Annotated in this window: 39 protein-coding genes and 2 pseudogenes; 13 read left to right on the plus strand and 28 right to left on the minus strand. The window is 69.0% G+C overall.

Features of this window, described 5'->3' with window-relative positions; all coding sequences use genetic code 11:
- Position 1: 1 nt before the first annotated feature.
- Positions 2-82 (plus strand): annotated as a pseudogene (locus ABZZ22_RS20725) (sodium/substrate symporter small subunit); the annotation flags it as partial.
- Positions 83-122: 40 nt separating this feature from the next.
- Here the strand turns inward: ABZZ22_RS20725 and ABZZ22_RS20730 are convergent.
- The 11 genes and pseudogenes from ABZZ22_RS20730 to ABZZ22_RS20780 form a co-directional block, all read right to left on the minus strand.
- Positions 123-626 (minus strand): hypothetical protein, encoded by a 504-nt coding sequence (locus ABZZ22_RS20730; RefSeq protein WP_354935163.1) that lies wholly within the window; start codon positions 624-626, stop codon positions 123-125.
- On the minus strand, positions 623-1,177 hold the full coding sequence (locus ABZZ22_RS20735; RefSeq protein ID WP_354935166.1) for a hypothetical protein: 555 nt from the start codon (positions 1,175-1,177) through the stop codon (positions 623-625). Before ABZZ22_RS20735 ends, ABZZ22_RS20730 begins: the two co-directional genes overlap by 4 nt.
- A 29-nt stretch (positions 1,178-1,206) precedes the next feature.
- A complete protein-coding gene (locus ABZZ22_RS20740) occupies positions 1,207-2,346 on the minus strand; it encodes an MlaD family protein (protein ID WP_354935169.1) in 1,140 nt (379 codons plus the stop codon).
- Positions 2,346-3,746, minus strand: coding sequence for an MCE family protein (locus tag ABZZ22_RS20745; protein WP_354935172.1), 1,401 nt, complete (start codon positions 3,744-3,746; stop codon positions 2,346-2,348). Before ABZZ22_RS20745 ends, ABZZ22_RS20740 begins: the two co-directional genes overlap by 1 nt.
- Positions 3,746-4,792, minus strand: a complete 1,047-nt coding sequence (locus ABZZ22_RS20750; RefSeq protein WP_354935175.1) for an MCE family protein — start codon at positions 4,790-4,792, stop codon at positions 3,746-3,748. Before ABZZ22_RS20750 ends, ABZZ22_RS20745 begins: the two co-directional genes overlap by 1 nt.
- Positions 4,789-5,802 carry an MCE family protein gene (locus ABZZ22_RS20755; protein WP_354935178.1) on the minus strand — a complete coding sequence of 338 codons (1,014 nt, stop codon included), beginning with the start codon at positions 5,800-5,802 and terminating at the stop codon, positions 4,789-4,791. Before ABZZ22_RS20755 ends, ABZZ22_RS20750 begins: the two co-directional genes overlap by 4 nt.
- Complete coding sequence (locus tag ABZZ22_RS20760; protein WP_354935181.1) at positions 5,802-6,833, minus strand: MlaD family protein; 1,032 nt, start codon at positions 6,831-6,833, stop codon at positions 5,802-5,804. The genes ABZZ22_RS20755 and ABZZ22_RS20760 overlap by 1 nt, the downstream gene beginning before the upstream one ends.
- Positions 6,830-8,119, minus strand: coding sequence for an MCE family protein (locus tag ABZZ22_RS20765; protein WP_354935184.1), 1,290 nt, complete (start codon positions 8,117-8,119; stop codon positions 6,830-6,832). The genes ABZZ22_RS20760 and ABZZ22_RS20765 overlap by 4 nt, the downstream gene beginning before the upstream one ends.
- Positions 8,116-8,958, minus strand: a complete 843-nt coding sequence (locus ABZZ22_RS20770) for an ABC transporter permease (protein ID WP_354935187.1) — start codon at positions 8,956-8,958, stop codon at positions 8,116-8,118. Before ABZZ22_RS20770 ends, ABZZ22_RS20765 begins: the two co-directional genes overlap by 4 nt.
- Entirely contained in the window at positions 8,958-9,680 is a 723-nt protein-coding gene (locus ABZZ22_RS20775; protein ID WP_218861671.1) for an ABC transporter permease, read from the minus strand. The genes ABZZ22_RS20770 and ABZZ22_RS20775 overlap by 1 nt, the downstream gene beginning before the upstream one ends.
- A gap of 558 nt (positions 9,681-10,238) precedes the next feature.
- Positions 10,239-10,727: pseudogene (locus ABZZ22_RS20780) on the minus strand (ATP-binding cassette domain-containing protein); the annotation flags it as partial.
- A gap of 288 nt (positions 10,728-11,015) precedes the next feature.
- Between ABZZ22_RS20780 and ABZZ22_RS20785 the strand changes: the two are divergent.
- The 4 genes from ABZZ22_RS20785 to ABZZ22_RS20800 all read left to right on the plus strand — a co-directional run bounded on the left by ABZZ22_RS20785 (position 11,016) and on the right by ABZZ22_RS20800 (position 15,648).
- Entirely contained in the window at positions 11,016-12,236 is a 1,221-nt protein-coding gene (locus tag ABZZ22_RS20785; protein WP_354935190.1) for a helix-turn-helix domain-containing protein, read from the plus strand.
- Positions 12,233-13,258 (plus strand): HAD family hydrolase, encoded by a 1,026-nt coding sequence (locus tag ABZZ22_RS20790; RefSeq protein WP_354935193.1) that lies wholly within the window; start codon positions 12,233-12,235, stop codon positions 13,256-13,258. Before ABZZ22_RS20785 ends, ABZZ22_RS20790 begins: the two co-directional genes overlap by 4 nt.
- A 112-nt stretch (positions 13,259-13,370) precedes the next feature.
- Positions 13,371-14,594: a lytic murein transglycosylase gene (locus tag ABZZ22_RS20795; RefSeq protein WP_354935196.1), complete on the plus strand. Its 1,224-nt coding sequence runs from the start codon at positions 13,371-13,373 to the stop codon at positions 14,592-14,594.
- Between the two features lie 202 nt (positions 14,595-14,796).
- Positions 14,797-15,648, plus strand: coding sequence for a GTP-binding protein LepA (locus tag ABZZ22_RS20800; RefSeq protein WP_354935199.1), 852 nt, complete (start codon positions 14,797-14,799; stop codon positions 15,646-15,648).
- Between the two features lie 97 nt (positions 15,649-15,745).
- Here ABZZ22_RS20800 and ABZZ22_RS20805 read toward each other — a convergent pair whose 3' ends face one another.
- Positions 15,746-18,019, minus strand: a complete 2,274-nt coding sequence (locus tag ABZZ22_RS20805) for a transglycosylase domain-containing protein (RefSeq protein ID WP_354935202.1) — start codon at positions 18,017-18,019, stop codon at positions 15,746-15,748.
- 125 nt (positions 18,020-18,144) lie between these two features.
- On the opposite strand from ABZZ22_RS20805, the gene ABZZ22_RS20810 reads away from it, so the two are divergent.
- Entirely contained in the window at positions 18,145-19,014 is an 870-nt protein-coding gene (locus ABZZ22_RS20810; protein WP_354935205.1) for a DUF692 domain-containing protein, read from the plus strand.
- On the opposite strand, the gene ABZZ22_RS20815 is transcribed toward ABZZ22_RS20810, so the two are convergent.
- The 6 genes from ABZZ22_RS20815 to lepB (ABZZ22_RS20840) all read right to left on the minus strand — a co-directional run bounded on the left by ABZZ22_RS20815 (position 18,972) and on the right by lepB (ABZZ22_RS20840) (position 25,038).
- Positions 18,972-19,865, minus strand: coding sequence for an Abi-alpha family protein (locus ABZZ22_RS20815; protein WP_354935208.1), 894 nt, complete (start codon positions 19,863-19,865; stop codon positions 18,972-18,974). The two genes, ABZZ22_RS20810 and ABZZ22_RS20815, sit on opposite strands and share 43 nt — an antisense overlap.
- A gap of 79 nt (positions 19,866-19,944) precedes the next feature.
- Positions 19,945-21,267, minus strand: coding sequence for a hypothetical protein (locus ABZZ22_RS20820; protein ID WP_354935211.1), 1,323 nt, complete (start codon positions 21,265-21,267; stop codon positions 19,945-19,947).
- An 82-nt stretch (positions 21,268-21,349) separates the two neighbouring features.
- Complete coding sequence (locus tag ABZZ22_RS20825) at positions 21,350-22,369, minus strand: Abi-alpha family protein (protein ID WP_354935214.1); 1,020 nt, start codon at positions 22,367-22,369, stop codon at positions 21,350-21,352.
- On the minus strand, positions 22,366-23,685 hold the full coding sequence (locus tag ABZZ22_RS20830) for a hypothetical protein (protein ID WP_354935217.1): 1,320 nt from the start codon (positions 23,683-23,685) through the stop codon (positions 22,366-22,368). Before ABZZ22_RS20830 ends, ABZZ22_RS20825 begins: the two co-directional genes overlap by 4 nt.
- A gap of 166 nt (positions 23,686-23,851) precedes the next feature.
- Positions 23,852-24,427 carry a signal peptidase I gene (gene lepB, locus ABZZ22_RS20835; RefSeq protein ID WP_354935220.1) on the minus strand — a complete coding sequence of 192 codons (576 nt, stop codon included), beginning with the start codon at positions 24,425-24,427 and terminating at the stop codon, positions 23,852-23,854.
- On the minus strand, positions 24,424-25,038 hold the full coding sequence (lepB, locus tag ABZZ22_RS20840) for a signal peptidase I (protein ID WP_354935223.1): 615 nt from the start codon (positions 25,036-25,038) through the stop codon (positions 24,424-24,426). Before lepB (ABZZ22_RS20840) ends, lepB (ABZZ22_RS20835) begins: the two co-directional genes overlap by 4 nt.
- A 304-nt stretch (positions 25,039-25,342) precedes the next feature.
- Between lepB (ABZZ22_RS20840) and ABZZ22_RS20845 the strand changes: the two genes are divergently transcribed.
- The 6 genes from ABZZ22_RS20845 to ABZZ22_RS20870 all read left to right on the plus strand — a co-directional run bounded on the left by ABZZ22_RS20845 (position 25,343) and on the right by ABZZ22_RS20870 (position 29,662).
- Positions 25,343-25,948, plus strand: a complete 606-nt coding sequence (locus tag ABZZ22_RS20845) for a hypothetical protein (protein ID WP_354935226.1) — start codon at positions 25,343-25,345, stop codon at positions 25,946-25,948.
- A gap of 84 nt (positions 25,949-26,032) precedes the next feature.
- Complete coding sequence (locus tag ABZZ22_RS20850) at positions 26,033-26,533, plus strand: DUF6114 domain-containing protein (protein WP_354935229.1); 501 nt, start codon at positions 26,033-26,035, stop codon at positions 26,531-26,533.
- Positions 26,530-27,441, plus strand: coding sequence for a DUF6230 family protein (locus tag ABZZ22_RS20855; protein ID WP_354935232.1), 912 nt, complete (start codon positions 26,530-26,532; stop codon positions 27,439-27,441). Before ABZZ22_RS20850 ends, ABZZ22_RS20855 begins: the two co-directional genes overlap by 4 nt.
- Complete coding sequence (locus ABZZ22_RS20860) at positions 27,438-27,911, plus strand: DUF6114 domain-containing protein (RefSeq protein WP_354935235.1); 474 nt, start codon at positions 27,438-27,440, stop codon at positions 27,909-27,911. The genes ABZZ22_RS20855 and ABZZ22_RS20860 overlap by 4 nt, the downstream gene beginning before the upstream one ends.
- A gap of 6 nt (positions 27,912-27,917) precedes the next feature.
- Positions 27,918-28,907: a hypothetical protein gene (locus ABZZ22_RS20865; RefSeq protein ID WP_354935238.1), complete on the plus strand. Its 990-nt coding sequence runs from the start codon at positions 27,918-27,920 to the stop codon at positions 28,905-28,907.
- The gene (locus ABZZ22_RS20870; protein WP_354935241.1) at positions 28,904-29,662 is read left to right on the plus strand and encodes a DUF6230 family protein; all 759 of its coding nucleotides are present in this window, start codon (positions 28,904-28,906) and stop codon (positions 29,660-29,662) included. The genes ABZZ22_RS20865 and ABZZ22_RS20870 overlap by 4 nt, the downstream gene beginning before the upstream one ends.
- A gap of 298 nt (positions 29,663-29,960) precedes the next feature.
- Here ABZZ22_RS20870 and ABZZ22_RS20875 read toward each other — a convergent pair whose 3' ends face one another.
- The 10 genes from ABZZ22_RS20875 to ABZZ22_RS20920 form a co-directional block, all read right to left on the minus strand.
- Positions 29,961-30,395: a MerR family transcriptional regulator gene (locus ABZZ22_RS20875; protein WP_354935244.1), complete on the minus strand. Its 435-nt coding sequence runs from the start codon at positions 30,393-30,395 to the stop codon at positions 29,961-29,963.
- A complete protein-coding gene (locus tag ABZZ22_RS20880; protein WP_354935247.1) occupies positions 30,395-31,588 on the minus strand; it encodes a DnaJ C-terminal domain-containing protein in 1,194 nt (397 codons plus the stop codon). Before ABZZ22_RS20880 ends, ABZZ22_RS20875 begins: the two co-directional genes overlap by 1 nt.
- Positions 31,589-31,659: 71 nt before the next feature.
- Entirely contained in the window at positions 31,660-32,349 is a 690-nt protein-coding gene (gene grpE, locus ABZZ22_RS20885; RefSeq protein ID WP_354935250.1) for a nucleotide exchange factor GrpE, read from the minus strand.
- Entirely contained in the window at positions 32,346-34,205 is a 1,860-nt protein-coding gene (gene dnaK / locus ABZZ22_RS20890; RefSeq protein WP_354935253.1) for a molecular chaperone DnaK, read from the minus strand. The genes grpE and dnaK overlap by 4 nt, the downstream gene beginning before the upstream one ends.
- Before the next feature lie 175 nt (positions 34,206-34,380).
- Positions 34,381-35,232 carry an aldo/keto reductase gene (locus ABZZ22_RS20895; RefSeq protein ID WP_354935256.1) on the minus strand — a complete coding sequence of 284 codons (852 nt, stop codon included), beginning with the start codon at positions 35,230-35,232 and terminating at the stop codon, positions 34,381-34,383.
- A gap of 51 nt (positions 35,233-35,283) precedes the next feature.
- Positions 35,284-35,883 carry a hypothetical protein gene (locus ABZZ22_RS20900; protein WP_354935259.1) on the minus strand — a complete coding sequence of 200 codons (600 nt, stop codon included), beginning with the start codon at positions 35,881-35,883 and terminating at the stop codon, positions 35,284-35,286.
- A 69-nt stretch (positions 35,884-35,952) separates the two neighbouring features.
- On the minus strand, positions 35,953-38,916 hold the full coding sequence (locus tag ABZZ22_RS20905) for an AAA family ATPase (RefSeq protein ID WP_354935262.1): 2,964 nt from the start codon (positions 38,914-38,916) through the stop codon (positions 35,953-35,955).
- Between the two features lie 17 nt (positions 38,917-38,933).
- Entirely contained in the window at positions 38,934-39,074 is a 141-nt protein-coding gene (locus ABZZ22_RS20910; protein ID WP_354935265.1) for a hypothetical protein, read from the minus strand.
- Between the two features lie 90 nt (positions 39,075-39,164).
- Positions 39,165-42,092 carry an AAA family ATPase gene (locus ABZZ22_RS20915; protein WP_354935268.1) on the minus strand — a complete coding sequence of 976 codons (2,928 nt, stop codon included), beginning with the start codon at positions 42,090-42,092 and terminating at the stop codon, positions 39,165-39,167.
- A 118-nt stretch (positions 42,093-42,210) separates the two neighbouring features.
- Positions 42,211-42,333: a hypothetical protein gene (locus ABZZ22_RS20920; protein WP_281365490.1), complete on the minus strand. Its 123-nt coding sequence runs from the start codon at positions 42,331-42,333 to the stop codon at positions 42,211-42,213.
- Between the two features lie 167 nt (positions 42,334-42,500).
- Here ABZZ22_RS20920 and ABZZ22_RS20925 point away from each other — a divergent pair, with 167 nt between their 5' ends.
- Positions 42,501-43,109 (plus strand): nitroreductase family protein, encoded by a 609-nt coding sequence (locus ABZZ22_RS20925; protein WP_354935271.1) that lies wholly within the window; start codon positions 42,501-42,503, stop codon positions 43,107-43,109.
- Positions 43,110-43,683: the final 574 nt, after the last annotated feature.

Here is a 43,683-nt window from a genome sequence, read left to right on the forward strand (position 1 = left end):
CATCGCCGGCTTCCCGCTCGGATTCTGGTTCGCCAACCAGGGCTCGATCATCGTCTTCGTGATTCTCATCGCCGTCTACGTGTGGCGCATGGACATTCGCGTCAGAACGAGCCGACTCGGCGTCAGAAGAGGTCTAGGGCGGTCACCTTCCACTGGCCGTCTACCTTGGCTGCTTCGACGGCGATCTGAGCGGCGGAGATGGACGACTCCTTGTCGGTGGAGCGCTGAGAGGCCTGGTCGAGGAAGACCAGGAGCTCGGCGGAGTCGGCGTCGAGGGACTTGACCGCGGCGACCTGGACCTCGGCACTGAGCGTGAGCTTCTGACCAGGTGCCTTCTCCTGGAGCTTCTTGAAGAGGAGGTCGTACTCCTTGCGGGCATCGCCCGCCAGGAACTCGTCGGCGGCAGCGGCGGTCGGGCCGGGGTCGGAGAAGTCGTAGGAGAAGACCTGCAGCAGGCCGGTCGAGACGGCCGACTGCACCTCGGTGGTGGCCTCGGCGTCGACGACGGCACGGTTGCCGACGTGGTCGGTCTTCCGCTCCCGGTCGGCCTGCCAGAACGCACCCAGTCCCAGGATCAGGACGAGCGCGGCGAGGAAGGGGGCCCAGCGGCGTACGAAGGTGGTCATGACATGTTCACCGCTACCTGCTCGAGGCTCTCCAGGAGCCAGTCGTCGCCGACCTTGACCAGGTCGGCCGCGAACCTGTTGCGCTTGACGGTCGGCTCGGCGTCCTCGGCGGAGCCCGAACCGTCGCGGACCGTGATCTCGACCGCGGCGATCACGGTCGCGCTGTCGTCGTCGAGCTCGGTGACCGCGGCGTCCATCACCGAGCCGGTCGAGATCTTCTTCTGCTCGGCGAGGACCTTGCGGTCTTCATCGGTGACACTGGTCAGCTGGTCGTGCAGGGTGCCGGTGGTGACCGCGGCCCAGCCCTTGAGCCCCTCGTCGACCTTGCGGTGGTCGAGCGAGTTGAGGGTCTCGATGTGGCTGGTCGCGACGATCAGCACCCGGTCACGAAGGGCGGCCTCGTCGACCATCTCCTGGTCGTGGCCGCTCGCCCGCCACCACGCCACCGCACCAGCGACCAGCACGCACAGGGCCACCAGCGGGAGGGCCCAGGCGAGCACCCGGTCGCGGGTAGACCTGGGCTCTTCCGTGGTCTCGACAAGCTCGACCACCGGCGTCTCCGTTCGTCTCTCTACCGTCGTCATCGCTCCCCCATCAGCCCGGCGAGCGTGGTGGGGACGCTAACCGTCTCCGGCTCGACTGTCTCGGTCTTCGTGGTTTTCGGTACGCCCTTGCAGCCCGCCGCGGTGTTGAACGGCTTGCCCTTGCTGACGTCGGTGCCGGCCCGCAGATCGGTGCCCTCGTAGCCGGAGACGCAGGGCGGCGGGTTGAAGAACGACGGCATCAGGCTCAGCCGCGGTCCGTTGGAGGTGTTGATCGCCCAGCCGATGCTGACCGCCTCCGGCACGGTCACGAAGGTCGACTCGAGCGCGGCGGCGTTGGTGCCGAAGAGGGTCGCGGGAGTGACCAGGTTGCTCATCAGGATGCCGAGCGGCTGCCCGACGTCCTTGACCAGCAGCGAGATCTCGGTCGCCGCGCCAGGGGCCGCCCCGACCAGGTCGCGCAGATCCCGGTCGGAGGAGGCGAGCGTCTCGGAGAAGAGCGCGAGGTCGTTGCTCCAGGCCTTGATGCTGGTCGCCGACTCCTCCTGGGTCGCGAGCACCTGGTCGGAGTTGCGGATCAGGCTCGCCGTGACCAGGAAGTTGCGGTCGGCCTCCTTCTGGAAGGACAGCGACGTGTCGACCAGCTTCCGCAGGTCGTAGCCGGCCCCCTGCGACAGCAGGTAGGACTCGTCGATCGTCGTCACCAGGGCCTCCTCGGGCACCGAGGCGACGAAGTCGCGGCCGGTCTCGATGACCTGGGAGGCGTCGTACGGCAGGGCCTCCTTCCCGGCGGACAGCCGGTCACCGTCGGAGAGCCGGTCAGAGCCCACCACGCCGCCACGGAGGTCGAGATACTGCTCGCCGATGGCCGACCGGTTGGCGACCTTGACCGTCGCGTCCTTCGGGATCGCGGGGGCGTCGCCCTCGATCTCCAGGACCGCACGTACGCCGTCGGCCCCTACCTCCAGGTCGGTCACCTCGCCCACGGGCACCCCGCGGTAGGTCACCTCCGAGTTCACGAAGAGCCCGCCGCCCTCGGGCAGCGAAACGTCGACGCGATAAGGGTCGTCGAGCAGGTCCAGGCCGACGTAGCGGGCCCCGACATAGCTGGTGCCGACGAGGGCGAGGGCGACGAAGAGGCCGAGCTTGACGCGTACGCCTCCGGTGAGCCGTTGCATCATTCGCTCCCTTCCACGGAGCCGGCGTCAGGGTCCGAGCCGGTTCCGTCGGGCGAGGTCTCGGAGGTCGCCGACTCCGACCCGTCCGGTGACTCGGACGGCGAGGAGGGCGAGGTCGAGGGTGAGGACGACCCGGATTCCGACGGCGACGGATCACCCGAGGCCGGGTCAGAGGACGACGAGCCGCCGTCGGAGGGCAGGATCGACTCCCCGGGGATCGAGGGCGAGGACGAGCCCGGCACCGGCGAGCTGGTCGACGGCAGCAGTCCCGGCGGTGCGTCCGACGACTTGGACTGGGAGGAGACCGAGCCGCCGGACGCGCCGCCCGACGCGCCGCCGAACGCGCCGTCGGCCACCGGCTGCAGCCATTCGCAGCCCTTGGACTGGCAGCCGGCAGGAGTACGGAAGTTCGTGACCATGAACAGGTTCATGTAGTCGCCGCGGATCGCATTGAGCACCTCGTCGGGGAACGGGTAGGTGAAGAGGATCTCCAGCGCGTAGGGCAGGTCGGAGCCGGCCTTGGTGAGCTGGTCGAGGATCGGGTCGAGCAGCTTCAGGTCGGCGACGATGTCGTCCTGGGCCTGGTCGAGGGTGCGGATGGTGACCTTGGAGAGCTTGTCGAGCGCCTTCAGCATCGCGATCAGCTGCGGACGCTGGTCGACGAGCACCTGCATCCCGGGCGAGAGCCCCTCCAGCGCACCGGAGATCTTGTCCTTGTCCTTCTCCAGGGTGACCGCGAGGTCGTTGAGCGACTCGATCGCCGACGTGATCGAGCCCGACCGCGAGTCGAGCACCGAGACGAACCGGTTGATCTCCGTCAGGAACGCCTTGATCTCCTCCGGCCGACCGTCGGAGATCTTCTGCATCTCACGAGAGATCTCCTGGAACTGCGCGATCCCGCCGCTGTTGAGGACCATCGACAGCGCCCCGAGCACCTCCTCGACCTGCGCGGCAGCCTCGGTGTCGCCCCGGCCGAGGACCGCTCCATCCCCCAGCGGCGAGCCCGCGACGGGCTTGGCGGGGCGGATCAGCGCGATGTACTTCTCGCCGAGCAACGAGGTCTGCTGCAGCCGTGCCGTGGTGCCGGCGGGCAGCGAGACGTCGTCCCTCACCACCAGAGACACCCGCGCGCTGCGGCCGTTCTCGGTCAGCCGGATCTTGGAGACCCGGCCCACGGCGACGTTGTCGACCTTGACGCTGGACTGAGGGACCAGGTCGAGTACGTCGCCGAACTCGGCGCTCAGCGTGATCGGGTTCTTCCCCACGTCGGCGCCGCCGGGCAGCGGCGCCTCGTAGACGCCCCCGCTGACGGCGCCCAGGCCGCAGCCGGTGAGGGTCAGGGCAGCGGCCGCGAGGACCGCCGCGGGTCTCGCCAGGTTCGACCACCGGATCATGGTCATCACTGCTCCTCTCCAGCTGCGGAGCCGACACCGGGCAGCAGGACCGGTGGCGCGTCCTCGGAGGTCTGGCCGGTGAGGCCGTCACCGGACCAGACGCTCAGCTCGTTCAGGTTGGTGCGACCGACCAGGGTGTTGGATCCCGGGTCGTAGGCGTTGACGAACTTCTGCAGCACCTGCGGGATCGTGGCGACCGCCTCCTCGAGCGACTCGTTCTGGTCGACGAGGACCTGGGTCGGCCCGTGCAGGTTCTCGACGCTCGTCTGCATCACGCCACGGTTGTCCTCGATGAACGACTCCAGCAGCGCGAGCGCCTCGCCGAGGTTGCTGACCGCGGAGGCGAGGTCGTCGCGGTCCTCGGCGAGATACTCGGTGACCTGCGCGAACCGGCGGTTGGCGTCCCTGACCCCGTCGTCGTGCTCGAGCAGCGTCTTGTTGAAGGTGTCGAGGTTCTCGACGGTGGCGAAGAAGTCCTGGTCGACGTCGGCCAGGGTCGCGGAGGCGTCGGCGCCCTCCCGGATCACCTGGTTGATGTCGGCGCCCTGCCCGTCGAGGTTGGCCGCGATCACCTCCAGGAACCGCGACAGCGCGCCGTTCTGATTGGCCCCGTCGGGGCCGAGCTGCTTGCCGGTCTCGGTCAGCGAGGCGTAGAGGTCGTCGATCTCGACCGGCACGGCGGTCTCCTCGATGACGGTGCCCTCGCGGAGCTCGGGGCCGTCGACGTACGGCTCGGTGAGCTGCACGAAGCGGTCGGAGACGAGCGTCGGCGCGACGATCACGGCCTCGGTGTCGGCCGCGGCGGTCTGGCCGGGGTCGAGCATCATCGAGACCTTCACGTGCTCGCCGACGGGGGTCACCGAGGTCACCTTCCCCACCGGCACGCCGAGGATCTGCACGTCGGAGCCGGGGTAGAGCCCCACGGAGGCTTCGAAGAGCGCGGCGAACGTGGTGCCCTTGCCGCCTTCCCTGACCCCGTACGCAGCAGCCCACCCGAGCACGCCGACGACGGCGACCACGAGGAACCCTGAGATGAATCGACGCAGTCTCATCGCTTCCCTCCCGGCACGCAGTCGCGGGTGACGTCGTTGTCGAGCACCGGCGCGTTGTTCTCGTCGAAGAGGCCGCAGCCGTAGACGTCGATCCAGGGACCGTTGCTCATGGAGGCGCCGACGACGCGGTAGTAGGCGCCGATCTGGGAGAGCGCCTTGTCGAGGTGGTCCTGGTTGCGCTGCAGGATCACCGCCACCTGGTCGAGCTTCTCGAGCGCCGGCCGGAGCCGTTTCTGGTTGTCCTCGACCAGTCCGGAGACCTGCTTGGCGAGGTCGTCGGTGTAGGTGAGCATCTGGTGGATCGCCTGCCGGCGTGCGGCCAGCTCCTCGAGCAGCTTGTCACCGTCCTCGATCAGGAGCCCGATCTCCTGGTTGCGCTCGGCGAGGGTGTCGGTGACGGTCGTCGTGGTCCTCAACAGCTCGGCCAGCTCCTGGTCTCGCGAGGAGATCGTGCGAGAGAGCCGGGTGAGACCGGAGACCATGCCGCGTACGTCCTCGGGGGTGTCCTCGAAGACCTCCGAGAGGGCAGTCATCGACTCCTCGACCTGGGCCATGTCGATCTCCCCGACGGTCGTGGACAGGTCGGAGAAGGCGGCGTTGACGTCGTAGGGGGTGGTGGTCCGGGAGACCGGGATCGGCTCGCGGAGATCTCCCGAGCCGCCCGGGTCGAGGGCGAGGAACTTGCGTCCGAGCAGCGTCTTCACCTTGATCGACGCGGTGGTCTGCGAGCCGAGCGCGACGTCCTTGGCGCGGAACCTGATCAGCACCTTGTCACCGTCGAGCTCGAGCGAGGACACCTCGCCGACCTTCACCCCGGCGACCCGCGCCTCGTCGCCGGGACGCAGCCCGGCGGCCTCGGCGAAGTAGGCCTCGTAGGTCTCGCCACCTCCGACGACGGGAAGGTCCTCGGCGTTGAACGTGGCCAGGAAGACGCCGGTCATGGCGACGATCCCGATCACCGCGATGACGATCTTGTTGCGTTCGGCGAACGACTTCGGATAGCGGGCCATCATTGGCACCTTCCTGCCGGCGAGTCCACACCGAGGTCGCCGTAGTAGCCCTCGGGTTTCGGGATCCGCCCGTCGATGGAGCAGATGTAGAAGTTGAGCCAACCGCCGTAGGTCGCCATCCGGCCGATCTCGTCGGTCTTCTGGGGCATCGTGGTCATGAACTTCGTCAGGACCTCCTCGTTCTCGGCGAGATTCCCCGAGAGGTCGCCGAGGGAGTCGATCGAGTCGCGCAGCGGCTTGCGGCCCTCCTCCAGCAGCCCGGTCACGCTCTGGGAGAGCTCCCCCATCCCCTCGATGGTCGAGCCGAGGGTCTTGCGGTCCGCGGCCAGCCCGGAGACCAGTCGCTGCAGCGTCACCAGGGTGGTGTCGAGCATCCCGGTGCGCTCGCTGACCACCTCGAGGACCGAGTTGAGGTTGGTGATCAGGTCACCGATCACCTGGTCCCGGTCGGCGAGGGTCGAGGTCAGCGAGGCTGTCGAGGAGAGCAGCGACTCGACCGTCGCCCCCTCGCCCTGGAAGACCGCGATGATCTGGGCGCTGAGGTTGTTGACGTCCTCGGGGTCGAGGAACTTGAACAGCGGCTGGAAGCCGTTGAAGAGCATCGTCAGGTCCAGCGCCGGCCGGGTCTCGTCGAGCGAGAACGTGTAGCCGGCCCGCAACGGATCGCCGCCCGAGGAGCCCGGCTCGAGGGCGATGTAGCGCTGTCCGATCAGGTTGCGGAACCGCAGCTCCGCCCGAGTCCCTTCGACCATCGGCGCCGACTCGGCCGCGGTGAAGACGACCTCGGCGGTGTCGTTGTGCCGCAGCCCGATGGACTGCACGGTGCCGATCTTCACCCCTGCCATCCGTACGTCGTCGCCCTTGTTGAGGCTGGTCGCGTCGGTGAACAGCGCCGTGAACGTACGCCCCGACGAGGTGGTCCCGTTGGAGATCGTGGTCGCCAGCGCCGCCATCGCCAGGACCGTCACCAGCGCGAAGACCACCGACTTGGTGAGGGTCACTGCGACCGAGCCGCCATTTCCGCTTCTCATCGCACGATCACCTCCGTGCCTCGCAGGGTCGGGCCGAGCAGCAGGCTCGACCAGGTCGGATACTCATCAGGTGCCATGCCTTCCGCTGGTGCCATCACCTCGGCGATCAGCTGGTTCTCGCCCTTGGAGTTCTGCTCGCCCAGCCCCGTGGTCGCACCGAAGGTGCGCACCCGGTCCGTCGGCGGCGCCTCGATCTGCTCGACCGTGTCCGCCGTGGCCGCCGTTCCGCTGACCGCCGGCTGACTGCCGGTCCGGCCGGTGACGTACGGGCAGCGCGGGCCGCCGGTGCGCAGCTTCGGGACGTAGCCGGGGCGATAGGGCTGACGGATGTCGGAGACGCTGACCAGCGCGTGGATGCCCTGTTCGTCGGTCCCCTTGCCGAGGTTCTTGGCCATCGCCGGCGCGTAGTCGCGCAGCGCGCTGAACAGGCAGGGGAAGGACGAGGCGTACGGGCTGACCGCGCGCAGCGCGTCGCGCGAGGTGTCGGAGAGCACCACGATCGTCTCCCGGTTGCGCTCGAGCCACCGGTCGCTGTCCGCCGCGGTCGTGGTCACCGACCGGAACGTCTCGGCGAGCTGTTTCTGCTGGTCGACCAGGGTGCTCGCGGTGACCGTCATGGTGTCCAGCGCGTCCAGCAGGTCGGGCGCCGCCTCCTCGAAGTGGCCCGCGACCCGTCCCAGCGAGGCCAGGTCGTCGGTCAGCTGAGGAACCAGCGGGTTGAGCCTGCCCAGGTAGTCGGCCCACGCCGAGAAGACCTCGCCGATGTCGTCGCCGTTGTCGCGCAGCATCGTGGCCAGCTCGCTCAGCGTCGCGTTGAGCTTGTGCGGCTGGATCGCCTTCAGGACCGGGAGCAGCTCGTCGAGCACCTGCTCCAGCTCGACCGCCTCGTCGGAGCGGTCCTGCTCGATGACGCCTCCGGCCTCCAGCACCGGTCCGCTCGCCGCAGGCTGCAGGGCGACGTAGCGCTCGCCGAAGAGGGTCTTGGGCAGCAGCCGGGCGGTGGTGTCGGCCGTCAGGTCGGAGAGGGCCTCCGGCTCCAGCGCCAGCGTCAGCTCGGCGCCACCCTCGCGGGCCGAGACGGTGCGGACGGTGCCGACCGGCACCCCACGCAGCTTGACGTCGGAGCCCTCTTGGAGGGCGTTGCCGAGGGTGCCGGTGGTCAGCGTGACCTCGGAGCGGTCCACGAAGGTCTGGTCGTAGGCGAGCCAGGCGCCGAGCCCCACCGCGGCCACCACGGCCAGGTAGCACAGGCCGAGAAACGCATCACGAACTCTCGAGAGGCTCATCCCGCGATCCTCACTGTCGTCGTCGCGCCCCACATCGCCATCGACAGCGCCAGGTCGAGCAGCGCGACGACCACGATGGTCCGTCGCACCGAGCGTCCGACCGCGATCCCGACCCCGGAGGGCCCGCCGCTGGCGTAGAAGCCCAGCCGGCAGTGGATCAGGATGATGAGGATCGAGAAGATCAGCACCTTCCCGAACGAGAGCAGGATGTCGATGGGAGGCAGGAAGAGCTGGAAGTAGTGGTCGTACGTCCCCGCCGACTGCCCGTGGAAGTAGACCGTCACCAGTCGCGAGCCGGCGTAGGAGGTCAGCAGCCCGACGACGTAGAGCGGGATGATCGCGACGAAGCCGGCGACCACCCGGGTGGAGACCAGGTAGGGGATCGTGCCGAGCCCCATCACCTTGACCGCGTCGATCTCCTCGTTGATCCGCATCGCGCCGAGCTGGGCGGTGAACCCGGCACCGACGGTCGCCGACATCGCCAGCGCCGCCACCAGCGGGGCGATCTCGCGGGTGTTGAAGTAGGCGGAGATGAACCCGTTGAGGGTCGAGGTGCCGATCTGGTCGAGCGCGGCGTACCCCTGCATGCCGACGACCGTGCCGACGAAGATGCTCATCCCCGTCATCACCCCGATCGTGCCGCCGATGACCGCGAGCGCGCCTGTGCCGAAGGAGACCTCGGAGAGGATCCGGAGGATCTCGCGCGGGTAGTTCTTGATCGCCGAGGGGATGCCGACCAGCACCTTGCCGTAGAACCGGATGTCCCGGCCGCTCTGAACGAGCCCGTCGAGCGATCGGTCCAACCGCGACCGCTTCTTCACCACAACGACGGTCGCCATCAGGCACCCTTCCCAGGAACGAGCTCGAGATAGAGCATGGTGATCACGGTGTTGACGAAGAAGAGCAGCATGAAGGTGACGACGACCGACTGGTTGACCGCTTCGCCCACTCCCTTCGGCCCGGGCTTGGTGTTGAGCCCGCAGAACGCGGCGACGAGTCCGGCGATGAGCCCGAAGAGGACCGCCTTGATCTCACCCACCCACAGGTCTGAGAGCTGGGCGAGGGCGGTGAAGGAGGAGAGGTACGCCCCGGGCGTACCGCCCTGGATGATGACGTTGAAGAAGTAGCCGCCCAGGACGCCGACGACGCTGACCAGGCCGTTGAGCAGCACCGCCGCGAGCACGCAGGCGAGCACGCGTGGCACGACGAGCGCTTGGATCGGGTCGACCGCGATCACTCGCATCGCATCGATCTCGTCTCGGATCGTCCGTGATCCCAGGTCAGCACAGATCGCTGCCCCACCGGCCCCCGCGATGACCAGCGACGTCACGATCGGCGCGGCCTGCTGCACGACGGCGAGGACGGAGGCGGCTCCGGTGAAGGACTGCGCCCCGATCTGCACCGTCAACGTGCCGAGCTGCAGCGCGATCACCGCTCCGAAGGGGATCGCGACCAGCATCGCCGGGATCCAGGAGACGGAGGTGACGAACCAGAACTGGTCGAGCAGCTCGCGGGCCGCGAACGGTCGCCGGAAGGCAGCTCGGAAGGTGTCCAGACCCAGCGCGAAGAGCGCCCCTACCTGGTCGAGGGCCCGGCTGACCGGGTCCTTCGTCTTGACCGCCGCCGGGGCTCGGTCAACGTCGTCGTCATCGGCGGTGTAGAGCGCCGCAGCCCCACTCGCGACCCGGTCCGCGTGCCGCGCCGCCCCCTCGCGGGGCATGCCGCTGGCCGGGGCGAGCTGGCGAGGCAGCACCTCGATGGCGCGGGCGCCGGCGCGCACGGTCGCCACTCCCCCGGACGGGTAGTAGGCCTCGCCCTCGACGTAGTCGTCGTTGACGCCGTGGTCGGTCTCCTCGCTCATCCCGATCGGCCCGATCGGGTCACCGCTCATGAACTGCGAGACGACCGGGTGGTCGGTGAGCAGGAACTCCTCCCGCGGGCCGTACATCACCAGCCGGCGTCGGTAGAGCATGCCGAGGTTGTCCGGGAGCGTACGCGCCAGCTCGATGTTGTGGGTGACCACCAGCATCGTGGCGTCGGTGGCGGCGTTGACGTCGACCAGGAGCTGGGCGAGGTTGGCCGTACGCACCGGGTCGAGCCCCGAGTCGGGCTCGTCACACAGGATGATCGAGGGCTCGGTGACCAGCGATCGGGCCAGGCCGGCGCGCTTGCGCATCCCGCCGGAGATCTCGCCGGGCAGCTTGTGCTCCTGCCCGAGCAGCCCGACCAGGTCGAGCTTGTCGTTGGCGATCTGGCGGATCTCCGACTCGCGCTTCTTGGTGTGCGCGCGCAGCGGGAAGGCGACGTTGTCGAAGACGCTCATCGAACCGAACAGCGCACCGTCCTGGAAGAGCACGCCGAACCGCTTGCGCAGCTCCTGGCGCTGCGACTCGCGCGCCTTGACCATGTCGACGCCGTCGACCAGGCAGACCCCGGCTTCGGGCCGCAACAGCCCCATCAGTGATTTCAGGAACACCGACTTGCCGGTGCCCGAGGGGCCCAGCAGTGCGGTGATCTCGCCCTGGGGCAGCGTGAGGGTCACGTCGCTCCAGATGTTCTGGGACCCGAAGCTCTTCGTGAGCCCGGTGACCTCCACGGTGCCGCCCATCGCGGACCTCCCTGTTTCTGCCGATGTGGGGTGCGTCAACGATCGGACAGTACGTGTGGCCCCAGTCACACGGGAGAGATAAATCGATCAAGGGTCAAATCAGTGCCGTGATTTGTCATGCGCATGACAAATCAGCCCGTCAGAAACCCGACACACCTACCCCGTTCGGCCGCACGGCGGCACAGTCGTACCGAATTTCAGGGGCAGGCAAGGCAAAGGCGTGCCATGGTGGTCGATACCTTCTCGGGTTTGTTGGACGAAGGAGCATGACGTGCAGCGGAGCACGATATGACGCAGACCCAGCGGTCTCCCGGTCTCCCTGGGTCGGCCGTGTGGATGCTGAAGAGCCTGGAGAGCGAGGTGCGGCCGATCGCTCTCCAGATCACCCGTCATCTGCGCGAGAACCTGCCCGCTGAGACCGAGGGCTTCGAGGAGCTCATCTTCACCGCCGTGCACGGCGCGATGTCACACTTCATCGATCTCGGCCTCGGGCGGGCCGCGCCCTACACCGCGATCGACGACCACTTCCGCAAGGTCGGGTTCCGGGTCGCCGCTCTCGGCGAGGCCCGGGCCATCGTCGATGGGGGCATCGACATGGCCACCACCGAGCTCTGGGACGAGCTGCGCCGCCGAGCGGTCGAGAACGAGCTCTCCGCGGCGGCGCTGAATGCGCTCAACGAGATGATGACGGCGTACGTCGACCACCTGACCGCGCAGGTCACCGCCGGGTTCGAGGCCGGCACCGAGGCCCGCGACCAGGACAACGACGTCGCCCGAGCGCGGTTGATCGACCGCATGCTGTCGGGTGCCTCCGCCGCCGAGATGGAGGTGCAGGCGGCGTTGGGCGAGTGGGACCTGCCCGAGAAGGTGACGGTCATGGCGGTCGAGCTGCGAGACGGCGGCCGGATCGCCGCCGACGCGTTGCCCGCCACCGCCCTCACCCGCCGCCGTGAGCCCACCCAGGTGGTGATCTGCCCGCCTCACGACGCCGCGGCCATCACCAAACAGGTGCGGGCAGCGGCGGGACCGAAGTCCCGGGTCTCGGTCTGCTGGCCGGTGCCGCCCGAGGACGTCCCCGCCGCCTGGCGCTGGGCCAACCGGGCTCTGGCGCTGGTCAACGCGCGGGTCATCCCGGCCAAACCGGTCATCGACTGCCTCGCCTACCGCACCGAGATCTGGCTCCACGCCGAGCCGGTGATGCGCCGCCAGCTCGCCCAGGAGCTGCTCGAGCCGCTCCTCGCGGAGTCGGAGAACTCCCGCGAGATCCTCACCGAGACCCTGCTGGTCTGGCTCGAGACCCGGGAGAGCGCGCCGGCGATCGCGGCCGTGCTCGGGGTGCACCCGCAGACGATCCGCTATCGCTGGAAGCGGATCAACGAGCTCTTCGGTGAGTCTCTGCGCGACCCGGAGTTCGTCACCCAGCTCCTCCTGCTGCTCAAGGCGAGCGTGCCGCTCTGGGTCGCCGGCGACCAGAGCGACTTCGACCGCTACCAGCAGCAGACCGGATGATCTTCATGGTGCTGGAGCTGGTCGTTCTCGCGGTCGGAGCGCTGGCGGCGTACGCCCTGGGGTCGCGGTTTCCGCGTGTCGTCGCAGGCTGGGTCGGGCGTCGGTCCGGGATCGAGGCGGTGCCCGGGCCCGCGTGGGCGTCGGCCGCGAAGGTCGACGCGGTCGTGCTCGACCGGTGGGGCACGGTGACGAGCGGCAGGCTGAAGGTGACCACGGTCGACCCGTTGGACCCGGACCACGTCCGCAACCTCCGCTGGTTCGCGGGTGCGCTGGAGCACGAGGCCGAGGGGCGGCTGGCCAGGGCGATCGCCAGGCTCTCGCCCCGGGGCAAGGTGAGCGACTTCGAGGACGTGCCGGGCTGCGGCGTGCAGGGCTCGGTCGACCGGCATCCGGTACGCGTCGGACGGCCCGCCTGGGTCGGCATGGCCGAACGCAACGACCTCGGCGTGGTCGTCGGGGTCGAGCTGGACGGGCGGCCGCTGGGCTACCTCGTCGTCGGCGACGAGCCCCGCGAGGACGCGCGGACGGCGATCTCCCGACTCTCCGCGCTCGGGGTCATTCCGGTCCTGGTCTCCGACGACACCGCCCGCAACACCGAGCACCTGGCCGAAGCGTGCGGGATCGAGCGCTCTCATCCCGAGATCGCTCCCGAGAAACGCGCCCGGCTCGTCGCCGAGCTCCAGGAACAGGGGCACGTCGTGGCCTTCGCGAGCTCTCGCCCGGAGGACGCGGAGGCGCAGGCTACGGCCGACCTGGCGGTGGGCGGGGATGGCGGCGTACGCCTGCAGGATCTCGACGTCTGCCGGATCACCGCCCTGCTCTCGACTGCACGCGGGGTGGTCGCGGGGGCTCGGCTCGCCCGGCCGCTCGGACCGGTGCCCGCGCTGGTCGGCCTGGGGCTGGCGGTGCTCGGCCTCGGGTCGGTGGTGGTCGCGGCGATCTGTGCGCTGCTGGGCCTGGTGATGGCCGCCGCGGTGGGGGCGGTCAGCGTGATGCGAGCCGGAAACTTGTCACCTACGTGAGTAATTTCGACCCAAGTCTGCCCCGACCTCGCTGAAAGCATTGTGGCGGCGCTCACATCCGTGGCTGGATCGGTGTCGTCGATCTGTGCCCCACCCGAGGATGTGACCGAGGATGACCCCACGAGCCGGTCTGTTCGTCAAGGTCGCGGCAATGCCCGTGGCCGCCGCGACCGCCGCCTGGACGATCCATGCGATCCAGGACGCCCGACCCCTCGACGCCTCGGCAGACGTGGTTCGTGCGCCCGTCGTCGACGTGCCGGTGCAGGAGCTGCTGCCGCCGGTGAGCGTCTCAGCGGTCAAGCCACTTCCGAAGGTCACCCCGACGCTCGCGGCCAAGCCCGCCGGGTTCGCCGCGAACGCCGCGGCCGGCCTCATCCCCGACGTCGCGCTCGCGGCCTACCAACGATCGGCCTCCGTGCTCGCCGACGCCGACCCGGGCTGCAGGCTCGACTGGTCGCTCGTGGCCGCCATCGGCCGGGTCGAGTCCGACCACGGCCGGGCCGGGGGCAACACGCTGTCCACCTCCGGGGTCGCGACGCCGGGTATCTACGGTGTCCCGCTCACCGGCGCCGCCGGCACGGCGCGGATCATGGACACCGACGGTGGGGCGTACGACCGCGACCTCACCTACGACCGCGCCGTCGGCCCGATGCAGTTCATCCCCTCGACGTGGTCCGAGGTCGGGGTCGACGCCGACTCAGACGGTCGCCGCGACCCACAGGACGTCGACGACGCCGCGCTCGCGGCCGCGGTCTACCTGTGCTCGGGCTCGGCCGACCTGTCCACCGCGGCCGGGCAGCGGACAGCGGTGCTGCGCTACAACCGCAGCGGCGCGTACGTCTCAGCAGTCCTGCAGATCGCCGACGGCTATCGGCTCGGCAGCTTCGAGGCACCGACCGGTGTCGTCCTGCCGGCCGCGCAGATCCCCGCCTCCGATCCGGATCCGCTTTCCAACGCCTCGCTCAGCGCCCAACCACCTCGTCGTTCGCCGGGTGGTTCGTCCTCGGGCGGGAAGGGCACCGGTGCGCCAGGTGGCGGCTCGACCGCGCCCTCCTCACCTGCGCCGTCGGGCTCACCCTCCCCGGGCGGATCCGTCGTCCCGTCGCCCACCCCGGGCCCGGATCCGTCCGGCTCCCCCACGGAGTCCCCGACGGAAGACCCGACCAAGACACCCACCGAGACACCCACCGAGACACCCACGGACACGCCCACCGAGGACCCGACCCCGACCGACACTCCTACCGACACCCCGACCGAGGAGCCGACCGAAGAGCCGACCGAGAGCGAGTCCACGACCGAGTCCGCCGGCCCAGAGGGCTCGGCAGGCCCGTCCTGAGTCTCGGCCCCCAGCGTGTTGGCCTCGACACGCCTGTCCGCGCTCGGCTCGACAATCCCTCCTCTGCCGGTCGAGCCGTCGGCTCAGCCCTCGCGGAACGTGTCGAGGCCAACACTCCTCGGTTGGGCTAAATCGCGTTACAACTCCACCCGGTACAGGCACACTGGTGGCGCGGCCGGACCCACCATCAGGAGCTGCCCCCATGCTGACCGACAACGACCGTCTCGTCGCTCACGTCGCGCGCCTCGGCGAGGAGCACCCGCCGATCCCGATGGACTCCGTCGACTTCACCGTCAACGACCCGGCCGGCTTCGGAGACCGTTTCGGTCACGTCCTCGACTACATGGCGCGCGTCGAGCTCGAGGTCGACCGCAACGTACTCGAGATCTCCACGATGCTCCCCAACCCGCCTGAGGTGGACAAGCGCTTCTACGCCGAGGTGTGGCAGCCGCAGGAGATCCAGCACGGCCTGATCCTCGACCGGCTGCAGCAGATCCTCGGCTGCCCGCCGGCGACCACCGACCTCGACCATGTCGGTCTGAAGCTGAAGGTGCTCGGCCTGCTGGCCCACCTGGAGCCGTTCCAGGACGTCTGCCGGATGCTCTACTACCTGACCGGGATGGCCACCGAGCGATCCGCCGTGATCGCCTACAACCTGCTCCACGACGGAGTCATCGAGAGCGGAGAGCGGGCCGTCGCGGAGACGGTCATCGCGCCGATCAAGCGTCAGGAGCCGGGCCACTACGCCTTCTACCAGCTCTCCGCCCGCGCCCACTGGGCCACGCTCTCGGCCTGGCAGAAGTGGCTGGTCCGGCGGATGCGCCGGATCTCCTTCGCGCCGGTCGGGGTCAACAACGTGACCCAGCTGGCCGACTTCGGCGACGTCATGGAGACCCTCGGCGTAGACCACGAAGGCCGTGACCTCGCCGCCGACGTCGCCCGCGTCGAGCAGGAGCTCCTCTGGGCCCGCGACCGCGGCCTCCCTGTCCCCGACTACGTCACCCGCGCCTTCCGTGAGGCCGTCGAGGCGGCTCGGGTGCGCGCGGCGGCCTGAATGCTGACCGAGGTAACTCGGTCAGCAGTCACCTACATCGTGGAGCTCCGCGAAGGAAGTGGGCATTCGCCGAGGTAGCTCGGTGAACATCCACCCGTCACCGGCGCCCCTTCGACACGAGCATCTCGACGGTCGCGCCCTTGAGCGCCCGGCTGCCGGGAACGGTCCCGACGACCGTGCCCTTCTTCCATTTCGACCGCACCCGCTTGCCGACGACCGGCTTGAACCCGGCCGACTTGAGCCGGGCGGTGGCCTTGGCGACCGAGAGCCCCTCGACCTTCGGAATCTTGATGCCCTTGCCGTTGATGACGGCGGCACCAGGACGTACGAAGTTGGCGGATCCGAGCTTGTTGTCGACCGCCCGCATCGCGTCGGCCCACATCGGGCCGGCGAGACCAGAGCCCGACGCCGAGGTGACGTAGCCGCCGCGGAGGCGCTGTCCGTTGAGGGTGACCCACTTGCCCTCGTAGTTGGCACCGGCGATCATCGAAGCGGTCGCGAGCTTCGGGGTGTAGCCGTTGAACCAGACCGCGCGGTTCTCGTTGGTGGTGCCGGTCTTGCCTGCGGACGGCACGCTGAGTGCGAGCTTCTGCCCGAACCCGCCCGGCTGCAGCACACCGCGGAGGATGTCGTTCATGGCGTCGGCCGTGCTCGCCCGCATCACCTGCTCGCAGGACGATGCGTACTCCTTCATCGTCTTCCCGGCCGGGCCGATGATCGCGGTCACGGGGCGCGAGTCGCAGTGCTTGCCGCGGGCACCGAACGTCGCGTACGCCTCGGCCATCTCCAACGGGCTGACGTCGACCGGTCCGAGGGTGAACGCAGGCACCCGCTCGCGGGCGGGATCGGTCAGGCTGACGCCCATCTTCTTCGCGAGCGTGTAGGGGGCGCAGACGCCGGTGAACTGCTCGAGCCGGACGTAGAAGGTGTTCACCGACTCCCGGGTGCCGGTGTAGAGGTTCTTGTTGCCCGAGGTGGTCGAGTTGCCGACCGGGTAGGGGTTCGCGCTGAACTTGCCCTGTCCTGGGCAGTTGGCGAAGGACGCCTGGTTGAACGTCTTCTTGGGTGGCGACGGGATCTCCTGCCGGAGCGGGAAGCCCTTCTCGATCGCCGCGGCGCCGACGAAGACCTTGAACGTCGAGCCGGCCTGGAAGCCGTTGGCGTCGCCGAACTCCCTCGGCACCAGGTAGTTGAGGTAGGACTCGCCCTTCCTCCGGTTCTCCCCCATCGGCCGCGACTGCGCGAGCGCCTTGACGTTGCCGGTGCCGGGCTCGACCATCGCCAGCGCGCCGACGGCGTTGTCGGTCGGCGAGACGCGACCGCTCACCGACCGCTGTGCCGCCTTCTGGAAGCTCGCATCCAGAGTGGTCTTGATCGTCAGACCGCCGGTCTGCAGCAGCCGCCAGCGCTCGGCCTCGGTCTCGCCGAGCGACTTGTCGGCGAGCAGCCATTGCAGCGCGTAGTCGCAGAAGAACTCCGCCGACGAGCCGAAGCAGCCGTTGCGGCTGTTCTGCACGTCGAGCCCGAGCTCGCTCTCCTTGAGCTCCTCGGCATCGGCCCGCGGAAGGTCGCCGACCTGGGCCAGCCGCTCGAGCACCAGGTTGCGTCGAGCCACGGTCGCGTCGGGGTAGTCGGTCGGGTCGTAGCCGGTGGGGTTCTTCACCATCCCGGCGAGCATCGAGGCCTGACCCCAGGTCAGATCGGCGGCGTCGACGCCGAAGTAGTGCTTCGCGGCCGCCTGCACGCCGTAGGCGGAGTCACCGAAGTAGGCCGCGTTGAGGTAGCGCTCGAGGATCCAGTCCTTGTCGTGGTGCTCCTCGAGCCAGATCGCGTAGCGCAGCTCGCGGATCTTGCGAGCCGTGGACTTCTCGGTCGCGGCGGCTCGCTCCGCGTCGGTGTCGGCGCCGTAGACGAGCGTGGTCTTGACCAGCTGCTGGGTGATGGACGAGCCGCCCTGCACCGAGCCCGACTCCGAGGCCGAGTTGCGCAGCAGCGCCCGCAGCGTGCCCTTGAGGTCCATCGCGCCGTGCTCGTAGAAGCGGGTGTCCTCGATCGCGAGCAGCGCCTTCGGCATGTTGGGCGAGATCTCGTCGAGCGCCTTGTAGGACCGGTTCTGGTCGTAGAGGGTCGTGATCACCTTGCCGTGCACGTCCAGGATGCGAGTCGTCTGCGACAGCTCGCCCATGTCGATGTCGAGCGGCAGGTCGTTCATCGCCTCGACCCCCGACTTGGCCGCGACCCCGGTCAGATGGACGAACGGGATCGCCATCCCGGAGGCGACCAGGCCCGTCACCGCGGCGACACCGATGAAAGCCGCGAACCGCATCACGACGCGATGGAACGGCAGGGAACGAACGACTTTGCGGGCCAAGATGGGGGCTCCTACCCGGGCCTCGAGCCAGGACCGGCGAGGGTTGCGAAACGATCGGAGAACAGGTGTTTCAGGATACCGGAAAGCCCAACACCGACCGCGGTCGATGCGCCACACTTCAGCCTGTGCATCCCTCGGTCTCCGGCGTCGCCGTGGCTTGGCGTCCCGCGATCGCCGAGCTCCTCCAGTCGTACGCCGCCTCCGGCCGTCTCGGGTTCACCGAGGTGATCGCGGAGAACACGGCACAGGTCCCACAGTCGCTCACCGATCTCGGCGTCCCGGTCATCGCCCACGGCGTCACCCTCGGCCTGGCCGGCGCCGACCGTCCTGCCACGGACCGCCTCACCCGGCTGGCCGATCTCGCCGAGGTCCTGGGCAGCCCGTTCGTCTCCGAGCACGTCGCCTTCGTGCGGGCGAGCGACTCCCCCGACCCGCTGCACGGCGACGTCCTCGAGGCCCGTCATCTGCTGCCCCCGCCGCGCACCTCCGACTCGCTCGACGTCCTCGTCGACAACATCCGGACCGCGCAGGACCAGCTGCCCGTGCCGCTCGCGGTCGAGAACATCGCCGCCACCTTCACCTGGCCCGAGGACACCCTCAGCGAGCCCGACTTCCTCACCGAGCTCGTCGAGCGCACCGGCGTACGCCTCGTCCTGGACGTCGCCAACCTCTACGCCTCCGCGACCGCCCGCGGCTCCGACCCGGTCGCCGATCTCGCCCGCTTCCCGCTCGACGCGGTCGCCTACCTGCACGTCGCCGGCGGCACCGAGCGCGACGGCCTCTATCTCGACACCCACGCCCATCCGATGCCGCCGCCGGTGCTGTCCCTGCTCGAGACCGCGGTCGAGGCGTACGCCGGGCGCCCGCTGCCCGGGGTCATGCTCGAACGCGACACCGACGTGTCACCGGAGACCGTCGACCCCGAGTTCGTCAAGCTGACCGAGGCGGTCGGTCAGGCCTTGGGCAGGTCCGCCCCGCCGGTCACCGGCGCCTGATGCTCCGGGTAGGCCGACTCGGCCGAGCCCTCGTCGACCAGCGTGGTGCGGCCGAAGGCCTCACCGAACGGCGTCAGGTGCACGGAGCGGCGCACGATCTTGGCGAACTTCACCGAGCGAAGCGCATCAAGCACGTCGGGCTGCGCCTCGAGGACCTGGTATTCCAGCGGGTCGGGCAGCGGCTCCTTGGAGAACCACACCAGCCCGAGCCGGAACAGGTTGTTCAGGTAGGCCGGCACCCGCTCCGGATAACGCACGCCGCTACGCCCGGCGATCATGTTGAGCCCGGGGGCGATCATGGTGCTGCCGACGAGCCCGGTCGGCCCGCCGGTGCGGATGTCGACCGACGGCTGCGGCCCCGCCTGGAGCAGGTAGAGCAGCATCCGCGCCTCATCGGGCGCGAGCTCGTCGAGGATCCGAGCGTACGCAGGGTGCCCCTGCTCGTCGGCCCAGACGTCGCGGGAACGGTCGAGCAGGTCGGCCCCGCGGCGGCGGAGCACAGGCAGAGAGTCCTCGGACGCCTCGGTCTCCCGCGTGCGGGCGAGAACGACATCGTGACCGGCTGTCTCGTAGTCGGAGACGGAGAGCTCCATCACCGGATTCGACCCGGACCGGATGATCCGGGCGGCGGTGCCTGCGACGATCCCCACGGCCTCGGCCGTCTCCCGCACCAACCCGTCGCGTACGTCCTGGTCGACCACCGCCCGCGCGACCCGGAAGCCGGCGCGGCTGGAGGTGCGCAGCCCCCACCCGGCCGTGTGCCAGGCAGCGCCTGCCGCCACCCGCGCCAGGCCGGGAGCGGTGCCGGCCACAGCGGAGGCGGTCGGGACGACCTTGTCCAAGAGACTCATGTCGCCACCTCCGTAGCGCAAGCGCCAGAATACGGACGCGGCGCCATGATGGATTCCATGATCACTCGCTGAGGCTCGCTCATGTCGGAAAGATTAGAAGGTGCAGGAAGCCGCCCGCGAGCCCCATGATCGCGCCATGGGCGTAGAGCATCCATTCGTCCTCCTTGATCGCTGACCTCATCATGTCCACGAAGTCACCCGGCGGGAGCTCCTTTGTGCGGCGCGCGACCAGGTCGCGGATCTTGTCCGCCTGGTGACGGCTGAAACCGGGGTCACGGAACGGCACCAGCGTACGATCCGCCGCCTCGGTGGCGACCGAGGTGCTGATGCGGTCGAACCGCTCCGACCCGAGCGCGATCCGCACGGCGCCCCGGTAGGGCCCGGCCGCTCGGTCGACAGCGGGCATCAGTGCGTTGATCAGCAGCTTTCTGGTGGCGTCGCCGCGGGGACCGTCGAGCAGGAAGTCGCCGATGCGCTCGAGCGTGATCACGTCGGTGGCGATGATGTCGGCGTAGACCTCCGCGGCCTGCTCCTGGCGGCGCGGGAAGAGACCCTGCACCTTGATCCCCAGGATGCGACGGGGTTCGGCGGGCTCGAAGATCAGCCACATTCCCAGCAGGTTGGTCACCCAACCGACGATCACGCCCATCAAGGGCAGCAGCCACCAGATGTGGAAGGTCTGGTCGATCAGCGCCACCGGGATGCCGAGCAGGAAGCCGAAGATGAACCCGAACGCGACCATCAGGTTGAGCTCGCGCTGGCCGAAGTCGCGGAAGATCCTGACCACGAGCGCAGGGTTGTTGCGGAAGTGGTCGATGACCATCAGCTTCGGGTCGAGAAGCTGGTTGATGTGCACGCCGATGTCGTCGGTGACCTTGTGCACGATCGAGGGGAGCTGCGCCTGCACCCGAACGGTGATCGCTTCCTTGACCGCCCGCGGAAGGTCGCGCCAGAGCCTGGGATGCTCGCGCATCATGATCTGGTCGACGAGCTCGGGCACCTCCGGCCGGAAGGTCTCCACGATGTGCGTGGCAATCTCCGAGGGGCCGAGCTGCTGGTAGAAGTCGCTGGGGGTGCCGAGCTTGGCGATCGCCTTGTCGACGGCGATCGAGCCCATCTTCGCGGCCCGGGCGGGGATGATGCCCTGCCAGCCGAGCCCGCCCTGGGCGAAGCCCGGGACCTCCTGCAGCTTGTGCGGCAGCACCCTGGTCAGCTCGCGCAGCCCGGGGACCTGGAACCCCTTGAAGTTGAGCGGGGAGAAGAGCATGTAGAGGCCCGACCAGTTGATCAGCCAGCCGATCACCCCGGTGAAGATCGGGATGGTGATCAGCGAGAGCCAGTGGACGTGGGCAGCCCAGTCCTCGAACCAGCTGACCATGGAGTCCTGCCACTCCGGCGACATTCGATCTCCTTCCGCCAGAGTTTCCAGACCGTCGGTATGCGTACCCTACCCACAGGCGAACGCACACACCCCGAAGCGTCTGCTATTCGGTTGACGCTTCCGTCGCCGCACCGGGCGGAATCTCGTGGCTCGGCAGCCGGCGGAGATCCTCGGCATCGGCGAAGCAGGCCCGGGCGAAGTCCTGTCCGAACGGGGTCAGGTGGATCGAGCGCCGCTTGATTCGCGCGGCACCCGCGGAATGACAAGCCTCGAGTACGTCGGGCTGTGCCTCGACCACCTGATAGCGGATCAGCTCGCTGACCGGCTCCTCGGACTGCCACACCAGCCCGAGCCGGGTCAGGTTGTTGAGGTACTGCGGAACCAGCGACGGATAGCGCACGCTGGCCTGCGCGCCGATCATCGTCAGGCCCCGGGCGATCATCCGTGATCCGCGCAGGTGGCCGATCAGGCCGCCCTCGACCACGTCGACGGCCGGCTGCGGTCCACCCTTGAGCATCAGCACCAGGATGCGGGCCTCGTCGGGAGCCAGCTCGTCGAGGATGCTGACGAAGGCCGGATGGCGCTCGTTCTCGTCCCACACGTCCCGCGAGCGGCGCAGCAGCTCCTCGCCGCTCCGCCGCAGCCGGTCGGCTCCGTCGCTGGGAGCGGCGCCGTTGACCCGCGCGGCTCGACCCTCCATCGCCGCCTTCGCGTTCTCGGCCGCCGGAAGCGCGAAGCGCTCCAACAGACCGGTGACCGGGTTGCCTGTCGCCACCCGCTTTGCGAAGCCGGTCACCTGGCGGGCACCGGACGCCACGTCCTCGGTGAGCCGCACCGCCTCGTTGGGGTCGACGACCGCCTTCGCCACCCGACCCACCCCACGGGCGTACGTCCTCAGGCCCCAGCCTGCGGTGTGAGCCACCGTCACCGCGGAGATCCGGAGCAGACCCGGGAGAACGTCGGTGGCCTCGTCGAAGAGACCGCCGCTCGGCGCCGGGGTGGGCATGCGATGCATCCCCTCGCGGCCCTGCACGAGCTCCTCGGTCGGCGCGATCGAAGAGGTGACAGCATCGCCCTCCGGTCGACGGGCCGCTGGCTCGGTGTTGATGTGCAGCGCGCTCACAACACGTTCCACCATTCGAAGACTGCCACGTGCAGAAACCCGCCCGCCAGCCCCATGATCGCCCCGTGGGCGTAGAGCAGCCACTCGTCCTCCTTGATCGCCGCTCTCATCATCTCAACGAAGGTCCTCGGTGGCAGAGCCCTGCACCTGTCGGCGATCAGCCGCCGGATGTTGCACGACTGCTGCTGGCTGAAGGCGGCGTCGCGCAGCGGAGTCAGGGTGTACTCGACCGCCTGCTCGGCGACCGAGGACCGGATCGCGTCGAACCTCTTGGTCCCGACCGCGACCCGGACCGCGCCATGGGCCGGCCCCACCGCCGCGTTGACCGCCGGCTCGAGGGCTGCGGCCAGCATCTGGCGGGTGCGGTCGCCGGAGGGCCCGTTCAGGAGATGCTCGCCGATGTGCTCGAGCGTGATCACGTCGTTGGCGATGTGCTTGCCGTAGACGTCGGAGGCCTGCCACTGCCGCCGCGCGAAGAGCGCCTGGATCTTGATCGGGCCGATCCGCCTGGGCTCCGCGGGCTCGAAGATGAGCAGCATGCCGAGCAGGTTGGTCGTCCAGCCGACCAGCACACCGAGGATGGGCAGCAGCCACCAGATGTGGAAGGCCTGGTCGATGACGGCGACCGGGATGCCGAGCAGGAACCCGAAGACCGCGCCGAAGATCACCATCATCCGCAGCTCGCGGGCGCCGAAGTCCTTGAAGATCCGCACGATGATCGAGGGATCCTTCTCGAAGTTCTCGATCACCATGATCTTCGGGTCGAAGAGCTGGTCGATGTGGTTCCCGATCTCGACCGTGACGTCGCCGACGACCTCCGGGAGCCGGGCCTGGACCCGCTCGATCACCGTCGCGCGCAGCGGACGCGGCAGGTCACGCCAGAATCGCGGGTGCTCGCGCCACATGATCTCGTCGACCAGGAAAGGGATCTCGGGACGGAAGACATCGACGATGTGGGCGGCGATCTTGTCCGGCTCGAGCTGCTCGTAGAAGTCGCGGGCCGTCGCCATCTGCGACAGCGCCCGGTCGACGGCGATCGAGCCCATCTTCGCGGCCCGCGCCGGCACGATCCCCTGCCAGCCCAGACCACCGCGCAAGATGCCCGGGATCTCCTGGATCTTGCGGGGCAGCGAGCCGGCGACCTGCTCGAGCCCCGGCACGGTGACACCGTGGAAGCGGATCGGGGAGAAGAGCATCCACAGCCCCGACCAGTTGATGAGCCAGCCGATCACCGCGGTGAAGACCGGGACCGACCAGAACTCGAACCAGTTGAACTCGCCTAGCAGGGTCAACCCCGCCGAAATGGTGTTAGACACAAGACCTGACCTTCATTCCTCATCCACGAGACCGCCCCAGGTGCAAGCGGTGTCATGGTCTCTCTGCCGCGAAGGCTAGTCCACCGTTTGACATCTGGGGGCAAAATGTCCACCGATCGCCTTGATATCGATCCAAAGGCCCGGCGAACAGATGCGTCGCGCGCCGTTACCGCGCTGAGCCAGGTTCGACGGGAGCAAGTCGTACGTCACCGGCGATAGCGCCGTTGCGTCCGAGGGGAAGCATTCGGAAGACCACCCTGCCATGGACAGCCTCGGCATCGACGAAACCGAAGCTGCGCGAGTCGGTGGAGGCACCCCAGTTGTCGCCGAGGAGCCAGTAGGCACCCTCAGGGACGGCCCGCCACTCCAGCTCGGCGCCGGGCTCGGCGGACCAGGCGGGGTTCTCGACCACGTAGGTCTCCTCCGCTCCTGCGGGCCGGACCAGCACCCGCGCGTCACCCGACACCGAGATCCGGTCGCCAGGCATCCCGATCACCCGCTTGAGGATTCGAACGGCACCACCGGACACAGCGCTCGGGGCATCTGCCTCGACAATGTCGAAGCGCTCGATCTCGTCACGGGTCCAGACCTCGAGGAACATCCGGTCACCGTCGCGCAGCGTCGGCTCCATGCTGGCGCCGTCGACGGTGACGGAGAAGGCCAGCGCGACGACGACCAGGACGAGCGCTACGAAGGCCGCGATCCCGGCGCCGACGCCGCTCACCGCGAGAACCTTCCTCACGGCCGTACACCCAGGCCGGCGACAGGCGCGGCCACCGCGACCAGCTCGACGTCATGGTCGCCGAGCCTGTCGAACGAGCCGGCCGGGAGCAACCGCAGCCACGGCTTGCCGGATACGTCTGCGACCGGCAGGAAGCCGAACGCGCGAGAGTCGGTCGAGCCGCCCCAGTTGTCCCCGAGAACCCACAGGGAACCATCCGGGACCGTCACCCACTCCGCGGACTCCGCATCGCCGTCGTACGTTCCGTCGCGGTCGCAGCACATGCCGACCTCGTCCTCGATCCTGGTCGGCCAAGCAGGGTTGTCGACGCGGTAGACGCCGGCGGACGCAGCTGGCCTCACATAGACGACCGGCGCCTCGCCGCCGACGATCGCGACCCGGTCACCCGGCATCCCGATCACCCGCTTGACCATCTGGGTGCCGCCGCCGAAGCGCGCGGGCCCCGGCTGGGCGCCCTGGACCAGGTCGAAGCGTTCGATGTCGTCGTTGTGCAGCGGGTCGAGCAGGACCCGGTCACCGGAGGACATCGTCGGCTGCATGCTGCGCCCCTTGACCGTGAAGGAGCCGAAGAGCGCGGCGACGACCACGGTCATCACCAACAGAAACGCCACCAGCGCGACCCACCCGACAGCCGTTGCCGCGGCGCCGCGTTCGTCAGCGAAGCGATCCTTCGGAGGATGTCCGAACACAACCAGACTCCCTTCCGGTCAGATCGACGAAGGCAGGCTCAAACCCCTTCACAGACACCCTTTCGACGTAGACATTTACGGACAAATTGTCCAGATTTCCTTGACCATAGCAGGTGGCGCCCGTCACAGTTTGTGATGCCGCCCCGGGTATTAGGGCCTGCGGGCGGTGCACTTTTCTCGGGTTCATCAGCCCGTGAGGGACGGGTTCCAACGAGGGAGCACATATATGAACAAGATGGGACATACCAGTCTCGGCCGCTTCGCGGCCGTGACGCTGCCGGCGGCGGTCGTCTCCGCCGGCATGGGTTACGCGATGCTGTCCGGCATGGTCGGGGCGGTCATCTCGTCCGCCGGCGGTTTCGACATGAGCACCAACCTGACCGCCGACGCGCTGAAGATGCGCACCGGCGCCACGGAGATCGGCTCCGCCGGCAACAACCAGGGCACGATCTACGCTCAGACCGAGGGCTCCGTTGCCAACGGGCTCAACGTCGTGACACCCAGCGTCGAGGTGCTCCCAGGCCTGAGCCTCAACCTGGGGATCACCTCGACCGACTCGGCGATCGACCTGGGCGACGTGGCACTGAACGCTGCCTCGCTCAACACGCCGAGCGGCGCCACCATGGCCAACGTCACCCTGGGCCAGTCGCAGGCTGACGCCGGGTTCGCCCCGGGCGGTCCCGGCTACGTGGCGGACGGCTTCGCGCTCCAGGCAGCGCAGACCTCCGGCCAGAGCGGCGAGCAGGTGCTGAACAACCTGTCGGCGAAGGCGTACGCAGTCCAGCTCAGCTCGCTGAGCCTCGACAACCTGTCGATCACGCTCAACCCGTAGCACTCCACCTCATCAGTCCGCAGCCGTTGGCGGGCGTTCCGGAGCGCCCGCCAACATCTCTGCCCAGCCCCGCCGGAGAACCCCATGCCTGACAAGACGCCCATCGACCCCGAACCGCCCGCCGTGAACACTTCTGCCGCCCCCACTCCGCGCGGCTTCAAGGGCTTCCGGCGCACCCGCCCCTTCTGGGGCAGCCTGATCCTGCTGTGGTCGTCGTGGATGATCGGGTCCTCGATGCTCTCCAAGCAGCTCGACTTCACGATCTTCGCAGCCTTCGGCGACCGGACGCTGCCACCGGTGCTGATCTCCTTCGCCATGGCCGCCGCGGCGCTGATCGCGCTGTTCGTGCCCGCGCAGCGTACGTTCCCGGGGATCGTCTCGGTCGCGCTCGCGATCGCGGCGCTCCCGCTGGCCAACCTCGGTGGCCTGATCATCGGCACCGTCGCCGGCATCACCGGCGGCGCCCTGATCGTGGCCTGGACCCCCTACACCGACGAGCAGCTGACCAAGATGGCCGAGAAGGACGCCCGCAAGCGCGCCCGCAAGGCCGCCCGCCGGCCCTCTCGGAGCGGAGCGATCGCATGAGCCCGCGCGCCCGCCGCTTCGAGCGGCCCGAACCCTGGGGTGAGGAGTCCGGCACGCTCAGTATGTGGGGCCGGCTCACCGGCCGCCTCTACCGAGCGGCGTACGCCGCCATCGACCGTGCCGCGGAGCGGTCGGCAGAGATGAAGGCGGACTCCGAATCCGTACGCCGCGGCAGCCGCAAGCGCTCGCTGCCCCCGATGATCCTCGGGAGCGCTGTGCTCGTCGCCATGTTCGGCGCGGTCTCGCAGAACGCCCTGGCGGTCAACTTCACCACCGGTAACGCCAAGTTCAAGCTCTACTCCAACTACCTCGACGCAGAGCACGCGGCGGGCTATCTCGCACCGACCAGTCGCCAAGGGGCCACGGACTGCGATGCCGACGTCGCCGACGTACAGACTCAATGCGGCGTCACCGAGCTCGGGATCCATCAGGCCAAGCTCGCCGGGCTGTGCGGCATCGCCACCGAGAACATCCCTCTCGTCGGGAACTACTCGCTGATGATCACCGCCGGCGACGACATCCCGGACAGCTACGACGGCTCCTCGATCCCGGCGGGCACGACCACCGACCCGAGCACCGGCAAGCTCACCAACGGCAGCCTGGACAGCGCGATCTCGGCGACCAACCTGTTCATCAACTCCGATGCGCTCAGCGGCTACGGCAACAAGATCTCCGGTATGAACCTCGGCCAGTCGGCGGAGACGGTCGGTGACTCTGCGGGCCTCGCCTTCGAGGGCAACGCCAACCAGCTGCCCAGGACCGGGGCCTTCGGCCTCTACGCCCGCCAGCTCAACATGGCCGGTCTCAACGGACACAGCTACGGGCTCAACCTCAAGGGCAACATCACCCTGCCGAACCTGAGCATCAAGGTCGTTCCGGGAGCCAAGACGCAGGCCGACTGCTCATGACCGAACCCACCACCCAGTCGTTGACTGACGACCTCGGCTTCTCCCCCGTCTCCGGACCGACGCACACACGTCGCAACCGGCTCGGCACCATGTTCGCGGAGGCCCGCTCGTGGTTCCGCGCCTGGCGACGTACACGACCTTTCTGGGGCGCGCTGTGGGTCATCGTGGCCGGCGCCTGGATCATCTACTGGATGTCCTTCGACATCGGCATCGCGCTGACCGGCGGCTGGTCCTACTCCGCGGGCTACGTCATGGGCGGCGCGCTGATCATGTTCGGTCTCGTCACCTGGCTGGCACCGCACTACAAGTCGCTCGCAGGGGTCGTCGCGTTCCTGATCGCACTGGGCGCCTTTCCCACTGCCAATCTGGGCGGCTTCGTCCTAGGCTCCGTCCTCGGCATCATCGGCGGCTCGATGATCTGGTCCTGGGGCGAGAAGAAGCCGTCCGAGCGCGTCACCTCCGGCGGCTGAGCCGCCGTGTCCCACGAGCTCACCGTCGGCAAGCAACGTCTCGTCGTCATCACCGCGATCGCGCTCCTCGTCATGTCCTCGGCGCTGTGGCCGTCGGCCGACCGGGCCGAGGCGAACAGCCAGAACGACAACTACCAACCGTTCCGGTGCGACCAGCCCGGAAGCACCAACACACAGCAACGGCGGCAGGTCGTGCCGCTCAAGAACAGCGGCGACAACGGCTCCTTCCAGAGCCGACTCTTCGGGACCCGGATGTTCCCATGCCTGTCGGGGACGCGCTGGGTCCTGACTGCCGGCGAGCCGAACGGGAGCAGCACCACCAACGTGGCCGCCGACGTGCGCGGCATCTACACCAACAACAGCGACGGCAACTGCGACAGCAACAAGGGGTTCACCTACTACCACGCCGCCACGGGCTCCATGTGTCTGTTCCAGATCGCCTTCAGCGACCTCGTCTTCCGCAACAACGTGGCCTCGTTCGGCGCTCCGGTGCTCTCCGCGAGGTCGACGACGGCACCCGCCCCCACCGCGAAGGTGCCGCACACGCTCCGCATCGCCCCGGACGGTCCGTTCACCGTCGGCGGCCCGGGCGTGAAGACCAACCTGCTCACCACCGGCGATTCCTGGGTGGCGATCCCCTGGCGAACGGTGACCAACCTGGCCGGCCTCCTGATCATCGCCGCCGGTCTGACCACGACCTCGCAGAAGAACACCATCTGCACCGCCGGCTGGAACGGTGACGCCTGCCGGCTGAAGATCCGTACCCTCGCCGGCGACGGCACCGGCGGCTGGAACGACCTGGTCACCGCGATCCTCAGCGGCCTCGCGGCCGGCGGTGACTACAACATCCTGGCCGCGAACCTGGAGTTCTACTACCTGTTCACCCATGACAACGACGCGTCGAAAGACCCCTACGTCCACCCACCGGGCGGCAGCACGAACCCGCTCGACTCGATCCAGCTTCCCAACACGACGATCACGGTGACCGCGGGATGAGCACGTACGGGACCCGCTGGCGGCGCATGGTCGCAGCAACGACGGTCGGCCTCGGCCTGCTCGCAGGGATGGTCGCCACGATGGGCTCCTCCGCCTCCGCGGTCTTCAGTCCCACGCTGACGATCAACAACGGCAGCTCGACGTTCTCCTCGACCAACATCCACGCCGCCGACGCGGCCTTCGGCACCTCGCTGGTGCAGGCCCAGGCGGCCGCCAGCAGCGGTGGCGACTGGACGCCGGTGCTGCGTGCCGGCTTCGCGTCCGCGACGATGAACGGCTTCTGCCTTTCCCGGGTGGAGGAGGTCGGGCCGCTCGGCAACTACACGATCAGGCTCACCTCCGGGGACGACGACCCGGCGACCAACGAGATCAGCGCCGAGATGGCCGTCTTCGACATCACCCGGCTCCGAGCAGCGGCCGCTCCTGGGATCAACCTCCAGGGAACCGCTCAGATCGGGCTGGCCTCCACCGACCTGACCACCAATCCGGGACGCGCACCGTACGCCGCGAACCCCATGGGCCTGCCTCAGGAGTTCGACTCGAGCTGGTACCAGTCCAGCGGCAACGGCGGCCACAACAACGGTCAGGGATTCACCGGCATCGACGCGACCGTCGCCGACCTCAACAGCGTCTACGGCGACGTCCGGCAGGCCCAGATCGAGGGACAGGTCACCCTGCCGAACCTGGAGATCGAGCTGCTCCCCGGCGACCAGTCCTGCAAGGCGGCTGCCCAAGCCGGCACGTTCCCGAACTGACTCTTGCTCGCCGACCGCCCCGAATGTGTAGATCTCGACACGCGGGTCGCGGCTTCGCAAGCTCAGCCGTGCCGCTGCTCGATCTCGTCTCGCTGACGAGCTCGCTCGAAAATTGGAAGGACCCGGTGGGTCCGTCTCGGGTCGGCTCCACCGGGTCCGCCGCGCGTGCCCCGACCATATGGGGGTTGGTCCGACACTCGCGGCTTACTCACCAGTATGCGGGCAATGCACCAACATCGGTTTTACCCGAAATCCACAACTCGCCAACAAATCTGTCAAGCGATCAGTTAGGTCCGTGCTAGCCGTGCTGCCGCCGCCAGACCACGATCGCCTGTCCGGGCGGCGCCTGCCTAACCGCGGGAAGCCTGCTGACCGGAACCTGCGGCTCCGGAGCGGCGGCCCTCGCCTGGGCGAGCGCCTCGCGGGTCGCGGCCAGCTCGTGCAGCAGCTCCTCGTTGCGCCGGCGCAGCGCGTCGACGTGCTGCTCCAGAGCCAGGATGCGACGCACTCCCTCGATGCCGATCCCGGACGCGGTCAGGTCCGCGATCGAGCGCAGCCGCTCGATGTCGTGGAAGGAGTAGCGTCGCCCGCCACCCCCGGTGCGGCCGGGGGTGATCAGACCCATCCGCTCATAAGTGCGCAGCGTCTGCGGGTGCAGCCCGGTCAGCTCCGCGGCGACGCTGATCACATACACCGCGGCATCCGGAGACGGGCTGCCGAATCCGTCGCTCATCATGACCCCTCGAGAAGAGACGTACGCAGTGGCTTGCCGGCCATCGCCACCCGATAGGCCTCGACGGCGGCCTTGGTGTCGGCGTCGAGCACGGCCGGGATGTGCACCTCGACGGTGGCGAGCAGGTCACCCACGGTGCCGTCGGCACGCCGGAACCCCTTGCCCCGGACGCGGAACGTACGGCCGTTGGGGGTGCCGGCGGGGATCCGCAGCGTCACGGGCGAACCGGACAGCGTCGGCAGCTTCACCTCTGCACCGAGCGCCAGCTCGTCGAACCCGACCGGCACGTCGATGGTGAGGTTGTCGTCCTTGCGGCCGAAGACGCGGTGAGGCGTCACGTGCACCGTCACGTAGAGGTCGCCGGAGGGTCCCCCGTTCTCCCCGGCGGCGCCCTTGCCCTTGAGCCGGATCCGCTGCCGGTCCTTGACCCCGGCAGGGATGCGAGCCTGGATGGTGCGCGCCGAGGTGCCGCGGCCGGAGCCTCGGCAGGTCGGGCAGGCCTCGTCGTAGATCAGCTGACGGCCGCCGCAGCGCGGGCAGGTCTCGTTCATCGAGAACGCGCCGCCCACGGAGTTGACCACGTATCCCGCACCTTCGCACTCCGGGCAGACCCGCGGCTTGGTGCCGGGCTTGCCGCCCGTGCCGTTGCAGTCAGGACAGGCGGAGTCCGAGGTCAGGCGCAGCGAGATGGTCACGCCGTCGAGCGCGTCGGTGAACCCGATCGTGGCACTCGTCTCGACGTCGGCACCCTTGATCGGCCGGGCCCTCGGGGTCGTACGCCGCCCACCGAAGCCGCCGCCGGCGCCACCGGCGCCGCCGAAGAGGTCGCCGAACATGTCGCCGAGCCCGCCGGTCTGGGTGCCGCCGGCACCGAAGAGGTCGTCGAAGTTGTAGCCGCGGCCGGCGCCCGTGCCGCCGAAGCCGCCCGGGAACCCGCCGGAGGCACCGAGCGTGCGCACCTCGTCGTACTTCTTGCGCTTCTCGGGGTCGCCGACGACGTCGTAGGCCTCGGCGACCTTCTTGAACTTCTCGTGCTTGGCGTCGTCGCCAGGGTTGGAGTCGGGGTGGTTGGCCCGCGCAAGCTTGCGATAGGCCTTCTTGATGTCGTCGCTCGAGGCGTCCTTCTTGACGCCCAGCTCGGCGTAGTAGTCCTTGTTGATCCAGTCCGGCCGGATCCCGTCGTTCTCTGCCACCTAGCCCCTCCTCCCTTCTTCTCGGCAGACGAGCCTGTCGATGTCTCGACAGGCTCGTCTGCCCATCGTTGTCACTCCGGGTCGACGACCAGGACCTGCGCGGCCCTGACCACCCGGTCGCCGATCATGTAGCCGGCCTTGGCGACCAGCTTGATCGAGGTCACCTCGACCTCCGGGTCGGTGCCCATGTGGCTGAGCGCTTCGTGAAGGTTGGGGTCGAAGACGTCGCCAGGCTCGGCGAACTTCTTCAGTCCCAGGTTCGTCACGATCTTCTCGAGCTGGTCGGCGACGGCCTTGAAGCCGCCTTCGACCTCGCCGTGCTCGCGAGCACGGTCGATGGTGTCGAGCACCTCCACGATCGGAGTGAGCACCTTGTAGGTCGCGTTCTGCGAGACCAGCTCGCGGTCACGGTCGACCCGCCTCTTGTAGTTGACGTACTCGGCCTGGAGACGCTGCAGGTCGGTGGTCAGCTCGGCGACCCGCTTGTCGATCTCATCGGCGGCATCGCCCATGAAGTCCACCTCGCTGTCGTCCTCGATCACCACGTCCTCCTCGACGTCTGCCTCGTCCGCCTCGTCCTCGGCCTCCTCGGCGGAGGCCTCCTCCTCGGCGGCGTCGTCCGAGTCCGAGGCGTCGCCCTCAGGAGCATCCACCTCGAGGTCCTCGGCCGACTCCTCGACATTGTCGGTCTCGGGCTGCGGGGTCTCGGAGGTCGTCTCCTCGACGGCCTCGTCCGCCCCGCCGGGGCGGCGCTTCGTCACTTCTTGTCGCCCTCTTCACCCTCGACGGGCTCGTCGACGATCTCGGCGTCGACGACGTCGTCGTCGGCCTCGCCGGTGGCACCGGTCGCGCCGCCGGCGGCGGACTGCTCGGCCTCGGCCGCGGCGTACATTGCCGCACCCATCTTCTGCGAGGACTCACCGAGCTTGGTGATCGCGGTCTGGATGGCGTCCTTGTCGGCCTCGGTGTCTTCGAGGATCTTCTTCAGCGCGTCCAGGTCGGCCTGCACCTCGGTCTTCACGTCGTCCGGGACCTTGTCGCCGGAGTCGGTGATGAACTTCTCGGTGGTGTAGACGAGGCTGTCACCCTGGTTGCGGATCTCGATGGACTCGCGACGCTTGGCGTCCTCCTCTGCGTACTGCTCCGCCTCCTTGACCATGCGGTCGATGTCGTCCTTCGACAGCGCGGAGCCGCCGGAGATCGTCATGGACTGCTCGCGGCCCGAGGCCTGGTCCTTGGCGGAGACGTGCACGATGCCGTTGGCGTCGATGTCGAAGGCGACCTCGATCTTCGGCACGCCACGCGGCGCCGGCGGGAGGCCGGTGAGCTCGAAGTTTCCGAGCGGCTGGTTCTCCGACCACATCGGGCGCTCGCCCTGGGCGACCTTGATCTCGACGCTGGGCTGGTTGTCGTCAGCCGTGGTGAAGATCTCGGAGCGCTTGGTCGGGATGGTGGTGTTGCGCTCGATCAGGGTGGTGAAGACACCGCCCTTGGTCTCGATGCCGAGGCTCAGCGGGGTGACGTCGAGGAGCAGTACGTCCTTGACCTCGCCCTTCAGCACGCCGGCCTGCAGCGCAGCACCGACGGCGACGACCTCGTCGGGGTTGACGCCCTTGTTGGGCTCCTTGCCACCGAGCAGGCTCTTGACCAGGTCGGTCACGGCCGGCATCCGGGTCGAGCCGCCGACCAGGACGACGTGGTCGATGTCCTTGAGGGCGACGCCCGCGTCCTTGAGGACCGACTCGAACGGCTTCTTGGTGCGGTCGAGCAGGTCAGCGGTGATCTTCTGGAACTCCGCCCGGGTCAGGGTCTCCTCGAAGTGGAGGGGGCCGGACTCACCGTGAGTGATGTAGGGCAGGTGGATCGAGGCGTTCTGGCTCGAGGAGAGCTCGATCTTCGCCTTCTCGGCGGCCTCCTGGAGGCGCTGAGCGGCGATCTTGTCGGCGGCCAGGTCGACACCGTTGGCGGACTTGAACTTCTCGACCATCCACTTGACGACGGCGTTGTCCCAGTCGTCACCACCGAGGTGGTTGTCACCGGAGGTCGCCTTGACCTCGACGACGCCCTCGCCGATCTCGAGCAGGGACACGTCGAACGTGCCGCCACCGAGGTCGAAGACGAGGATGGTCTGGTCGTCGCCCTTGTCGAGGCCGTAGGCCAGTGCCGCGGCGGTGGGCTCGTTGACGATGCGGGAGACGTTGAGGCCCGCGATCTCACCGGCCTCCTTGGTGGCCTGACGCTGCGCGTCGGAGAAGTAGGCCGGGACGGTGATGACCGCGTCGGTCACCGGCTCGCCGAGGTAGGCCTCGGCGTCCCGCTTCAGCTTCTGCAGGACGAATGCGCTGATCTGCTGCGGCGTGAAGTCCTTGTCGTCGATGTTCACCTTCCAGTCGGTGCCCATGTGACGCTTGACGGACCTGATCGTGCGGTCCACGTTGGTGACGGCCTGGCGCTTGGCGACCTCACCGACCAACACCTCACCGGACTTGCTGAACGCGACCACGGAAGGCGTCGTACGGGCGCCTTCGGCATTCGCGATGACGGTGGCCTCGCCACCCTCCAGAACCGAGACGACCGAGTTGGTGGTCCCGAGGTCGATACCGACGGCACGTGCCATCTTTGCTACCTCCGCTTGTTGAAGCTGTGTGTATGTGGACTGTGTTGGACTGCACCCCTGCGGCTGCTGCCGCCGAGTGTTGCAAACAAGTTGAGCCGATTCAACTCAACTTCGTTCACTGTCCACAACGAAGACCTTACGCCCCCTATTCCAGTCCCAGCCAAAATCCGTCGGGTCAGGAGGACGGGATCCAGTCGAAGGTATCGGGGTTGGGGCCGGAGCGGCCGGACTCGCCCTTGTCGAGAGCCGCGAGGGCGGCCACCTGGTCGTCGCTCAGCTCGAAGTCGAAGATCGCCAGATTCTCCTCGAGCCGCTCGCGGCGTACGGACTTGGGGAAGACGATGTCGCCCCGGTCGATCTGCCAGCGGAGCAGGACCTGGGCCGGCGACTTGCCGTGCGCGGAGGCGATCTCGGCGACCACCGGGTCGGAGAGCTCGCCGCCGCCCTGACCGAGCGGCGACCACGACTCGACCTTCGCGCCGTGGGCGAGGGTGGCGGACCGGGCGGCCTCGTTGGTGAAGTAGGGGTGGACCTCGATCTGGTTGACCGCCGGAGCGACGCCGGTCTCGGCGACGATCTTGTCGAGGTGGTCGGGCTGGAAGTTGGAGACGCCGATGGAGGTGGTCAGGCCCGCCTCACGCAGGCCCACGAGGGCCTCCCACGTTTTCGCGTACGTCCCGTCGTACTGCGTCGGCAGCGGCCAGTGGATCAGGAACAGGTCGACATGGTCCAGGCCGAGCAGCACCAGAGACCTCTCGAGCGATGCCTTCGCCTTGGCGGGGTCGTGCTGGGAGTTGTTGAGCTTGGTGGTGACGTAGACGTCCTCGCGGGCGAGTCCGGCGGTCTTCAGCGCGGCGCCGACACCAGACTCGTTCTGGTACATCTGCGCGGTGTCGATGTGGCGGTAGCCGACCTCGAGGGCCTGACTGACAACCTGCTCGGTCTCGTTCTCGGGAACCTGCCAGACGCCGAGACCGAACTGTGGGATCGAAGTGCCGTCGTTGAGCTTGATCGTAGGAACCGTCATACCCACATACAACCAAGTGAGTCGCGACCTATTCCACCCTTGGCTCCGACCTCAGCCGATCGTCACGGTCACCACGTTGGAGTAGGTGCCGGTGTCGATGTCCTTCATCCGGAACATGTGCTTCCCGATCCGGCCGGTCTGGATCACGGTGGAGAACTGCTCGCCGGTCACCGACACGTCGGGGATGCCGAACTCCTCCCAGCCCTCGCCCTCGTCCCGCTCGAGTCGGAGGATGGCGCCTTCACCACCGGGGTAGACGCCGGTGATGTCGATCCGCTCCATCGGCTTCGCCTCGACGACGCCGGTCTGGAGAGTGATCTCCTTCGCGGGCTTCTCCTCGGCTGCCGCGGACGGCGAGGAGCCCGTGGAGCTGGAGACCGAGCCGGCCTTCTTCTCGGGAGCGCTCGTGGGTGAGGCGTCGAGCGTGATCGCCGGACCGCTGGCCGTCTTGGTCGGCTTCGGCGACGGCGCGTAGAGCGAGGCACCCGCGTCCGGGTCGGTGGCCTGGTCGCTGGCAGCGCCATCGCCACCGAGACCCAGGATGCTGGCACCGACGAACATCCCGATCCCGACGATCAGCCCCACGCCCACGGCGACCGCTACCAGTGCCGTGACTCCGGCCGCGATCGGATGCCGCTCCCCCTGCTTCACATGCGCTCCTCAGCCCAGAAACTGCGATGGTGACAATTCAGCCACACGTTCTCATCCGGCACCAGGAAATCAGCTGATCAGCTCCTGACGGCGCGCGATGGCGGCCGCCTCCGTACGGCTCCCCGCGCTGAGCTTCCCGAGGATGTTGGAGACGTGCACGGAGACCGTCTTCGTCGAGATGAACAGCTGTTTGCCGATCTCGCCGTTGCTGCGACCCGCCGCGACCAGCGTCAGGATCTCCCTCTCCCGCGGCGTGAGGGCCGTCGGCGTCGCCTGCTGCTGCTTCACCGCGGTCGCACCGAGCGACCTCAGCTCGTCGAGCAGCGGCTGCAGCCCGAGCCGCTTCGCGGTCTCCCTGGCCTTGTCGGCGGTCGCCCGCGACCTGGGGACGTCGCCTGTGGCGCGCTGGATGACGGCGTGCGTCGTCCGTACGGCGGCCAGACCCGGAACGTCACCATAGGCCTCGACCTGCTGCTCTGCGCGTGCCCACGCCGCCAGCAGCGACTCCTGGGGCGGCGCGTCGATGCCGGCCAGCCAGTGGACACGGAGCACCTCCGCCTCCAGCCGAGCGGCCCAGGCGCGCCCCTCCGGACCCCATTCGCCGGGCTGATACTGCGCGACCACCTGCTCGCCGTCGCTGTGCAGCCCGTCGACGGCCTCGACCAGGGCGGGCCACTGCACCGCCGGCACCGAGGGCAGCATCTGCGCGATCGCGGACGCTGCCACGACCGCCAGCCGCACCCGGCCACCGAACCACTCGGTCCAGAATTGCGAGAGCGTCTCGACGGTGTCGGCATAGATCGAGAAGACGGCGGCATGGTCCCCGGCGCGACCCGCGGCGACCATCTCCACGGTGGCGCCGTAGAGCGCGATCAGGCCCTCCTGGGTCCAGTACGGACGCAGCGATGCGGCCGCCTCACCAACAGAGGCTCCCTGGGCCTGCTCCATCATCATCCGGAGCATGTCTAGGAGCGCGACCGGGATCGGCGGCGCGTCGGGCAGGTTGCCGCCGGTCAGCGCCAGCGCCTCGTCCCACTCCCCCATGACCATCTGCATCCGGACGATGTCGGAGCGGGCCGCGGCGGCGTAGGGCGACCACTGCAGCGACTCCCCGCCGGTCTCCTCGATCACCGCCCGGAACCACCTCAGCGCCTCCGCGTAGTCCCCGGCCTCGTCATAGGAGCGGCCGAGCGCGAACAGCCCGCGGCTCACGGCGTACGTCGACCCGACCCGTCGAGCCTGGTCGATGGTCTCGCGCAGCACCTGGCGGAAGCCCTCCACCTTGTCGCCGCCACCGCGACCGGTGCGCACCTTCAGCATCGACAGGCTGGTGGCCATGTCGGAGGCCAGCTTGGAGAGGCTGTGCCTCTCGGCGATCTCGATGCCCTCCAGCCCGACCGCCTCGGCCTCCTCGATGCGGCGATAGGCGACCAGCATCCGGGTGCGCACGGCGAGAACCCCGCACCGCGCCTTGGGCTCGGCGTCGTCGGGCAGTGCGTCCATCGCGTCGCGCGAGTAGGTGAGCGGATCGCCGTTCTCCATCGAGTGCGCAGCCTCGGCCCGGGTCGCCAGCAGCAGCGCCCGGCCAACCGACCGGCCGACCGGGATGGCGTCGAGCCGCTCGGCCAGGATCGCGTCGGCGCGCGAGGGCAGGCCGGCGAGGATGAGCGTGTCGGCCGCGCGCTCGTAGACCCGGTCCAGGTCGACCGCAGCGGCCTGGGCGACCTTCGGGTCCGCGGCGAGACCGAGCGCCTTCTCGTAGTGGTGGGCCGCTTCACCTACGCCGCTGACGTTGCGGGCCTCCTCGGCGGCGGCGATGCGTGCGCGCAGCGCGGTCGCGAGGTCGCCGGCACGCCTGGCGTGCAGCGCGAGCTCGGCGGCCGCGCCCAGCCCGGGGGTCGCCTTCAGCACCTCGGCGAACCGGGTGTGCAGGCGCACCCGCTCACCGGGGAGCAGGTCGTCGTAGACCGCCTCCGCGAGCAGCGCGTGGCGGAACGTGTAGCGCGAACCGGTCGGCTCGAGCACCTTCTGCTCGACGGCGGTGCGCAGCGCATCATCGAGCTCGTCGTTCTTCATCTCGGTGACCGCGGCGAGCAGCTCGTGGGTGACGCGACGCCCGGCGATCGAGGCGGTGCGGACCACGCTGCGGGCGGCGCCGTCGAGCCGATCCAGTCGCACCAGGAGCAGGTCGGCGAGGTCGACCGGGAGGTCCTCGTCGCAGCCGGCCTGGACCAGCTCCTCGACGAAGAAGGCGTTGCCCTCGGCGCGGCGGACGACACGCTCGGCGTCGACCTTTCCGCTGGCCAGCTCGTGGACCAGGCGCCGCACCGAGTCGTCGGAGAGCGGCTCGAGGACGATCCGCTCGACGTCGGGCAGGCGGCCCCATTCGCCCACCTGGCGGCGCAGCGGGTGCCGGCGGTGGATGTCGTCGGCTCGGTAGGACGCGACCATCGCGACCGGGCTGTCGTAGGGCCGGGTGAAGAGGTAGGTCAGCAGGTCGCGGGTGGACTGGTCGGCCCAGTGGGTGTCCTCGACCACGACTAGCAGCGGCGCCTTCTCGGCGGCCGCCTCGAAGAGCGTGTGGACCGCGTCGAAGAGCTGGCCCCGGTCGGTCCCAGCCGCGGCGGCGCCAGGGTTGGCGCCCATCACGCGGCGTACGGGCCTCAGCCTGGCCAGCGCCGGATAGTCGGCCGCCACCCGCTCGACCACCTCGGGCAGGTCCGCGACGATCCGGTCGAGGATCTCCGAGAACGGCATGTACGCCACGGCGCTCTCGCCGAAGTCGACGCAGTGTCCCGCGTGCACCTGCCAGCCGTCGGTCAGCGCGCGGTCGCGCAGCGCGGTGAGCAGGCGCGTCTTGCCGACACCGGCGTCACCGGCGAGGAGGACGTGCTGGCGCCGGGCGTCACCCTTCGACGCCACCCCGAGCAGCCCGGTGAGGGTCTGCAACTCAGAGTCGCGACCTACGAAGGACCGAGCACTTTGCGCCATGTCCCCTATCATCGCGCCTCCGGGCCCGGGATTCTCCTGCATTACGGACGTCCGAGGACTCAGTTGTGTATCGAGTCCATCCGGCGCGGACGACGGCGCTTCACCTGGCGGGCGAGCCGGTCGGCGGCGGCCGCGCGGCGCATGCTCTGACGGCGGTACGCCACTTCGGCGTCGTAGCTGATCTGGGTGTTGTAGGTCATGTATCCAGAGTCGGCTCCTGAGGTAGGGCCGGGCATGAGGCGCCTGCCTTAGGCGTACGTCAGAGGCGCCTCATTCGGTCGTGATCCGGGTCACTCCACGAGACCACGGCGCCGTCCGATGGCCGCTGCCTCGGTGCGCCCGGAGGCGCCGAGCTTGGCCAGGATGTTGGAGACGTGGACCGAGACGGTCTTGGTGGAGATGAACAGCTGTGTGCCGATCTCCCCGTTGCTCCGCCCGGCCGCGACGAGGGCGAGGATCTCGCTCTCCCGAGCGGTGAGCCGGCCGGACGGGCCGGCGCCCGACCGCTGCGGCGTCGTCGTCGTGCCGAGCGTACGCAGGTGCTCGAGCAGCGGCTCGGCACCGAGCTGCTTCGCCGACTCTCGGGCCTGGTCGACCAACTCCCGGGTGCCGGCGGTGTCACCGCCCGCGCGGAGGACCTCGGCCAGCCGGGCCCGCGACCAGGCGAGCTCGAGGACGTGCGGGAAGACCTGGAATGCGGCAACAGCCTTCCGCCAGGCATCGACGAGCTCCTCCTGCTCGGGCGGGTCGATGCCGGCCAGCCAGTGGACCCGGAGCCCTTCGGCCGCCAGACGCGCTGTCCACGCCTGGCCCTCCAGACCCCACCTCGGCTTCGCCTCGGCCGGTCGCATGCCCGCAGCGACGATGCGGTCCACCTGCGCCAGCACCTGCCGACGCTCGCCGGCCGGCAGCCCCGGGATCACGGCGCTGATGGCGCCGACGGCGACGGCGGAGAGCCGGGTGTTGCCGCCGAACCACTCGCCCCAGGTGCGGCCGAGGGTCTCGACGCCTGCGTCGTAGGCCTCGAGGATCGCCGCCACATCGCCCCGCGCACCGGCAGCCTTGATCTCCACCGGCACCGACTCGCTCGCAGTGGCGACCTCCTGCTTCCACGACGGCCGCAGTCGTCGCGCCTCGTCCCCGCGGTCCGCGCCGCGGTCCTGCTCGATCATCAGCCGGTTGGCTTCCAGCCACGGCGACAGCGCCGGCGGGATCCCGTAGGCCTCGGTGAGCGCGAGCGCCTCGTCCCACCGGCCGACCTTGTAGAGGTGGCCGAGCCAAGCGGTCCGGGCGTCGAAGGAGTACGGCGCCCACGGCACGCCCCGCTCGACGCCGAGCAGGAAGGCGCTGCGGTAGTTCTCGCCGGCCTCGTCGAGACGGTCGGCGGCGTCGAGGGCGTAGCCGAGCTGGATCCGAGCCCGCAGCTCCGGGTGCAGCGCACCGGCCTTGGCTGCTCTGGCCACGGCCGCGCGGAGGGGCTCGATCCGAGACTGCGGCGAGCGGCCCCACGTCCCGGCCAGGGTCGCCGCGACCTCCGCGGCGAGACCGGTCCGGCCGAGCTCCTCGGCCAGCGCCAGCGCCTCCTGGCCGGCCCTCTCGGCGTCGTCGTGGCGCCGGTAGATCATCAGCGTCCGGGCGTACGCGGCGAGCAGGCGCGCTCGCACCAGCGGTGGGGCGTCCTCGGGGAGCGCGGCCATCGCCGCCTCGGCGAGCTCGCCCACCTGAACGTCGTTGACGTAGGCGAAGCTGGTCTCGATCTCGACCGTCATCAGCTGCGCGCGCCACAGTCCGGGCGCGTCGGGCGGAAGCGACTCCCGCTGCTCACGGGCCAGCTTCCCGGCCCGATCGGCATGCCCGGCGGCGACCATCGCATCGCTGGCCTTGACCACCAGATCGACGAGGCGCTGGGTGTCATGGTCGGAGGCGGCGCGGACGGCGAGCTGGGCGATCGCCTGCTGATAGTGCTGGGAGGCCTCGTCGGGCCCACCTGTCGCTGCCGCCTCGTCCCCGGCCGCGATCCCGGCTTCGAGTGCCGTCTCGTGGTCGCCGGCGAGACGAGCGTGGCGGGCCAGTCCGGCGGCGCTACCGGTCACGAGATCGCCACGCAGCGCCTCGACGTAGCGCTGATGGAGCCTGACCCGCTCCCCCGGGAGCAGGTCGTCATAGACCGCCTCGCCGAGCAGCGCGTGCCGGAAGAGGTAGTAGCCATCCTCGCGCGGCACCAGGATCGCGCGCTCGATCGCCTGCCTCAGCCCGGCGTCGAGCGTGGCCCGGTCGAGGCCGGCGACGGCCTCGAGGAGCTCGTCGCTGACGTTGCGCCCGGCGGCGCTGGCCGTGTCGACCACCTCGCGGGCGGTCGCGTCGAGCTGCTCGAGCCTGACCAGGAGCAGGTCGGCGAGGTCCCAGGGCAGCTCGTCGGTGCCCGCCGCCTGCACCAGCTCCTCGGCGAAGAAGGCGTTGCCCTCGGCGCGGCGTACGACGCTCTCCACGTCGACCCCCAGATCGCCGGCGAGCTCTGCGACCAGGAGGCGTACGTCGTCGTCCGAGAGCCGCCCGAGATGGACCCGCTCGACGGACGGCAGCCGGGTCCATTCCGCGAGCTGGCGCCGCAGCGGGTGGCGGCGGTGGAGATCGTCGGCGCGGTAGGAGGCGACGATCGTGACCGGGCCGATGAAGGGCCGGGTGAAGAGGAAGGTCAGCAGGTCCCGGGTGGACTGGTCGGCCCAATGGGTGTCCTCGACGACGACCAGGACCGGAGCCTGCTCGGCCGCACGCTCCAGCAGCGCATGGATCGCGGCGAAGAGATTGCCTCGGTCGAGCGCCTCCTGGTCGGCGGTGTCAGCCCCGCCGAGCGCGCGGGCGACCGGTGCCATCCGCAGGAGCGCCGGATGCACGTCGGCCACCTGCGCCACCACCGCAGGCAGCGCGGTCGTGATGTTGTCGAGGATCTCGGTGAAGGGGAGGTACGCCTCGGCGCTGTCGCCGAAGTCGAGGCAGTGCCCGACGAACGCCTGCCTGCCGTCCGCGACGGCTCGCCCGCGGAGCTCGCGCAGGATCCGGGTCTTCCCGACACCGGCGTCACCGGCGAGGAGGACATGCCTGCCCTTGGCCGCTCGCTCGTTGCCGACCAGCCCGATCAGCCCGATCAGCCCCGCCAGCGTCTCCAGGTCGGCATCACGTCCGACAAGCCTCTCGGCACTCTGCGCCATGCGGGTCATCATCGCGCCTTCCGTCACCACGAGGTCGGCCCAGGGGTCGGCACTGCCGGGCTCCGGACGTGAAACAACGCCGAGCGGGATCTCTCCTGCTCGGCGTTGTCGGTCCTGCGCCTGCATCTCAGCGGGTGCGGTCGCGCCGTGCCTGACGGGCCTGGTTGGCCCGCTGGCGCTTGGCCAGGTCCTTCTGGATCTGCTGGCGGCGGTACTTGACCTCTGCTTCGTAACCTGCGGTGGTGTACATCTCGATCTCCTGCTGGGTTTGTCCTGCTGGGGTTTCCTGCTGACATCGAGAACACTCCTCTGCTGAGGTAGGCACCGGGATCGGTCGCGCGCCTTAGTTCTCATCACCGCCACCTCGCTTCCCGACCTAGATCACGCGCTCGGCGCCTTAGACGGGACACTTCACCTATGGAGTTCTCCGAGGTCGTACGCCGCCGCAAGATGGTCCGCAGCTACACCAGCGATCCCGTGGATCCTGAGGTGCTCGACAAGATCCTGCACAACGCCACCCGGGCGCCGTCGGCCGGCTTCTCCCAGGGCTGGGCCTTCCTCGTGCTCGACACCCCCGAAGACGTACGCCGCTACTGGGAGGCCACCGCCCCGAGCGTCAAGGCTGGTGACAACCCCGACGCGTGGCTGACCGGGATGATGCAGGCACCGGTGATCGTGATCCCGTGCTCCTCCAAGGCGGCCTACCTGGATCGCTACGCGGAGCCGGACAAGGGCTGGACCGACCGCGACGAGGCGCACTGGCCGATGCCGTTCTGGCACATGGACACCGCCATGGCGACCATGCTGATCCTGCAGACCGTGGTCGACGAGGGACTCGGTGCGCTCTACTTCGGGATTCCTCCGGAGGCCGACGCGGCTGTTCGGTTGGCGTTCGGTGTTCCGGATACGTTCGACCCTATTGGGGCCGTCACCATCGGGCATCCTGCTTCTGGGGGTGCCAAGGGGTCGCCTACTCGGCGTCAGCGGGTTCCGCTCGGGGATGTTGTTCATCGCGGGCGGTGGTGACGCTTTTCCCGCTGGTCGAGCTTGTCGGGACCTCCGCTGGTCGAGCTTGTCGGGACCTCCGCTGGTCGAGCTTGTCGAGACCTCCGCTGGTCGAGCTTGTCGAGACCTCCGCTGGTCGAGCTTGTCGAGACCTCCGCTGGTCGAGCCGCCGGAGCCGCTAGGCGGAGGCGTGTCGAGACCAACACGGTTCTTGTCGGGGAAACCTCGCTATGCGACTGTTTCTTCGTTTCAGGGTTCGCCGCCGACCCTTCCTCCAGTGTTTCTCGCTCAGCCGCCGCGTCAAGAACGGGCTTCGCCCGCCGGCTTCGCCGGCCGCTTCGCGGTCCTTGACCCGGCACCTGATCGAGAAAAGATTTCGCCATTATCGGGGCGGCGGCGAGGGTGTGGCGCGGGGTTCAGGTTGCTTGTTCGCGGATCGCGTAAATCGGGGTTGACCAGCCTAAATAGGTAGCGCCGTGGTGCTGTTTGACATATAATTGGGCGTATGAACGAGACCGTCGACCAGCTCCTTGCCGGGCCGCCCTTGGGTGCGTCCGAGGGTGAGCTGGTCGACTGGATCAGCCGGCTCGAAGAG

Origin of the sequence: Nocardioides sp. NPDC006273, assembly GCF_040613495.1 — a bacterium.
In the GTDB taxonomy this organism is placed as follows: Bacteria; Actinomycetota; Actinomycetes; order Propionibacteriales; family Nocardioidaceae; genus Nocardioides.

Excerpts from the sequence above, each read along its gene's own strand:
- ABZZ22_RS20915 (WP_354935268.1), bottom strand. The coding sequence starts at position 42,092 with ATGACCCGCATGGCGCAGAGTGCCGAGAGGCTTGTCGGACGTGATGCC.
- ABZZ22_RS20755 (WP_354935178.1), bottom strand. The coding sequence starts at position 5,802 with ATGGCCCGCTATCCGAAGTCGTTCGCCGAACGCAACAAGATCGTCATC.
- ABZZ22_RS20860 (WP_354935235.1), top strand. The coding sequence starts at position 27,438 with ATGACCGAACCCACCACCCAGTCGTTGACTGACGACCTCGGCTTCTCC.
- ABZZ22_RS20895 (WP_354935256.1), bottom strand. The coding sequence starts at position 35,232 with ATGACGGTTCCTACGATCAAGCTCAACGACGGCACTTCGATCCCACAG.
- ABZZ22_RS20905 (WP_354935262.1), bottom strand. The coding sequence starts at position 38,916 with ATGCAGGAGAATCCCGGGCCCGGAGGCGCGATGATAGGGGACATGGCG.
- ABZZ22_RS20790 (WP_354935193.1), top strand. The coding sequence starts at position 12,233 with ATGATCTTCATGGTGCTGGAGCTGGTCGTTCTCGCGGTCGGAGCGCTG.
- ABZZ22_RS20795 (WP_354935196.1), top strand. The coding sequence starts at position 13,371 with ATGACCCCACGAGCCGGTCTGTTCGTCAAGGTCGCGGCAATGCCCGTG.
- ABZZ22_RS20910 (WP_354935265.1), bottom strand. The coding sequence starts at position 39,074 with ATGACCTACAACACCCAGATCAGCTACGACGCCGAAGTGGCGTACCGC.
- ABZZ22_RS20730 (WP_354935163.1), bottom strand. The coding sequence starts at position 626 with ATGACCACCTTCGTACGCCGCTGGGCCCCCTTCCTCGCCGCGCTCGTC.
- ABZZ22_RS20850 (WP_354935229.1), top strand. The coding sequence starts at position 26,033 with ATGCCTGACAAGACGCCCATCGACCCCGAACCGCCCGCCGTGAACACT.
- ABZZ22_RS20870 (WP_354935241.1), top strand. The coding sequence starts at position 28,904 with ATGAGCACGTACGGGACCCGCTGGCGGCGCATGGTCGCAGCAACGACG.
- ABZZ22_RS20925 (WP_354935271.1), top strand. The coding sequence starts at position 42,501 with ATGGAGTTCTCCGAGGTCGTACGCCGCCGCAAGATGGTCCGCAGCTAC.
- ABZZ22_RS20920 (WP_281365490.1), bottom strand. The coding sequence starts at position 42,333 with ATGTACACCACCGCAGGTTACGAAGCAGAGGTCAAGTACCGCCGCCAG.
- ABZZ22_RS20745 (WP_354935172.1), bottom strand. The coding sequence starts at position 3,746 with ATGACCATGATCCGGTGGTCGAACCTGGCGAGACCCGCGGCGGTCCTC.
- ABZZ22_RS20875 (WP_354935244.1), bottom strand. The coding sequence starts at position 30,395 with ATGAGCGACGGATTCGGCAGCCCGTCTCCGGATGCCGCGGTGTATGTG.
- ABZZ22_RS20760 (WP_354935181.1), bottom strand. The coding sequence starts at position 6,833 with ATGAGAAGCGGAAATGGCGGCTCGGTCGCAGTGACCCTCACCAAGTCG.
- ABZZ22_RS20765 (WP_354935184.1), bottom strand. The coding sequence starts at position 8,119 with ATGAGCCTCTCGAGAGTTCGTGATGCGTTTCTCGGCCTGTGCTACCTG.
- ABZZ22_RS20785 (WP_354935190.1), top strand. The coding sequence starts at position 11,016 with ATGACGCAGACCCAGCGGTCTCCCGGTCTCCCTGGGTCGGCCGTGTGG.
- ABZZ22_RS20740 (WP_354935169.1), bottom strand. The coding sequence starts at position 2,346 with ATGCAACGGCTCACCGGAGGCGTACGCGTCAAGCTCGGCCTCTTCGTC.
- dnaK (WP_354935253.1), bottom strand. The coding sequence starts at position 34,205 with ATGGCACGTGCCGTCGGTATCGACCTCGGGACCACCAACTCGGTCGTC.
- ABZZ22_RS20815 (WP_354935208.1), bottom strand. The coding sequence starts at position 19,865 with ATGAGTCTCTTGGACAAGGTCGTCCCGACCGCCTCCGCTGTGGCCGGC.
- ABZZ22_RS20845 (WP_354935226.1), top strand. The coding sequence starts at position 25,343 with ATGAACAAGATGGGACATACCAGTCTCGGCCGCTTCGCGGCCGTGACG.
- ABZZ22_RS20820 (WP_354935211.1), bottom strand. The coding sequence starts at position 21,267 with ATGTCGCCGGAGTGGCAGGACTCCATGGTCAGCTGGTTCGAGGACTGG.
- ABZZ22_RS20855 (WP_354935232.1), top strand. The coding sequence starts at position 26,530 with ATGAGCCCGCGCGCCCGCCGCTTCGAGCGGCCCGAACCCTGGGGTGAG.
- ABZZ22_RS20800 (WP_354935199.1), top strand. The coding sequence starts at position 14,797 with ATGCTGACCGACAACGACCGTCTCGTCGCTCACGTCGCGCGCCTCGGC.
- ABZZ22_RS20770 (WP_354935187.1), bottom strand. The coding sequence starts at position 8,958 with ATGGCGACCGTCGTTGTGGTGAAGAAGCGGTCGCGGTTGGACCGATCG.
- ABZZ22_RS20750 (WP_354935175.1), bottom strand. The coding sequence starts at position 4,792 with ATGAGACTGCGTCGATTCATCTCAGGGTTCCTCGTGGTCGCCGTCGTC.